This window comes from Shouchella oshimensis (genome assembly GCF_004375095.1).
GTDB lineage: Bacteria > Bacillota > Bacilli > Bacillales > Bacillaceae_D > Shouchella > Shouchella oshimensis.
In genome coordinates this window covers 60648-118318 of sequence record NZ_SNUX01000003.1, presented here as the reverse complement: position 1 = coordinate 118318, position 57671 = coordinate 60648, and the positions used below count along the sequence as shown (strand labels likewise).

The following is a 57671-nucleotide window of genomic DNA, read 5'->3' as shown; positions in this document are numbered from 1 at the left end:
CAGAAGACGCCTGAGCTCCCATCATTGTTTCCGTATCAAGTGGATTGCCAATTTTTATTTCGTTCACTCGTTTGAGCGCCCGTTCCATAAATGCATCATAGATGGATTCATGAATTAACGCTCTAGATGGACATGTGCATACCTCACCTTGATTTAGGGCGAACATAACAAAACCCTCTACTGCTTTATCTAAAAACTCATCGTCTTCATCCATAATGTCTTTAAAGAATATATTTGGCGACTTACCACCTAATTCAAGGGTTACTGGAATGATATTTTGTGACGCATACTGCATAATTAAACGCCCAGTTGTTGTCTCCCCAGTAAAAGCAATTTTTGCGATACGAGGATTCGACGCAAGCGGTTTTCCTGCTTCTACTCCAAAACCGTTCACGACATTTACAACACCCTTTGGCAAGAGGTCTTCAATTAATTCAAGTAACACCATGATCGAAGCAGGGGTCTGTTCTGCCGGTTTTAAAACGACACAATTTCCGGCAGCCAAGGCTGGTGCAAGCTTCCACGTTGCCATTAATAATGGAAAATTCCAAGGGATAATTTGACCAACTACACCTAATGGCTCATGGAAGTGATAAGCGACCGTATCATCATCAAGTTGACTTAAACTACCTTCCTGTGCTCGAATGGTGGCGGCAAAATAACGAAAATGATCGACCATTAAAGGTATATCAGCCGCTAATGTTTCACGAACGGCTTTTCCATTATCCCACGTTTCTGCTACTGCAAGCATCTCGCTATTTTCTTCAATCCGGTCAGCAATTTTATTTAAGAGATTAGCCCGCTCAGCAGGTGGTGTTTTGCCCCAACGATCTTTCGCCTCATGGGCAGCATCAAGTGCTAGCTCGATATCTTCCGATGTGGAACGAGCTAATGTACAGAACACGTCACCTGTTACCGGCGTAACGTTGTCAAAATATTGACCCTTTACAGGGGCTGTCCATTCACCATTAATAAAATTATCGTACGTTTGCTTAAATGAAACGAGTGAACCTTCTTGATTTGGGTTGGCATAAATCATTCTCATTCCTCCTCTTTCAGATAAAGTAAGCGCTTTCAATATAATTATAGTTTACCTTCTATACGTTATAGAGTCAAAACATTTGGTAAACTATTGTTAAATGAAGGAGTGATTTGATTTATGAAACTCTTATGGTTCTGTATGATGCTAATTCCTGGTCCTTTTTTGTTTCATTTCTATGAAACCACTATGCGAAATGATGAAACCGATATTTCTTACATCTTTATTAACGGATTTCTCCTTATCTGGTTGATTTTGTCGGGGATTTTATCCATACGAGTCTCGTTGCGTGTTTTCTTTCTCATGCATAGCTTTATGATCGTTTGCTCCATTATCCTTGCACAGCTTTTTATTAATCCTCCTAATGAAAGTTGGTTCAACCCATTTACTATGAATGTCGTTATTCTATTATCTTCCCTACCCATCCTATTTGGACAACTAATGACTCGATTGATGACACAGTCACTTTATCGCTTTATAAAGAATAAAAATCTCTCATAAATTTCGCATCCTTTACATGATTTTTGCATATACGTAATTGCGCTAAAGCGTGTATAATAGATGTATCCTAATCGTTTGAGGAGGAATAATAATGTATCACCTTAAAAGACTTGTAGACGGACAGACCTTTATTTTAAAAAACATCCATTCTGTGACTGATCGGGTATTTGTAGAATTTGAAAATGCCCTTGAATATGCAAAAAAGCTGAATACATTAAACCCTCGTCACCCTTGGTCTGTAGCCAAAATAAATGAACAATAAGTGATAAATCAGTGGTTACTTCATACATAGGTCTGCACAAAACTAGAATACGTTCCGTTCTAGTTTTTTTCTAATAACGCCGTTGCAAACGCACTCACCTTTTTGTTGTTAATAGGAGGTTCGACGTAATGTTTTCACTCCCCCCACATTTAAATAATTTTTTTACATATAAAGAAATCAATTTTATAGGTAACGAATTAAAAAACAATAATCGTATAACGTTTTATAACGATCAGTTTTTTATAAAAGCTTCTCGACATGAAGATTTAGAGTCTTTTAAATTAATGAAACATGAAATTTTTGTCTATAACTATTTAAAAAATCACTTAAACATCATTCCTCCTATTCTATGGTTCTATGAAGACTCTTCATTAAGTATGTTTATAATGGCTAATCTTAAAGATTCTCCACTAGCTACTAAAAGGGACGCATATTGCTTAAACCAATCAGTAAACGTAAATCTAATTATAGAGAAAATAAAAACCATCTCACATATCCCGATCCCCACAACATGGAATGTCACCGATAACAGACAAGAAAAAATTGAACGCTATATATTTAATGTTCAGAGCTTCTTACAAATACCTATCAAACAAAAGCTTACAGCGCTTTTAAAAACAACACCAGCCAACTCTACATTTGTATTTTCTCATGGAGATCTATTACCGATGAACATTTTTTACTCCAAGAACGACATTACCTTTATTGATTGGGAATGGGCAGGAATACGCTCAAAGTATTATGATAAGACACTCTTCTTATTATTTTCACATGACCCCTCTCAAGTAATTACAAGATACAGTCTTATGAAAGAAACAATGATATGGGACACTTTATTTTTATCTCTCAGAGAACTTAATAATCTAAACCGCGTAAAACATCTACCTTTATTTAATAAAAACATTCCTAAATGGATAAAAGCACTAAGTGTAACGTTAGAATTATAGAAAAAAACCCTAAAGGAGCTTAATCGTTATGACGCAAAACCCTTTCCATATATATCTTCGTCCTATCAACGCGCAGAGTATCTCAAAATGATGTGATTACTCTGACCAACTCATACACTATCGCTATCTAAATAGGAATGAATTCGCTCTGCTAGTAATGTAGGGGAGTTGTGAAAAGCATCAATCGTGCTCCCTGCTAAATGGGCGGTTAATGTAACATTCTTTAACGAAAGTAAAGGACTGTCTTTTGTTATAGGCTCATGGTCAAACGTATCTAATGCCGCCCCAGCTATGATGTTTTCCCGCAAAGCTCTTATCAGCTCTCCTTCTTTTACAAGGCCAGAACGAGCGGTATTAATTAAGATTGACGTCTGTTTCATTTTCTCAAACTGTGCATAGCCTAACATCCCCTTTGTTTCTGCTGTTAGCCGACTATGTAAACTGACGACATCCGAAGCTCTTAATAATTCTTCTAGCTCTACTTGGGTACACGTCGTTTGCCCTTTAAAAAATGGATCATAAAATAAAATCCTTGTATTAAACCCACTTAGAAATTTCGCTACAAGTTGACCGATGTGACCGAAACCGATAATTCCGATTGTTCTCCGGCCTAACTCTGGGAGGTAGTCTTGATTGGCAAAGTCTTTTTGCCAATTTCCCTTCATAATGGAAGCATGAGACCGACCGATGTTTCGCATTTCTGCAATGATCATTCCTACTGTAAATTCTGCTACGCTTCGTGCATTTCGACCAGGTGTATTCAGTATTTTAATGCCTCTTGCTTCTGCTTCTTTTACATCAATGTTTTCAATACCTCCTCGGAGTACACCAATGAGAGTTACTTTTCGTGCTGCCGCAAGAACAAAGCGATTCAACGGTGCAAATTGAGTCAAAATGATGTCGTACTGATCGATGTCATGAGTGATGGCATGAGGCAATAAAACAGCGTTCGAGCCTGTTTGTTCGATTAATAAATTATCCTTTTGTAAGTCCTCTACTTGATTATGGTGCCACTTACGTATGGTTAACTCAATGCCTTTTTTTTCAAGACTAGCTAGCCCTTCTTTCATTACATGCTCGGAGATTAATAAATCAGCAATAGCCAAACATTTCATATCTCCACTCCTTAGACAATGTTAACGCATTAACATTCCTCCTGTAGCATCAAACGTTGAACCGGTTACATAATTGGCTTTTTCTGACACTAAAAAGGTTGCAATCTCTGCCATTTCTCGTGGTTGAGCTACGCGACCAATGGGAATTCTATTCAAATAATACTCTTCTTTTTCTTGTAAAGATTTTCGAATCATGTCAGTTTCCACAATGCCTAGAGCGAGATTGTTGACAGTAATCTTGTCTTTTTCATGTTCTCTCGCTAACGATTTAGCAAATCCTACTATACCAGATTTGCTTGCGGCATAATGAGCATGACCTGTGGTTGAACCATGAAAGGCCGCTTGAGAGATGATATTTAACAGTGTTCCTGCACGCTTTTGTTGCACACAGTGTTGAACAAAAAGCTGGCTTATTAAAAAGACACTTGTTAAATTGGTTTGCAAGGTTTCATTCCATTCAAGTAAAGACATATCTTTGATGTAACGTGTTGGCCACACGGCGGCATTGTTTACTAAAATATCAACAACGCCAAATTGAAGTGCCTGTTTAATCATCTCTTTAATGCTTGTTGGGTCAGCGAGATTCATTTGCACGGCGTTGGCCACTTTCCCCTTCCCTTTAATCGCTTTTACAACTTCATCTGCTTTTTCCTTATGTCCATGATAGGTTAATGTTACTTGTGCTCCTTCATCCGCTAAGCATAAAGCCATTTCTCTTCCTACGCCTCTTGATCCACCGGTAACAATGGCATGCTTTCCTTGTAAGCCTAAATTCATTGTTTTACTCCTAACGCCCAAACATCCGCCATCTTGTGAACAGTCTCTTGGTAACGCTTGAATTTCTGCTCATAAATAGCTGCTTTTAATGGATTGGGCTGAATCGTTGTTTTTACTTGAACCATAGCTTCAGAAGCTTGTTGAATAGACTCATATTCACCGGTCATAACAGCCGCACACATAGCTGTTCCAAGTGTTCCATGCTCCTGCACGTTAATAACCTCTACCGGTAACTGCAAGGCATCTGCAAACAGTTGAACCCAAACATCTGATTTTGTAACACCGCCTGCAAGCCGAACGACCGTTGGCTTTACCCTAAATTGAAGCAAGCGCTCAACATGCGCCATATGACTAAAAACTACACCTTCATATATAGCACGTAAGAGGTGAGCTCGCTGGTGCCAGCTCAGCAGTCCAATAAAGCAGGAACTGGCATGAGATACTGCATTTGAGCCAAATAAAAATGGCAAAAACAGTAGTTCACTTTCTTCTGGTTCTGTTTGAGAAACAAGCTCATTGCAAAGATGGTAAATTGATTGGTTCTTTGCCTTCGCTTCATTTTTTTCCAATGGCATACATTGATTGATATACCACTCTAAATTACTTGCTGAGGTCGGGCTCGCTTCAGTTGTTAACCAGAATCCATCTATACAATAAATGGACGTCATAAATAAATGTTTATCGACTACTGGATTTTTTGTGATGTACTCATTAATACTCCAAGTACCAGCAACAATACATAAATGATCTTCTGAGACCAAGCCAGATGCAATAGCAGAAGCGGATATGTCGAACATCCCGCCAGCAACCGGCGTGCCAGCTCGTAATCCAGTGAGTGTAGCTACTTCTTCTGTAACGCTACCGCAACAAGCTGTAGCGTTTCGTAAAGGCGGTAATTTATCAAATACCTCTTCTATCCCAAAAAACGCTAATAGCTCCTTGTCATAACATCGGTTGCGGACATTCAGTAAACTTGTTCCTGAGGCATCGGTTTGTTCAAAGAAAACATCTCCCGTTAGTTTATACCGAATGTAGTCTTTCACCATGAGAATAAAATCTGTTTTCGTATATACCTCTTTTTCGTTCTCTTTCAACCAAGCTAACAATGCGACTGGCTGACCTGCCCAAACCGATTGCATCGTCTTCGGTAGGATTTCCTCGTCATAGCGAGGATCCGCTCTCCATTGATGAACGTACTTTTGAGCTCTTTGGTCCGTAGATATGATCCCGTTATACGTCGTCTCTCCCGCTTTATTCATAACGTATAAGCCATTTCCATGCCCTGTAATAGAGATACCTACTAGTTCAACAGCTGCTATCGCCGAACGGGTCAAAATCTCACGAATAACAGCAAGATTGGCTTGCCAAAGTTCTTCACAATCTCTCTCCGTATAATACGGTCTTGGCGTTAACATCTCTGTCTTGCTTACCGCTGTTACAATTTCTTCACCTTTCAATGAAAACAGCGTAGCCTTCGTCATCGTACCGCCATTATCAATGCCTAATACATATTTCATCATTATCCTCCCTAAAACGTTATGATAACGACTACATGGTTTCTAAGCACATGGTTTGATATAGCTGGTACGCACTCTCTACTGAATCTCCTTTATGAATAAGCGCATTTAGCGCTGCCACCATTGCAACTGGAGACTTATTCTGAACAATGTTTCGTCCGACCGCTACACCCTTCGCACCGTTTGCCAAACAGTGGTTTACGAATGATAGATATGCCTTTACATCATCTGTTTTTGGTCCACCTAAGGCAAGCACCGGAACTTTGGCATATTGAGCAATTAACAGATCGTCCGGTTCACCTGAATAGCGGGTTTTAATCACATCCGCCCCTAACTCAACCGCCATATTTGCCGCAGCTGCAAGAATAGGTGCATGGTTCGAAGATTCTGTTGTTACTGCATACCCATATGGCAGTGATTCCACTATCAAAGGAACGTTCCATTCATCTGCTTGACTCGCTAATTCTCGCACAGCTTGATGCGTATGCTTTTCATTATGTGCACCTGGAAACGTCATGACGATTACCCCATCTGCACTAAGACGCAGTGCCTCTTTAACACTTAATACAGTAGTTGTATCAGGAACAGAAGTATCAAATACATTTGTTGACATATCTGCTCGCAACATCATCCCAACATCTTGAAATGCGTCTGGATAACGTTTGACCATTCCGTACGTACCAAGGACTGCATCAAGTCCGTGTTTAACGAACGTAGGAATAAGTGGAATCACCTTGTCAATCCCTTCTATTTTTGACGAAAAATAAGAACCATCTAAAGCCAATGTTAAAGACTTTCCATCTTGGGCAAATACTCTAGCTAGCCTACGCTTTTTTGTCATTTCCCCCTCCAGTTTTTGAAATAGTGCGACTCCAAATCAATGTGTTGATCTTAATAAAATGGACAAATTGATGTCAAGGGCACAACGAAAGGGATGGATACTATTCCCTTTGACTTATGTCTTTCTTTGTCGGAAGTGTTTTCTAATGCTCAAAAGTTAAGTATACTTTTATTATCTTAAAATAGTTAAGAGGCAATCTATTGGAGAATGAACTGTTAAGGCAAGATTTATCAAGCGAAGAACAAGCCCTCGTTAATCGCATTATGCAAAAGTACCAAAAGAATAAGGTCATTACATACATATTATGGCTTTTTACTGGTTTTGTTGAAGGACATCGCTATTACATGGGGGATACTCGTTATGCTGTTGGAAAGACTGTAACCCTCGGGGGCTTTGGAGCATGGTGGATAATCGACCTTTTGATTATTGAGAAAAGGCTCAATTTTCTTAAGGATGTATTAGAATATCAAGTAATTGATCAAGTTTTAATGTATAGAAGAGATTATTATAATCAATCTTATAGCAACTTTCATTTTAACTATGACCCTCGTTATCATCATCAATATCCACCGACTCATGGACACCACAGACAACGTAATCATCCAGACGATCGCTACGATCGCTGAGCCTCTAAATAGGCTCTTTTTTAATAGGTGTTGATCTTTGTCTGTTATTGGCGAATTATCTTTTTTCTTTTTTCTAATTTTACGAATATAAAAAAGAAGTTCTGTAAATGCATAGTTATCTCAATATCGAAGCCATTATGCTAGAAGAATTTGAAATACAGAAAACTCAATTATTCCAAACAAACCGATACTAATTTCTGAACCTGCTTGAAAGATTGTGTTTTACCGCATTATACAAATGCGGTAACTGCATAAAGTCGCTTTTATATGATAGAATTTACATAAATGATTTACATGATATATTCTAAAATTAGGTGATGACATCAAATGATTGCAAAAACAGAAGAAGATTTTAACGGATTAAAAGAGATTGGCCGTATTGTCGCGTCTATAAGAGACGAGCTTGTTCGTCAATCAATTCCTGGAATTTCAACGAAAGAGCTCGATGGACTTGCCGGGACTTACTTTGAGAAGGAAGGTGCTGTTTCGGCACCGAAAAGTGAATATCAATTTCCTGGTTATACGTGTATCAGTGTCAACGATGAAGCGGCTCATGGCATTCCAAGTAAGCGCGTTATTCGTAAAGGAGATTTGGTTAACATTGATGTGTCTGGTTCAAAAAACGGCTATTTTGCAGACACAGGAATATCGTTTGTGGTTGGTAAAGGAAACAGTTAGAGAAGCTATGTAGCGTAGCTAAGCAGGCTTTTGAAGAAGGGTTAAAAAAAGCGGTCCCTGGTTCTAAGAAAAGCAGATTAGGAAAAATCGTCAATCAAACTGCGCAAGCAAACGGTTTTACCGTCATCAAGAATTTGACCGGACACGGTATTGGTCGTGCGATTCACGAATCACCTGATCATATTTACAATTACAACGACACGTTGGATGACGAACTTCTTAAGGAAGGGATGGTAATTGCCTTTGAGCCATTTATATCCACTTCTGAAGAGGAAGTCTTTCAGAAGAACGACGGCTGGACATTCGCAACTAAAAATAGTTATGTGGCTCAATATGAACACACCATTATTCTAACAAAAACAGGTCCTATCATAACCACCTTGTAAGCCATTGTCGATCTTAACAGAGAGCACTAACACTCTCTGTTCTTCTTCGTTCTGTTATTCAACTAGTAGACTATTAATCTTTTCTGCCCACATATATTGTTTACCAGTTGTCATTCTCCTTAACTTGAAAGGCATATTGCCTCAATTCCTCTGTAACTAAATTAGTCGAATCGCATAGATCACAATAAATATGAGGCGCTTTTGTTACGTATTGGCTTAACACATATTCGGACAATTTCTTTGGTCCTCCACATTTGCTGCAAAACATGAGTACAGGCATATGCTCCCTCCTATCTTTAGCTCCCCCAACATAACTCCTGCTAAATTCTTTCTTTCACAATTAATAAAGCCTTCTGTTCATTATCCGTCATCTCATCATGACCATCTGTTAGAACCTTTATAGCAACTTGCCCATTATCTTGACGAATGAATCGAGCTACAATCGTTAATCCTTTATATACATCTGTCGTGTTGTTTCCATTCCGTTGAATACTTAACATCGCAAAAACCTCCTTTCTTAAATAGAGACCTCTCTACTTCTTAAAGAGAAGAGCTTTATAAAAAATCAATCAGTATGAACAAATTTCTTAAAGACTCATCACCTATAAACTTACAGAAAACTTAAACATTTATTCGGCGATTGTCTAATGATGTCGAAGCTATATATCTATAGAAATAAGACCTTTATAATAATGATTCATTACATAAAAAGGGGTTTTATCTATGAAAAAGCTTTTATTATCTAGCGCTTTAGTGAGTTTAGTTGTATTAAGTGCATGTGGGGATGAAAACGAAGAAACAACAACGGATCCAGTAGAGGAAACGGCTGCGGATAGTACAGATAGTACAGAGACCTCAGATGAGAGCACTGAGGATACTGACGAAACTGAAGAAGATACACAAGAAGAAAATGATAGCGCAACCAATGATACTACACTTGATACTGGCGAATTTGTTTATGAAATTAAAGAAATTGAGCAATTAGATAGCCAATACGATGCAAGCACACAAATCTTGGCAGTTGAATTAACCTTTACGAATAATAGTGAAGATGCAATTAGCCCTTGGATATCCCAAGGCATTACCGCTGAACAAGAAACGGATACGACTGTTGAAACGTTAATGGGTTCAAATGGCCTATATCCTGAAGACTACAAAACGGAATTAGTCGAAATGGGCGATACAAATGTTAAACCGGGCGCTACTGTTGATGCAGTAATTGGATTTGAAATCTTATACCCAGGTGAGCCAGTAACGTTAAAAGAATTTACTTTTAATGGCGATAGTTCTTTCGAACATGTAGTTGAGACAACAGAATAACGAAATCATTCACACCCGCTCATTTGAGTGGGTGTTTTTTTGTAGTATCGTTTGCGATTTTGAGTGAATGACGCCCACCGTTTTAAATTAAATAAGTTATCGCATACCCTTTTCGATGTAAAAAAAGAGAACTCCCTCATAAGACAGTCTTCTTAATAATTAAAATGCAACTTCATACTTCCTTAACACGGAGAACAAAAATACGTTTTTAATTTCGTAACTGTAAAAAAAGCTACTTTTGTTTAATTTTGTTTAAAAAGTTTTTAGTCTCAATGATGTCGCTCAGAAAATCGAACAAGCATTCAATTCCTGAGCAATGTGGTCAAAATGTGGTCATTCACATCATATCGGCACGTAAAACCCTGTTAAATCAATGTTAAAATTGCCACACACTCCACGTGATTTGTTTGTGGGAACATGTCAACTGGTGTAACTTCTTTTGTCCGGTAGCCGCCGTCTTCTAACATGCGTAAGTCTCTAGCAAGAGTGGCTGGGTTACACGAGACATAGACAATTCGTTCTGGTTTCATCTTAAGCATTGTGCTAAGCAATGCTTCATCGCAACCTTTTCTTGGTGGATCTACGACAATGACATCGGCAGTAACGCCTTGAGCATGCCACCATGGAATCACTTTTTCTGCTTCTCCAACTGCAAAGGTTGCATTGTCAATATGGTTGAGTTTTGCATTTCGCTTTGCATCGGTAATCGCTTCAGGAACAATTTCAACCCCATACACGTGCTTTGCTTTTTGAGCGAGAAAAAGAGAAATGGTTCCGATTCCACAGTAAGCGTCTATAACGGTTTCGCTACCAGTGAGTTCTGCGTAATCAAGTGCTTTCTGATACAGTCGGTTTGTTTGATCTGGGTTCACTTGATAAAACGAGCGTGCCGATATGGCAAAGCGGATGCCGTTAATCTCATCGTATAAATACGTTTCTCCCCATAACACATCCGTTTGCTTTCCGAAGATCACATTGGTACGTTCATTGTTTATGTTTTGGACAACCGATACAACAGTTGGAATTGCCTCTCGTATCCCCGCTATCAGCTCGTCCTTTTGTGGGAGCTTTTTACCTCTTGTTACTAAAACAACCATTACTTGATCCGTTGTCTTGCCGTACCTTGCCACAATATGCCGCAAAATGCCATTATGTTTCTCTTCATTATAAGCAGGAATCCTTAATTCTTTTGCTAATCGTTTAACCGTTTGAACAACAAGGTCATTCTCTTTATGCTGAATGATGCATTCATCCATATCAACAATATGGTGGCTTCGCTTTGCATAAAAGCCTGCGACAAGTTCTCCCTGTTGGAATGCTACAGGCACTTGCGACTTGTTTCGATAGCGCCATGGCTCATCCATTCCTACAACCGGATGAACTGGAACATCTGGCAATTTACCAATTCGGGTCATAACCTCTCTAACTTGCTTCTGTTTCATATGCAGTTGGGCGTCATAGTCCATATGTTGAATTTGACAACCACCACATTGATGAAAAATTGGGCAAGGTGGTTCTACCCGGTTCGGACTTTCATCAACAAGGTTCATTAATCGCGCAAACCCGTAGCCTTTTTTCGTTTTCACAACTTTCACTTCCGCTTTTTCACCTGGAAGTGCTTGTGGAATAAACAAAGCATAGCCCTTTACTTTTGCGACACCCGAGCCATCATGAGTCAAGTCTTCTATTGTTACCGTGAGGGTTTCATTTTTTTGTACAGGTACTGTCTGTTTCATATACGGTTTCGTCCTTTGTTCACTAATGTCATCCGTTCATTGTATCACGTAGTAGTTGGTAAAAAAAGAGGCCTGTACAGCTGTACAGCACCTCCATTCATTATACCTTTCCTTTTTTATAAAAGTTTGTAAAGTAATCGTTTGTTTCCGATACAACGATTTTCCAAAGTAATAATAAGGCAATTAAGTTCGGAATCATCATAAGCGCGTTCGCCATATCCGCAAATGCCCATACAGCTTCAAGACTTACTAATGCACCAATTCCACAGGCTGTTACATAGATAAGACGATACACGGTAATACCTTTTGTGCCAACAAGGTATTCAAAACATTTTTCACCGTATATATACCAACCAACAATTGTTGTAAAGCCAAAGAAAATGACCGAAAGTGCTACGATATACTCACCAAATGTTCCAAGTACGGATCCAAACGCCGCACCTGTTAATGCGCCACCTTCCAGAGATGGATCATGAAGAACGCCAGATAGAAGTCCACCTGAAGAATCCCAAAAGCCTGTCATAAGTAGTACAAGTCCTGTAACTGTGCAGACAATGATTGTTACAATAAACGTGCCTGTCATGGCAACAAGCGCTTGTTTTACAGGATGATCCGCACGGGCATTCCCGGCAATTAGCGCTGCTGTTCCAAGTCCGGCTTCGTTAGAAAAGATTCCTCTTGCAAATCCATTTCGAATGGCTTCAGCAACGATAATACCTGCAAAACCACCTGTTGCAGCTACTGGATGAAAGGCGTGGTAGAAAATCAGCTCAAAAGCTGGGATAATCATGTCATAGTTTAGAAAAATAATAAGTAAAGCGCCACCCATATAAAGAACGGCCATGGTAGGAACAAAAATTGTAGATAATAAACTAATCCGCTGAATGCCGCCGAAAATGATTAGGCCAACGAGTATAACTAAACTAACAGCCGTTAATAGATTCGGAACGGAGAAGCTATTGTTCGCTACATCAGCAACGGTATTTGATTGAACACTGTTACCGATCCCTAACGCAGCGATAGCACCGAACAGCGCAAAACCAATCGCTAAAAATTTAAATTTACTCCCTAATCCTTTTTCAATATAATACATAGGACCACTTGAATATTCACCGCGATCATTTTTCACGCGGTATTTTACAGCAAGCAATGCTTCAGCATATTTAGTTGCCATTCCAAGTAAACCAACAACCCACATCCAAAAAATAGCTCCCGGACCACCAAAGCTAATTGCTGTTGCTACACCAGCTATGTTACCGATTCCAATAGTTGCTGAAAGAGATGTCATTAACGTTCGAAAGTGGCTAATATCCCCTTCTGCTGAGGAATCTTTCTCGTCTTCCTTTCCGAATGCTAGTTTAAATGCATGAAGTAAACGGCGAAATTGGAGCCCTTTTAATGCAACAGTTAAAAAAAGACCTGTACCGAATAACAAAATTAATCCTGGTGGGCCCCATAAAAAGTTGTTAATGTTTTCTATGATGTCTAAAATACTCATCTTGTCACTCCTGAACCAAAAGCTATTGTATGATAGTATTACTAATTGTTAGTTATTCTACCATGCTAGATTATACTTGTATTTGTGAAACTTCACAATCTGAAAACGTTTCCTTCGTTTTTTCACACAATCTACCATTTCCTAATGAAGGAGGACCAGCTATGTTCGATGATTTACAGCAACAATTTAATCGTTCATTCGATTCTTTAGAGGACTTCGCTGACTTAATTAGTGACTACTTGCAATGTCCCGTTACGATAGAAGATGCCAACCATTACTTACTAGCTTATAGTTCACATGATGATGAAACCGATCAAGCGAGGGTATCTACCATTATTGGACGTAGAGTACCCGAACGAGTCATTAATCGCTTTTGGAAAGATGGTGTTATTCCTAAGCTTAATTACAGCGACGAACCACTTATTATTCCTACAATTGATGAAATTGGACTTGGTAACCGCGTCGCCATCTCCATTCGAAAAAATGAAGAAGTACTTGGTTATATTTGGGTTGTAGACGTAAGAGGCATTCTTAACAAGGAAAACTTAGCTCTATTAAAAATGGCTGCGCGAAAAGCCCGAAACCAGCTCTTACAATTCAATTTACAAAGGAAGAAGAAAGAGCGCAATGAACAAGAGTTACTCTGGCAAATGATTACTGGAGAAATTGCCAACTACACAAGAATGAAAGAGCAATTACTTCGAATAGGGCACCAACAAGATCAGTCTATTGCCATTCTGATCTTTTCAATAAAAGATCTGTCAAAGGACCTTATGAAGCAACTGACGTATCTGACAAACACCACCCAGAAAATGAAAATCTTAATTCATACATTTGATGAAGATCAGTTAATACTGTTAGTAGCACCTAAGGATAAACGGACTTTTGTAGAAGAAACGGAACAATTCCTTCATTCTTTTCTTAAACAAGTAAACGATCGATTTGATCAAGACTTTCAGGCAATCGGCTGTGGTTACCCTAAAGAAGATCTGCGTACCATTAATGAAAGTTACAATGAAGCCACCGCTGTTCTGCGATTAAAACAGTTATTTCCTAGGGAATTAAAAAGCGCCTATTTCTATCATGAGTTAGGTGCATTCCGCTATATTGATTTGTTAAAACGCACGCCGGAACTTCAGAAGTTAGCGACAAACCCAGCATTAGAGAAACTAGCCACGTATGATCGTGAAAACCAAACCAATTTAATGGAGACACTAGAGACCGTTCTTGATTATGAAGATCAATTAACTAAAGCTGCTAAAAAACTTCACTGTCACGTAAACACGTTAAATTATCGTTTAAAGCGAATTAAAGACATTACGATGATTGATATTAAAAATCCAGTCCAAAAAATTGGTCTTTATTTTGATATAAAGTTAGTTAGAAAAAAACACTAGAGCCTTTTTGTTGATTTAAACAAATAACCGCTTCCAATTTGTTTTTTTGTAACAATGCGTTCCTTCATTTGTGGATTTATACTAAACGTACACATTCACACTACCTTGTTTGGAGGAATTATAGATGATTATTGGTATCCCTAGAGAAATTAAAAATAATGAAAACCGTGTGGCGATGACTCCTGCCGGTGTTGTTGCCTTAACTAAAGCCGGTCACCAACTAATCGTTGAACATAACGCAGGTGTCGGATCTAGCTTTGAAGATACCGATTATATTGCTGCTGGCGCGACAATACTTACAGAAGCAAAAGAGGTATGGGCTCAGTCGGACATGATTATGAAAGTAAAAGAACCTCTTTCAAGTGAATACGGCTACTTTCGTGAAGGATTAATTCTATTCACGTATCTACACCTTGCAGCTGAAGCTGAGCTTGCTCAAGCACTAGTTGACAGTGGCGTGATTGCCATTGCGTATGAGACTGTTGAAGTAAACCGCACGCTTCCACTTCTTACACCTATGAGTGAAGTAGCTGGGCGTATGGCTTCTCAAATCGGTGCCCAATTCTTAGAGAAATTAAAAGGTGGAAAAGGAATTCTCCTTTCCGGTGTACCAGGTGTAAAACGTGGAAAAGTTACCGTTATTGGCGGTGGTGTTGTTGGAACAAATGCTGCGAAAATTGCAGTTGGTTTAGGTGCTGACGTTACACTCATTGACTTAAGTGCAGACCGTCTTCGTCAAATTGATGACCAATTTGGAAACGACATTCAAACGTTAATGTCTAACCCACTGAACATTGCTGAAGCAGTCAAAGATTCTGACCTTGTAATTGGTGCCGTTCTTATTCCGGGCGCAAAAGCACCTAAGCTTGTGACAGAGGAAATGATCAAATCAATGAGTCCTGGATCCGTTGTAGTTGACGTTGCTATTGACCAAGGTGGTATTATTGAAACTGTAGATAAAATTACAACTCATGATAACCCAACATACACGAAGCATGGTGTAGTTCATTACGCTGTAGCGAACATGCCAGGTGCTGTGCCTCGTACATCAACACTTGGACTTACCAACGTAACCATTCCTTACGCGATGCAAATTGCGAATAAAGGGGTTCAACAAGCATTAGCAGATAACCCTGCTTTAGCTCTTGGACTAAACGTTGCAAATGGTAACGTTACGTATAGTGCTGTTGCACGTGACCTTGGATATGAGCTTGTTTCCGTTGCAGATGCATTAGCAAAAACTCCGGCAAAAGCATAATATCCTTCCACCGCACACATAAGCCCTTCATCGTATGATGAGGGGCTTTCTTGTATAGGAAAAAGGAGTAAAGAAATGACACAAACTAGTTATCGTCAAACGTATGCTACGATCGAGCTCAGTGCCATTGCTCATAATACCCGTACGTTTAAAAAGCTACTAGCAGAGAATTGTCAACTAATGGCGGTTGTAAAAGGAAATGGCTACGGCCATGGTGCTATTCCTGTTGCCAAAGAAGCACTTGAACATGGTGCAACTTATTTAGGTGTTGCCATAATAGATGAAGCCGTTGAACTTCGAGAAGCAGGAATTAGAGAACCGATTCTCGTGCTTGGCTATACACCACCCGAAGCCTTCTCCACCGCTATTAATAAAGATATTACGATTACGTTGTTTGATAAACAACATGTCCAGTCATTAGGACATGCCGCTACTACATTACAAAAACAAGCAAACGTTCACTTAAAAGTTGACACGGGTATGGGGCGAATTGGTATGCAATCCCCAGATCAATTAGTAGAAACGGCCAAAGAAGTTCACGCACATCCTTCTCTTCACCTTGAAGGCATCTTTACTCATTTTGCGGAAGCCGATTGTCTTGAATCTGATTACACAGATGAACAGTATTCTAGGTTTTGTAAATACCTTGAAGCTGTAGAAGCTGAAGGCATGACGATTCCGATTAAGCATTGCTGCAATAGCGCTGGAACCCTCTATCATCGAGAGAAGCATATGAACATGGTGCGTGTTGGTATTAGTTTGTATGGATTACGACCTGATACTGCGCTAACGTTTCCTGTACCACTGCAACAAGCTATGCATGTATACGCCATGGTAGCCGCTGTTCGATTAGTCCGTAAAGGCGAAACAATTAGCTATGGTCGAACACATGTATTAGCGTCTAATCGAAAAATTGCAACGCTTGCTATTGGCTATGCAGACGGACTTTCTCGTGCTCTATCCAACAAAGGACATGCCTTGTTTTCTGGGCAACAGGCACCTATTCTTGGCCGTGTCTGTATGGATCAAACGATGATTGATGTAACAGACATAAATGGAGTCCAACCTGGGGACGTGGTTGAATTTCCCATTGATCATATGGCCGACAGTACCGATACAATAAACTACGAGATTGTTTGCGCCCTGACAAAGCGTGTCCCACGTTATTACAAGAAAACCGCCCATTAAACGAGGCGGTTTTTTGTAGATTTAGATTTTTGACATAGAATCACCCTTCATAAACGATATGACCACAACATCCAACCAACTACTGCTACTAGTGACCAAGCACATACAATTCCAACTATCAGCACAAAAAACTTACCTTTTACACCAAACCCTTTTTCTTTTTCAACGTGCCATGAATCAATGGCACGTCCTTTTAAGATCTTACTAATGTTTATGATAGGCACAATAATACAAATAAAAATGAAAAACACCACTACCGTACTCGCCTCATCCAATCGCAATGATTGTAGATTTGTCAGGTAGAGAATGCAGATAGCTGAGAGCATATAGAACACGCCATCTACTCGCTGCTTCCTTAGCCATTCGTCTGTTCCGTACTGTTCAATCTCATGCTCGACCAATAACTGTTGCCACCGTAATGGGAGCAAACTCTTTTGAACGGCAACCATTTTCCATACCGCTAACACAAGCTGAATGACGATCGTCACACGAACGAGTGTAACAATAGTTACTAGTCCTTGAACATGAGAAACAAATAGGAGGACGAACAGGAAAAGATAGACGTTTAGCCATAATACTTCTTGTCTTCTTGCTTTTTGAATTTGGTCATTCATTGTTAATCATTTCCTTTGTTATAACATTAAGAAAAGAACAAATAGATGATTACGCCAAATAATCCCCAAACCAACAACATTGATATACTCAACCACAACGTTTTTCCTTTAAGTCTAAAGCCTTTAACCTTATAACCAAAGAAAGCATCTATATAGCTTTTGCGAACGATATGTCCAATGTTTATGGATAAAACAAAAAGGATTAGATAGGGGACAAGTACTTCAACTCGTATAGGATATCTATAGAAAGACTGATTGCTAGGATTAAGCATATAAAGACCAATGAAATAGCTACTAATCACTACTAGAACGAGGAGTAAAGCATGTTTCCACCTTTTTCGATTCTTCCAATCTGAATGACCGTAATAATTAATTTCATGAGCACGAAGCTTTTTCTGCCAGTTAAAAAGAGGTTTTGGCCATTCTGGTCTAAACGTTTTCATAACCAAAACTACTATTAGGCTGACGAAAAATAGAAGAATCACCATCTCAAAGATTCTAAAATAAAAACTGACGAAAAGAAAGATCATTGTTAGTAAGATAATGGCATTTTCAAAGATCCACTCTAACCGTCGTTCTTTACGTATATCCAACAATCCGTTTCCCTCCCTTATCAACCCTTAAAGAAACTATAACAAATTTTCCCTTCTTTAGAAAACCATAGGCTAAAAAAGAGGCTGGGACATAACGAAAAGTAGTATTTGAAAAGACGAATAGTCAAAAATATGCTGAGTAGCACCGCTACAGGAGAATCCTTCCGCTAATTTTCATATAAAACAAACGACGAACGTTCCTATTTTCAGGAATGTTCGTCGTTTTGGTCTGTCTATCTACTTTTGTTCCAGCCTCGCAGTTGTAATCTTTAAACGATATAATCTGCTATCGTTAAAATAGCTGTGTAGCAAATTAAATAAATAGCAACGACAAAAACTGGAACGAACAAAGCAAAAAGAAGTGGCTTTGTTTTACTTCCATGTCCCCGATGATGATTAATAAATGTCGTTTCTAAAAACAAGGAAACATTGCTCAAAACCGCAAAAATAATAAGGAAAAAGGGAAAAGAAAAGACATAGCCCTTTGTTAGCTGAAAATCATTTATAAGGAATGGTCTACTGTAATAAAGCAAAGCACTTATACCGATTATAGACAGCAACAAGCCTTCAACCATGAGCCAATGATTCCAACGTGCCCCCAATAGGCGAATATGAAAATGATGAAGTTTTTGAAGAGATGGCAGAAAATGAAGTAGACGCTTCCGCTTAAACAATGTCAATAAACCAATTGCCAGCACTATCAGGCTAGCAAAACAATAAACACCTATAAAGATAGATCCCTCTACTGGCACCAAACTGAGAACACCAAGAATGTACATCAAAAAGATTAATCCGTTTTGCCACAGCCCATTCTTTAATCGAAGATGACGTATCTCTGCTTCTGACATTCCCATCTCCCCTTTCTTTTTCCTTCCTTTATTATATACGGGAAGAATGAAAACATATCAAGAATATACAAGACAAGTCTTATTGAGCATGTTAATCAAGTTACGTTAAATAGGAGAGTATTTCGTCTGAGACCCTACTAACTCCGGCACCAGATAGAAAAGGCAATCCATGAAGGGTCGGCACTCCATATGAACGATAAACATTCGTTGTGGTAATAATCAGATCGACTTGATCCCGCATTTCTTCAATTTCAGTGAGACGACATTCTACAATCGTAGCTGTAATTTTGTGGTCTTTAAGCAATCTATCCACTTTGCTAGCGACAACCATGGAAGTAGCTAAAGCACCGGAACATGCAACAATAATCGTTTTCACATCTATTCCTCCTTATAGGTTTTGTACATGCTTATTTAAATAACGACTTGCTTCATAGGGTGATGAAAATGAACGAATGGTAGATAAAAAATGATGATCTTGTATTTTTTCCAAAAGCGTAAGAACCGTTTTACGAGCTGCGTGATCATTTTTAATGCCTAATAAAAAAATAATCGACACAGGAATAAAGACATTTGTCGTTCCCATTTGTTCATAATAAATCGGTCTTCTCAAAGTAACCAAACTTATCTTGCTTTTCACTATAAATGCCTCATTACTGTGTGGAATGGCAACTCCTGTTGGTTGAAACGGAATACCTGTCGGATGGTCTTTTTCTCGTTCAAGCAAAGCTTGCGTATAGCCGGAAGTAGCACATCTTGAAGCTTCCATCTGTGTACCGAGAGCTGTAAGTAATTCTTTTTTTGTGTGTATGGATTGGTTCAAATAGACGAAAGACGCATCAAATAAGAGATGGTCCATTTATTACTCTGAACTCTTGGCGATTACAACGTCTTTTGTCTTTTTTTCAATCTCTTTAAGCATGCTGTTATTTGCTTTTTCATCTGTTATGAGACGCTCGATTTCTTCTATTTTCGCAACACGATTCATATGGACCGTGCCAAACTTTGAGTAATCAATCATCATCACATGCTTGTGTGTATGTTGTAGCATCAATTTAGACACTTCTGCTTCACCTAAATGCACACTTGTATACCCATGTGTTGGATGCAATGCACCGGCACTAAAGAAGCCAATATCAACAAATAAATCATGCATCGTTCGCGTTGCGATTGGTCCAACAGTTGACCGTTCATTTCGACGTACATTTCCACCAATTAAGATCAGTTCAAAATTCGAGCCGTCGACGACTTCATTTGCGATCGCTAACGAATTCGTGACAATGGTTAGATTCTTCGCATGAAGCATTAATTCTTGAGTGAGATAAAGGGCCGTTGTACCGTAGTCAATATAAACGGTGTCTCCTTCTCCAACAAATGCGGCTGCTTCTTTAGCAATCCCGCGTTTTTCCTTTTCATTCACAGATTTTCGATTTGTGTAAGCTGTTTGGATATTCGATTTATTCAACACAGCACCGCCGTGAACTTTTCGAATGAATCCTTTTTCTTCTAATTCGTATAAATCTTTGCGGACTGTTTCACGGGTCACTTGCAGACGTTCAATCAGATCGGAAATTTTAACAGATTGAAATTCATATAAGTCTTGCATAATTTGTTTTTGTCTTTCCTCTGCAAGCATGAAATCACACTCCTTTTTCTATACTATACTTAATAATGACAATAAAAGCAAACTATATTTTTTTATTATTATTGCAAAATGAAATAAATACGGAAAAAAGCAATAAATTGCAAATAAAAAAAGAGATGTCTTTTATTTGACATCTCTACTTTTATACTCTATTGCTAACGCTTTTTTCGGTTTTTTGGCATTAATAATTGAAAATGATGATACATATTTACAAATTCTGCAGGTAGGACGCCCCCACGTTCACCATCTAAGTTTAATTGCATTTCATGATTTTCAAGCAGCTCAACCTTAATTCGATTGGCTTTCACATAGAGAAGTTTAGCATGATTGATATGCTCACCCCTTAACGCAAGGGATGCTAAATGAACAAACTCTGGGAATGAGGTTTTTTTCACTACAAGGAAATCAAACATACCATCTTGTAACGATGCACTTGGCGCTAGCTTCTCAAAGCCTCCAACGGAATTTGTGTTTGCAACAAGAAACATCATAATCTCACCTTCAAATAACTTGCCATCATACTCAATTCGTACCGCAGTTGGTTTTACTTGAGGTAGTTTCTCTATCCCTTTTATGTAGTAAGCCATTTGACCAACCATTGTTTTTAACTTAGCTGGTACTTCATAGGTTAATTCAGTAAGTGTCCCGGCTGCAGCAATGTTTGTAAAGTATTTATTATTCATTCGACCAATATCAATTGGCTCAGAATGACCATCACATATGACATTCATCGCTTGTTCTATATCACGTGAAATCTCAAGTGCACGAGCAAAGTCGTTTGTTGTTCCTGCTGGAATAATGCCAAGCATCGGACGCGTTTCCAAATCAGCTAAGCCGTTCACAACTTCAAAGATCGTTCCATCGCCTCCGGCTGCAATAACTAAATCGAACCCTCTCTCTCCTGCTTGTCGTGCTGCGCGAATCGCACAACCTTCTTCAGGTGTTGTTGCATGAGCAGAGGCTTCATAACCAGCTTGTTCTAATCGATTTAAAATATAAGCTAAATTTTTCTTTAATTGCTCTCTACCAGAGCTCGGATTATAAATTAATCGTGCTCGTTTCATTGCAATCCCTACTTTTCCATTTCACTTTATCCATTCTTATTGTACGTTATTTTCCAAAAGAAACGTATGCAAGAATGACTGAAAAGATGTAAAAACAAGTAAACATCTTCCTTATTTTTCCCTAATACTTAGCATACTAAACGCTTACGTCATAAAAAACAAGAGAACACGTTGGTCCTCTTGCTTTTGATTATTTCTTACCGTTTGTCCATCTCTTCCACTAATAGCTTATTTACCATCGGTGGATTTGCTTTCCCTTTTGAGGCCTTCATAATTTGTCCAACAAGGAATCCGAGTGCGCGATCTTTTCCGTTTTTGTAATCGATAATGGACTGTTCATTAGCATCTAATACGTCAGTAACCATTTTGCGCAGTTCACCTTCATCAGAGATTTGCACAAGTCCTTTGTCTTTAACGATTTGTTCTGCATCGCCACCGTTTTCAATTAACTCTTTAAATACTTTTTTAGCAATTTTGGAGGAAATTGTACCTTCTGAAATAAGTTTAATCATCCCTGCTAATCCAGCTGGTGTTAACGCAACATCCTCTAATTCCTTCTGTTCTGCATTCAAATAAGCCAGTACGTCACCCATTAAGTAGTTTGAAGTAAGTTTAGAGTCTGCCCCTTGCTCCAACGTCTCTTCGAAGAAATCGGACATCTCTTTTGTTAATGTCAATACATGCGCATCATACGCAGGTAAACCTAGGTCACGTACATAACGTTCTTTTCGCGCATCAGGAAGTTCAGGGATCTCTTGACGAACACGCTCTTTCCAGCTGTCATCAATGTACAGATTAAGCAAGTCAGGCTCAGGGAAGTAACGGTAATCATCTGACCCTTCTTTAACACGCATGAGAATGGTTTTGTTTCCGGCTTCATCATAACGACGTGTTTCTTGCTCAATTACACCGCCAGCTAATAACACTTGTTCTTGACGCTTTTCTTCGTACTCTAGCCCCTTACGAACGAAGTTAAATGAATTTAAGTTCTTCAACTCCGTTTTCGTACCGAATTTCTCTTGACCTATTGGACGAAGAGAAATGTTCGCGTCACAACGCAAAGAGCCCTCCTCCATTTTACAGTCAGATACACCTGTATATTGGATAATCGCTTTTAACTTTTCTAAGTAAGCATACGCTTCTTCTGGCGTGCGAATGTCTGGCTCAGAAACGATCTCGACAAGTGGCGTTCCTTGACGGTTGTAATCGACAAGTGAATAGCCATCATCAGCGTGAGTAAGCTTTCCTGCATCCTCTTCCATATGCAGACGCGTAATACCAATCTTCTTCTTTTTTCCATTTACTTCAATTTCAATCCATCCGTTTTCACCAATAGGCTTGTCAAATTGTGATATTTGATAAGCTTTAGGGTTGTCCGGATAAAAGTAATTTTTCCGATCAAACTTTGTATCGGTCGCAATTTGGCAATTTAAGGCTAAAGCAGCTTTCATCGCAAAATCAACAGCCCGTTCATTTAATACTGGCAAGACACCTGGGTAGCCAAGGTCAATCACACTTGTATTTGTATTAGGATCAGCACCGAAATGGTTAGGGCTCGGTGAGAAAATTTTTGATTCTGTTTTTAATTCTACGTGTACTTCTAATCCAATAATTGTTTCAAAATTCATCACGAATTCCCTCCCTTACAATGCTGGCTTTTCTTTAGAAAATGGTGTTGCTTTTTCGTACACATCGGCAACACGGTAAATCGTTGCTTCATCGAAGTGCTTACCAATAATTTGTAAGCCTAGCGGTAAACCATCTTTAAATCCACATGGAACCGATAATGCTGGTACACCAGAAAGGTTAACAGGAATGGTTAAAATATCGTTCGCATACATCGTCATTGGATCATTTAATTGATCACCAATTCGGAATGCAGGTGTAGGTGTAGTCGGACCAATAACAACATCGTAAGAAGCAAACACTTCATCAAAATCTTTCTTGATAAGTGTACGAACTTGCTGTGCTTTTTTATAATAAGCGTCGTAGTAACCTGAGCTTAATGCGAATGTACCAAGCATGATTCTACGCTTCACTTCATCTCCAAACCCTTCAGAGCGCGTCTTCTTATAAAGGTCGAGTAAGTCTTTAGCTCCTTCAGCACGATAACCATACCGAACACCATCAAAACGAGCAAGGTTGGCAGAAGCTTCGGAAGATGCAATCACATAATACGCAGCAAGAGCATACTTCGAGTGCGGTAAGGAAACTTCTTCCCATACGGCACCTTCTTTTTCTAAGACAGCTAGCGCATCAAGTACCGATTGACGTACATCTGGATCGACACCTTCTCCAAGATATTCAGACGGCACTGCGATTCGCAAACCTTTAATATCACCAGTTAGAGACTCATGGTACGGAGGAACCGGTAACTGTGCAGACGTAGAATCAGAAGGGCAGTGACCAGCAATTGCTTCAAACAAATATGCATTGTCCTCTACAGAACGCGTAATTGGACCAATTTGATCAAGGGAAGATGCAAACGCAACTAAACCATACCTTGATACACGACCATATGTAGGTTTTAAACCAACAACTCCACAATATGCTGCAGGCTGACGAATCGAACCACCTGTATCAGAACCAAGAGAAAATGGTACTTCACCAGCAGCTACAGCAGCTGCTGAGCCCCCACTTGATCCACCAGGAACATAGTCTGTATTCCAAGGATTTGCTGTTGTTTGGAACGCTGAGTTTTCATTTGAAGAACCCATCGCAAACTCATCCATATTAATTTTTCCGATTGTAATGGTCTCAGCCGCTCTTAGCTTGTTCATGACAGTTGCATCGTAAATCGGGTTAAAGTTTTCTAGCATTTTACTTGAACATGTTGTACGTAAGTCTTTTGTAACGATATTATCCTTAATTCCAATTGGCATTCCGAACAATACATCTTTTGCAGACGCATCCACTTCATCTAATTGCTTCGCTAAAGTGCGAGCTCGTTCTTCATCTAACGTTAGAAACGCTTTAACCTTATCGTCTACTTCTCCAATACGCTTGTACGACGTATCAACAAGGTCACTCACATTAATTTCTTTTGCTGCTAACTTATGATGCAGCTCTTTTATTGAATGATCAAATAATGACATGCTTGTCCTCCTCTTAAACAACCACTAAAACACTGAAGGAACACGGACTTGTCCGCCTTCGTGATCTGGCGCATTTTTTAACACTTCTTCTACTTTTAACCCTTCAACTGGCTTATCCTCACGCATAACGTTATGCATCGTTAGCACATGGGTTGTAGGGATAACACCTTCTGTATCAACTTCATTTAATTGCTCTGCGGCAGTAATAATAGCTTCTAACTGCCCCTGAAAACGCTCTGCTTCTTCTTCTGTTATGGATAAACGCGCAAGATGAGCGACGTGTTTAACTTGTTCTTGTGAAATTCTAGACATAATGGCACCTCCAAAACGATCTTTTGACAATATGATTAATAATACCAAATTCAACACACTCAAGCAACAAAGCATCATTTTAAAAATTTCACAATATTTCTGAAAACGCTATCTTTCTGCCAGTTTTTCTGCGATACTTTATGAAAGTAACGTTAAGTAGAAAAGCAAAAAAAGGAGGTATGTATGTACCGACTGGAACGAACGTCAAACAACTCGGTCACAGTTCTATTAAGATCTAGTAATCAACAACCACTCATTTTCGATTCCTATGAAACAGCACAAGCCTTTGCCTATAAATTAAATGTGCATCTTAGCAAACCGCCACCTTGGGAAGTAAAGCCCTATCATTAATCTACAATGACGATATTACCCTTCCCAAATTACAACATCGCCCAACCAATTTGTGCGACAGAAAGAGCTTGACAAGTAAAATCATTGTCATGCTTGAATGGATCAACTAAGTTTTCTTCCAATGACATTTGCCGAAATTGGCTTTAAGTCAAGTTCTCTTGCCCATATCGACAGTTGGCCAATATGATGAATTTCATGGGCAATAATATGCCGCATAATGACTCCCCACGTATCGAGTGGGGGATGCCCATCATCAAATAACCGATTTTCATATGAAGGCGACCAACGTTTAACAAATGCTTGCACATCATACTGGTACATTTGCTGAAGTTGTCGTATGTCTTGAAGTGTTGTTTCCTGTGATAAAGTTGTTTCTGGATCTGGCTTACATTCCAATCGTCTAATCCAGCTCCACTCTACATCAATTATATGGTGTAACGTTTTGGCAAAACTCCCAACACCACCAATTCGCTCTTTTAGAAATGTTTCTTGGCTTAATTGTTCACACCAATTCATCCATTCTTTACGAACTTGCCAATTGTAGTGAAAAAACACTTCCATCGATGAAAGCCCCCCTATTCTACTGTTTTTGCATAAATAGCCGTATCTGTTAGCATGGTTTTGTCAACAGACCACTCATCATTTTTTAAGATACCTTCCAGTTGAAAGCCTGCTCGTACAGCAACTGCACGACTGTTTTGATTCGCTGAGTCACAGCGAATACACACGCGTTTTGCTTGAATATGAGTAAAAGCATACGCTGTAATTGCCTCGACTGCTTCTGTTACGAATCCATATCCACTTTTATGAGAATCAATCCAATAGCCAATTTCACATTTTGGAACATCCCAGTCTAATTGATGCAGTCCAGAGGAACCTACGAATTCCCCACTGCTTTTTTCAAAAAGGAGTAATCGAATGTCTTGCCTTAGAAGAAATTTTGCATATGCTTCACGTAAATTTTGTTCCACCTCTGCAGCTGTCTGTTCCTTCATAGCAAACGGAAGCCATTTTTTTAACTCTTCTTTTGAACGCTGTATACTTGCATAAACCGTATCACCATCTCCCTTTTGGGGAACACGAATTCGTAATCGATCTGTATAGATTTCTTCTGGTAAATGCTGTAGTAGCGGATTCATTTTAATACCCCCAACATAAGAAATGAAAATTCCGAAAATAAATACAGATAAGTAGCCAGCTCATTTAAGAACTGGTCCACTTTTAGTTTGTCACGTAAATAAACGGATCTCGATCAGGGTAATAAGATACAATGCCTTCAATCACACCCGACATCGACGATATTTCAATGTCTATCGGTACTTCTTCAAAGTATTCTTCTGCTTTAGAAGCTGCAAACTGGGTCAGCGCTACAACCTCTGCTTTTCCTTTGTATTGAATATTAATGTTAACGACTAGTTTGGCTAAACGGTTCTCTTCATACCGAGCCTTTCCGACAACTCCAACATGATTTTCAAAGAATCCTTGAATGTCTGATTGGAATTTAGAAAACCGATCCGCGTCGTATTGGTAATCATTGTTTGCGTCAGTAGATGGAAAGTGGATATGGGTTTCATTAATGTCAGTCCACTCCCCCTCTTGTCCTGGTTCAAATACGCCTTTCATAAAGAAATTGCCAGCATTAAGGTTGTTGCTCGGCTTATCGTCAAATAAAGCAACAACAATCGGGACATCTTGAATATCTTCTTCTAGCGCACTCGCACCATTACGCAAGCGTTCCACAATTTGTTCAGCTGCTTCTTTTCCAGCTTGTTCCTGTTGGCTTGCAGAGATCTCTTGAGAATCAGGTGTCCCTTCATACGTAAAGGAATAGACACTATAGAGCGCTAAACCAATGACGATGCCCTCTGTCTCATACGTACCATTCTCGCTTGGCTGCATATAATTGTGCTCTAGAATATTTCTTAAAATAAGAGGGTTTTGCTTACGAGCATCGATAGATTCTTGTAAATCTACCTCTTCGTCATCCACTCCTAGCTCTGGATTTAAACCATCTGGATTGGTATCGCTATAGCGGTTAATCCAGTTTACAACAGTTCCCCTTGTTAGATGTTGTCCCTCCTGAAAATAGTAGGAACCTGGATCAAACGTATCCTTTGCAATTTCTTCTAACCCTAATTCAAACCAATCTAAATTACTACGATTCATTGTGTTTACTCCGTACCCTCGTGTTTCTCCATGTAGATAGGCACCATCCTTTAACACACTTGAATAATGATTTTCTTCTGAAGCAACAGGCGGTATAACGCTCAGTGAATCATCCGTTATCTCCACTTCTGGTACATCTTGCTCCGCCCCATCATTTCCTCCGAAAATCGTACAGCCTGCTAAAAGCATGGTGCTTAGCCCAATGATCCCCCAACGTTTCATTGAACGTACCCCTTTCTCAATCTAAATCTTCCATAGTTTGCACAAATTCAGCTTCTGTCCAAATGGTAATGCCAAGACTTTCTGCCTTTTTCTGCTTTGAACCAGCATCTTCTCCAGCAATAACAATATCTGTTTTTTTACTAACACTGCCTGTTACAGTACCACCTAGTGCTTCGATTTTTTCTTGGGCTTCTTTACGATTCCAATGACTTAATTTACCTGTTAAAACAATCGTCTTCCCACTAAATGGCGATTCATGGTCGCTTTGCTCTAACACTGGTCTTGCACCTGTATACTGCATATTCACTTCCGCTTGCTTCAATTTTTCAAGCAACTCATCTACTTCCGGTTTATCAAAATAAGACACAATTGAATCCGCCATTTTTTCGCCAATTTCATTAATGCTTAAAAGCTCATCCACAGAAGCTTGACGAAGGCGATCCATTGAATCAAACGCCAATGCAAGTGTTTTGGCTGCTTTCGCGCCAACAAAGCGTATCCCTAAGCCAAATAATAAACGCTCAAGTGAGTTGTCTTTTGACCGGTGGATAGCGTCGAGTAAATTGTCCACAGATTTTTCACCCATTCGTTCTAGTGCAAGTAGTTCGTCACGATCTAACGTATAAAGATCGGCTACATCTGCAATTAATTGATGAGAGAACAGCTGGCTAATCACTTTTTCGCCTAAACCATCAATATTCATGGCATTTCTTGAAACGAAATGAATAAGCCCTTCTCGAATTTGAGCTGGACATTTCGGATTCAAACAGCGCAAGGCTACTTCTCCTTCAATCCGATCTAGTTCGCTATCGCATTCAGGACATTCTGTAGGCATATGAAAATCAATTTCTTTTCCAGTACGCTTTTCTGTTATAACCGCAACGACTTCAGGAATAATGTCGCCTGCTTTTTTTACGATCACCGTATCGCCGAGCTTAACATCTTTTTCCCGAATTAAATCTTCGTTGTGGAGGGATGCCCGCTTTACGGTTGTCCCAGCAACGACAACGGGCTCGAGAACAGCTGTTGGCGTTACAACCCCTGTTCGTCCTACGTTCAATTCAATCTTGTGTAATGTGGTCATTACTTCCTCTGCCGGAAATTTGTATGCTGTTGCCCAGCGTGGGCTTTTAGCTGTAAAGCCCAACGTTTCGTGTTGAGCAAGATCATTCACTTTAATGACGATCCCATCAATTTCGTAAGGGAGTTCATGACGATTTTCAACCCATTTTTCCGTAAATGCTATCACTTCATCAATGGTTTCACATACTGTCGCTTCTTTATTCACTTTAAAACCTAAATCATCTAACAACGCCAACCCTTGATGATGACTCGTAATCGTTTGACCACGTAATTCACCAATGGAATAAGCAAACATAGCTAAATTCCGTTTAGCCGCAATCTTAGGATCAAGCTGTCGTAATGATCCAGCTGCCGCATTTCTGGGATTCGCAAATTTTTCTTCTCCAGCTTGTTCCTTCGCTTCATTTAAGCGCTCAAACGATTGTTTTGGCATATAGGCTTCGCCGCGAACCTCAATCGAAACAGGCTTTTTTAACCGTAATGGGATAGAAGGGATGGTGCGCAAATTGCTTGTAATCTCTTCTCCTGTAGTTCCATCTCCTCTTGTTGCACCTCGTACAAGCGAACCGTTTTCATACGTTAGAGAGATCGCCAAACCATCAAACTTCAACTCGCACACATACGAAACGTCCTCACCAACTGCTTGACGCACACGTCGGTCAAAGCTACGTAAATCATCGGCTGAAAACGCGTTAGACAAGCTCATCATCGGGACACGATGGGTTACTTTTTTAAATGCAGATGCGGGTTCTCCCCCAATACGCATCGTAGGTGAATCGTCAGTTGCTAACTCAGGGTACGCTTCCTCTAGATGAACTAACTCCTGAAGTAAACGATCGTATTCTGCATCTGGAACTTTCGGTTGATCGAGGACATAGTAATGGTAGCCATACTCCTCTAATTGTTCTTTCAACTCTTTCATCTTGCCCTCAGCTTGTTGCTTGTCCATTCATGTATCTCCTTTACCTTATACTTTCGTAATCGGGGCAAACTTAGCGAACAATCGTTTAATGCCTGTAGGAGGTGTAAACGCAATATCAAGTTCGACTGAGTCTCCCTCTCCTTTTATACTAACAACTGTACCGACGCCCCATTTTTTGTGAGACGCTTTATCACCAACAGCCCATTGAAAGCTGTCTCCGCCTGTATTTGTCATTCTTGAAGACATAGCACTTGTTCGCTTTGCAGCCATAGAAGCTGCGCTACTCCCTTGTTGATTCCCTCTATTCCAGACAGGCACACCGTAGGGTTCCTTACAATCTTCTGGAATTTCTGCTATAAAACGTGACGATGGATTCGTATTGGTTCGTCCGTATAATGTTCTCATTTTTGCACTCGTTACATACAATTCTTTTTCAGCTCTCGTTATTCCTACATATGCTAAACGTCGTTCTTCTTCCATTTCTTCATCATCAAATAATGAACGATTGTGAGGGAAAATGCCTTCTTCCATTCCAATTAGAAACACATAAGGGAATTCTAGCCCTTTAGCTGAATGAAGAGTCATAAGCGTGATAGCCTCTTTCGGAGCTTCCACCTTGTCATCATCAAGTTGGTCAATATCGGCTACTAGTGCTAAGTCTGTTAGAAAAGAAACTAAGTCTTTTTCCTCGCTACGCTTTTCAAATTCCTGCGTAACGGAAATAAACTCATCAATATTCTCTAAACGTGATTGGGCTTCAATCGTTTGTTCTGCTTTTAACATATCTCGGTAACCTACTTTGTCTAGTAATTCTTCAACTAGTTCTGTTACCGACAGATAATCTTGTTGTTGCACCCAACCACTCACTTGATCACGAAATTCAACCAGTTTTGTTTTAGCCCGAGCGGTTACACCAATATGATCAATTTCAGCCAAAGCTCGATACATCGATAAGCCATTTTGAGTTGCGTATGCAACAATTTTATCTACCGTTGTTGCCCCAATTCCTCTTTTTGGCACATTAACGATTCGCGCTAAACTAATATCGTCTTCTGGATTAGACACTAATCGTAGATAAGCAAGAACATCTTTAATTTCTTTACGATCATAGAACTTTGTCCCGCCGACAATCGTGTACTCTAGATTCGATTTAATGAAGAATTCCTCAATAATTCGAGATTGGGCGTTCGTTCGGTAAAGAATGGCCACATCAGCATAAGAAAAACTTGACTCTTTTGCCGCTGTTTCTTTTATTTTCTCCACAACAAATTGTGCCTCGGCTTGCTCAGATGCCGCTTCATAAACGGTTATTTTTTCCCCTTGGTCATTTTCAGTCCAAAGGTTTTTCGGCTTCCGGTTCCCGTTATTTCCAATTACTTTATTAGCAGCTTGCAAGATCGTTTTTGTGGAACGATAGTTTTGCTCCAGCATAATGACCGTTGCATCTGGGTAGTCTTTTTCAAATGAGAGGATATTCTGAATATCCGCTCCTCGCCATTTATAAATTGACTGATCGGAATCACCGACAACACAAATATTCTGTAGACGGTCGCCCATTAGCTTTATAAGCTTATATTGCGCTTTATTTGTATCTTGATACTCATCAACATGAATGTATTGGAATTTTCGTTGATAAAATTCGAGGACTTCAGGCACATCGCTGAACAATTCAATTGTCTTCATAATTAAATCATCAAAGTCTAACGCATTGTTTACTTTTAAGCGCTTTTCAAATTCTAGATAGACGTCTGCGGCTACTTGATCAAACATGCCCTCAGCTGTTTTCGCGAAAGCTTTCGCAGATTTTAGCTCGTTTTTCGCACTAGAAATGATGCTAAGTATTGCTTTAGGATCAAACTTTTTGGTGTCAATGTTCTGTGCTTTTAAAATTTGCTTAATAACAGAAAGTTGATCTGACGAATCTAGAATTGAAAAGTTACGGTTGTAACCAATCCGGTCAATGTCTCTTCTTAAAATACGAACACACATGGAGTGAAAAGTGGAAATCCAAATATCTTCAGCAATTGGACCAACTAATTGTGCAACTCGATCTTTCATTTCTCGTGCTGCTTTATTCGTAAACGTTAAGGCAAGCACTGCCCATGGAGGCGTTTGATTGTGACGTAACAAATAGCTAATTCGGTGTGTTAAGACACGCGTCTTTCCACTACCAGCTCCAGCCATAAGTAAGACTGGGCCATCTGTGTGCACAACCGCTTTTCGTTGTTCTGGGTTTAGACCTTCTAACATTCGTTCAATGATCGTCTCTTGCATTTATGAAGCACCACCTTTTACTGCTTTTACTGTCTTTATTGCTTCTTTAAAATTTGTATAAATAGCGTTACCGACAACTGTTACATCAGCATACTGCGCATATTGCTTTGCCTCTTCAGCGTTTTCAATTCCACCGCCATAAATTAGTTTTGTTGAAGAGAGGGCTGCTTTCGCTTCCTTCACCACATCAACAGAACCTTTCTGTCCACTATATTCTATATAGAAGAACGGCAAGTGTAACATGTTTTCTGCCAGTCTTGCATAAGCCGTTACATCCTCCACAGACAAGTCAGTAGTAGCATCAGTCAACTCTGCTACCTTAGCATTTGGATTCAGTACACAATACCCCTCAGGAATGAACGTATCCCAATCAATTAATTCACCATACTCCTTCATCGCCTGGTGATGTTGACCAATAATCCAGTTGGGATTGCGGCTATTTAAAACCGTTGGAATCAAATAATAATCAAACCCAGGCGTAATGGAATCCATATTCGAGACTTCCAGTGCAACGGTTATCGGATATCGTCGCACTTGTACAAGTAATTCTAATGTATTATCTAACGTCACACCGTCAGTGCCACCGACAATCACTGCGTCGGTTCCTGATTCACATAAACGCTCTAAATGATCTATTGTTAATTCTTTATTAGGGTCAAGCTTAAATACATGCGACCACTCATTTATGTTATTCATCATCGTTATTCACGCGTGCCTCCCTTTAACGAGCACAAATACGCACGTTCGTTCTGCACATTATTATAACAAAGTTAGACACGCATGTCGTGTATCCATTGCGTGAAAATAACGGAATTTATTTCATTTAAAAAAGCTCTTTCGTATTTGCATTTAAGCAGAAGAAGAGCTTTTCCGTTTTCTAAGGCACTTCGCTAATTGAAGGTTGCCTCTAGTTATTCTTTTTCATCTCCATAGATTACACTCTCTAACAACTCGATTTGTTCATCTATATACATTTTATAGCGTTCATTGAGCTGGTTGCTTTGCTTTTCCAATTCAAGCTGCGCTAATTCTCTCTCAAAAATAAATCGTTCATCATCGGTAATCATCAGTTTAGGCCCCTTTTTTAGCATCATGGGATTAGGATTACCCACTGTTTCATTATTCATGTGCTTACTAAAAAATAGCCGTTTCAAACAGCAAAAAACCCCTGCATTAGGCTTTGCAAGGGTCCAAAAGGGGTCTATTAACTAGACGTGTATGTGTCACGTTCTACCTAAATGATAACGAATATCATTATCATTGTCAATGCATTTCTATTTCTTTTTTTGTCTCTACTGTTGTAAAAATTTCATCAACGTTTTAATTGAAGAAAAATAGAGGCTGGGACATAACCAAAAGTAGTATTTGAAAAGACGAATAGTCTAAAATATGCTGAATAGCACCGCTACAGGAGAATCCTTCGCTAATGTTCATATAAAATAAACGACGAACGTTCCTATTTTCAGGAATGTTCGTCATTTTGGTCTGTCTATCTACTTTTGTCCCAGCCTCTATTTACTCATATCTCGTTTACAGTTATACGCTCCAACTCTTTAAGCATTTCATACGCACCTTCTGATTGATTCGAACAAACAATAATGATCAGATCGTGCTCTGGATAATAGACTGACCGATAATTAACACCTGGATCATAGCCCATTTGTATAAACTTAACGACTCCCTGTTCATTTGATTCCATATATCCGATATAGCCATAGAATATGTCCTCATCAACAGGCTCTTGAGGAGCCATAAAATTCCGCATCATTTCAGCTGATAACAGTTCACCATTCATGAGCGCTTCCCAAAAAATGCCCATATCATGTGCAGTCACATAGGCCCCACCGTCTGGTCCGCCTTTAGCAGGTAGAGAAAACACATTTGTTTTCACTGCTCCATCAGGTTTCTCAATATAGCCACATGCCACATTCTCAGGAAGTTCATCCACTGAAAAATAGCCTGAATTAGTCATACCGATTTTCGTGAAAATCGTTTTAGCAATATAGGCATCGAAATCCATTCCACTTATTGCCTCAACAACGAGACCTAAGAGAATATAGCCTGTGTTATTGTACTTAAAAGTACGACCAACTTTATCTTGCATTTTCTCTAACTGAAACATGGGTAGGAAGTCTTTTGGAGAACGAACTTGATACATAGGGAATGTCTCCCAAAGCTCCTCATAGTCATCCATTTTATCTTCATCAAAGTAGTCTGGAATTCCTGATGTATGGGTTAAAAGATGATGGATGGTGATCGCGTCGTCGAAATATGGTAGTGCCACACGTAAGCAGTTTTTGATAGTTGTGTCGAATGTGAGTTTTCCTTCTTCCACTAGCTTACAAATAGCAATAGACGTAAAGATTTTGCTACCAGACGCAATGGAAAAACGAGTCTGTGGTTGATTTTTTATTTGTTCTGAACGGATTGCATGACCGAATCCATCTGAAATTAGATTTGTACCATTCTTACGTACATGGATACTCCCAGAGAATTGCAGTTCCTTTTGTTTTTCAGTAAGACTAGTCCAGTTCATATATTTATTCATTTTTTATTCCTCCTGAATGTGTTTTTCGAGCAAGTTGGCCTATATAAAAACACATTCAATCAGCCTTTTCACATTTGGAAACGAATCATTCTGCTCTCCTCCTTTACTTACTAGAGCTTAGCATTCAAATTGATTTTTTTCAATTATCAATCTTCATTCTGTAGTCTTGTACACCATCGGTCTAAGAAAAGTAAAGAAGAAACAATAGGATAGAGGAAACCTCAAGCATAACGTAGGAAACGGTTGCTATACTTCGGCTCACTTTTCTTGTCTGTCCAAAGTGAAGTGCTTCGAGTAAGGACGCAACAAGGTAGACTGCTATAATGATCGTTGCATTCGCTGGAGATAATACACCCGTTAAAAAAGTGATGGTTAGAGTTAATCCCAATGTCACGATTAAAAACGATCTTGCTAGACTCATACGCACCTCCTTAAATCAATCTCTAGCTAATCACAAACTTATTATGAGCGATTAAAATGGTTTTTTCAAAAAAACAACAGAAGCGTAGCTATTTTACTCTTTCTTTCTCTAATTGAAATCAAAAACAGCTTACCAACGGTTGATAAGCTGTAAATAAAAGGATTAAGCGAACGCAGGAATCTTGTCTGCTTGCTTTAACGTGGCTTCTTTCTGAAGAAGATCATACGTTAAACAAACTGGTTTTCCTGTGCGGGGGTCTGCGACAATACTGGCATCAATCTGAAAAACATCTTTTAACACTTTCGTATTCATTACCTCTTCAGGTGTTCCTTCTTTTACTATTTCACCTGAACGAATACTAACCATATAGTCTGCAAATCGAGCCGCATGATTTAAATCATGAATAACCATAACGATTGTCCGATTCTGTTCTTGATTTAAACGCTCCAAAACTTGTAATACTTCAAGCTGGTGTGCTAAATCCAAATACGTCGTTGGTTCGTCCAAAAGAAGAATATCTGTTTCTTGTGCGAGGGCCATCGCAATCCACACACGCTGACGTTGTCCTCCAGACAGTGCTTCAATGGAACGGTCTGCGAATTCTTCCATATTCGTTTGCTCTAGCGCCCAACGAATTAACTCTTTATCGTAATCTGTTAATTGACCGAAACCTTTTTGGTGGGGATAACGACCATAGGCGACTAACTCTTCTACGGTTAACCCGCTTGGCGCTTCAGGCGACTGAGGTAACACGGCCATCTTCTTCGCAATCTCTTTTGTGGACTGCTTATGAATGGACTTTCCATCTAAATAAACAGCCCCTTTTGAAGCTTGTAAGATGCGAGCAATTGTTTTTAAGATGGTAGACTTCCCACAACCATTTGGCCCAATAATCGTTGTTATTTTCCCATCTGGTATATTCAAATGGAGATCACGTACAATTTCTCGTTTCTCATATCCAATGGAAAGTTGTTCAGTAGTTAATCGTGACAATCGTTTTCCCCTCCTAAGGTGTTCTCATTAAAAGATATAAAAAGTACGGTGCACCAATAATCGCAATGACAATGCCAACTGGAATCTCAGAAGGTGCTAACACATTTCGCCCAATCATATCAGCTGCCAATAAAATGAACGCTCCAACAAGAGTCGCTGTAGGGATCATTATTTGATGCTGGGGCCCAACTAACTTACGCGCAATGTGTGGGGCAACTAACCCTAGAAAGGCGATTCCTCCTGCTACTGCAACAGATATGGCTGCTAGTGCTACTGCAAGGATTAGTAACAAACGTCTTTCTTTTTCCATTGACACCCCTAATGATATGGCAGATTCGGTTCCCACCTGCATGACATTTAATGTTCTCGCTTTATAAACAGCTAGAGGGACTAAAATGAGTAACCAAGGTAAAATCGTTAGCACATATGACCACGTTGATCCCCAAATACTACCTGTAAGCCAAATCGTTGCTTGCATAAAATCATTCGGTGCCATCCTCAATTGTATGACGATAAGAAGGGCACTGAATGCAGCGTTAACAGCAATACCAACTAAAATAAGCCGAACTGGTGTAATACCTTTTTTCCAAGCAAATACATAAATTAAAAAGGCAGCAAACGCCGCTCCAATAAAAGCGAAAAGCGGCATAATAAAAATGGTAAGCTGACTCACCCCTGACAAAGAGCCTTGAAAAAAGTAAATGAAAATGACGACAGCGAGTCCTGCACCTGTATTAATTCCAAGAATCCCAGGATCAGCTAATTCATTCTGAGAAATACTTTGTAAAATAGCTCCTGATACAGCTAATGCCGCTCCAACGAGAAGCGCAATAACCATTCGAGGTAGTCGGAATTCGAATAAAATAAGGGCATCTCGTTCTGAACCAAGGCCGACTAATGTACGTAGAACATCTACAGGCTGAATTTGAATGGCTCCTGTTTGTAAAGAAGCGATAAACGTTAAAAAAATAAGTAAGATAAGGGTAACAACCTTAAAGGCTGGCTTTTTTACTAATGCATTCATTTATAATTTCCTCCCGTCACGTCTAGCGAGATACAGGAAGAATGGAACGCCAATCAAAGCTGTCATTGCCCCGACTGGTGTTTCAAACGGTGCATTAATCATTCGTGCAGCTAAATCGGCTAACACCAGTAACAATGCACCAAGAACGGCGGAGCAAGGGATAATGTAGCGATAATCAACGCCAACTAAACCTCTTGTGATATGTGGTATCACTAATCCTATAAACCCAATCGCACCTGCCACTGCTACACCAGCACCTGTGAGCAATAACACAACAATGACACCTAGGGTTTTAATGAGGCGAATGCGTTGCCCTAACCCTTTTGCTACATCTTCTCCTAGACTTAATACGGTGACAGAGCGAGAAAGGATTAAAGCAAGGGTTAACCCTCCAATGGCGACTGGGACAATCATTTGTAAATTTGACCATGACATGCCAGCTAAACCACCGGCAAACCAAAAACTAATATCTTGAGCGACATTAAAGTGAATCGCAATACCAGAAGAGATTGCACTTAAAAAGGCTCCAACTGTAACACCAGCAAGGGCAAGCTTAGCCGGCGTCAGTCCGCCTCGGGCAAAGGAACCAATGAAAAAGACAAATGCTGCCCCTGCTCCAGCCCCAATAAACGCTGCCACCATTAAGCTTGTGCCGGAAATACTTGCACTAAATGCAAACATAATGGCAATAGCAAGGGCTGCGCCATCCATTACACCCATGATGGAAGGCTCCCCTAGAGGATTTCGCGTCATGCCTTGCATAATCGCTCCTGATACAGCTAAGAAGCTCCCAACTAACGCTGCTCCTAACGCTCTCGGTATACGAATATCGTAAATAATTTGATGTTCCGTTCGTGTTGGATTAAATGCTGTAATTGCATCCCAAATTGTCCCAACACTTATATTAGCAGCACCGAACGAAATGGAAAAAACCAGTGCAACAGTTAAAAGAACAAGACCAAGACCGATCACAAGGAATGCGTGACTAGGTTTTGAGCGCGCTTTTGCTTTTTCTAAAGTTGTTACGGCTGATTGTCTCCCCATACGATCATTTTCCTCTTCCACTTGCTACATTCTATTGATAATCATTATCATACATCATTATGAGAAAAGGGTAAACAAAAAACAAGAAATCTCGTCTTTGTTTACCCTTTTAAGGTGATTGATTCATTTTATTTACCATTTTTTTCTGAACATTCATTAGGAAAACGAAAGAAAAAGCTTGTAACTGACGTACGCAATACCAATCCATAAAGGTATACTCATTAGCAGAGCCCATAGAGCACCCACAACTAAATTTTCGCCTGTTTCATTATGCATTTTTTCTTCCATCGTTTAACCCTCCTTTATCTTTCTTACTTTTAGTATATGAGCCAACCATGTTGTTCAGTTTAATAAAAGGTTAAGATATTGTAAGGATTATCACTTTAAAATATAGGCATAAAAGTAGTAGCATATGCTACACTTGCAAAAGAGGGAGCGCCTGCTCTTAAGGAGAAATCATTTGTTGATAAGAAACATTTATTCTTTCTTATTCTTTTCTCGTTTGAACATGCAATTTCCTTTTTCCCTCTTTATTATTTCTCTATATACTCATTATGTCGTATGTTCATACGACAGACATGTATTGAAAGGAAGGCTTCCTAATGACGACTAATCAAAAGAAAGAAAGACCTTCCCTCGTAATGATGATTTACATGTGGATTTTCATTCTTGTTGCACTAGTAAATCTAGTAGGGATCGCGTCACAAAATCTTTACCAAAGTATTTTCCCTTTTTTCATTGTATCGCTCTTAAATATCGTTTTAGCAGCTCTTTTAATTTTACATGCGCTTAAAACGTCAGATTCACGTGAGCGCAGGCTGGCGATTATTTATTTAATCGGAATTGGATTTATTGCAGCGGTCACTTTTTTTCGCTACCTGTTTATGCAAGCTTAAATTGGAGGGCATTGCCTATAGCCCTCTTTTTAGTCTAGTCTATTCATGAAGGAGCTGCTTATATGATTGAAATCTTTGAAGTTGGTGTTCGTGACGGATTACAGAATGAAAAGACTCTATTAACAACGGAACAAAAGATCGGGATGCTTGAACACTTAGTCGATTCGGGTCTTGATAAATTGGAAGCGGTTTCTTTTGTGCATCCAAAGCTCGTTCCTGCGATGGCTGATGCGGAAGCTATTCTGGACCAATGGAATCGACCTTCTCGTATTCAAGTAGCTGGACTTGCTCTTAATAGTCGCGGTATTGATCGTGCCATGATGACCTCTATTACCCATTTACACACATCCATTGCTGTCAGTGATGCATTTAATTTAAAAAACGCAAAACGATCGGTTCAAGAAGGATTAGAAGATCTACTGCCCCGTATTAAAGAAGCACAACAGTTGAAGCCAGTGACGGCCATTCTTGCCACGTCCTTTGGCTGCCCGTTTACTGGAATGATTCCTTTATCGCCTCTCTTAAAGATGGTTGAGCATTTTTTAACAGCAGGTGCAAGTAAAATTGTCCTCGGAGATACAACTGGTATGGCAAACCCTTCTATGGTGAAAAAACGAGTCGCTTCATTGTATGATGAGTTTGGAAGCGAATTAAACCTCGGTCTCCATTTTCATAATACGCGTGGTTTAGCTCTAGCCAACACCCTTGCTGGATACGAGGCTGGCGTTCGTCACTTTGATGCTTCAGTTGGTGGTCTAGGAGGTTGTCCATACGCTCCACTGGCAGTAGGAAATGTTTGTACCGAAGATATGGTTCATATGTTTCACGAGATGGGTGTAGAAACAGGTGTAGACCTTGATCGTCTTATTCAAACAGCTCAGATGATCCAAAACTGGTTCCCTAAGCCCCTGCCTGGTATGGTTATGAAAGCAGGCAAAACAAGTACTTTAGCAGAACAACGGTAATGGAGGAAGCTTCTCATAAAGCGAGAAGCTTTGTTTATTCTTCAAAAATGGATCGTATAACCTTCCTTAAACGATTCATTGGCATTAATTCGCTGAATCCCTTCTTTATCTTCTAAATTTCCACTAGCATCCCATTTATCAGCAATCCCGTACCAAGGCTCAATACAAATAAATGCAAGCTCTTGATCTTGTTCTTTATAAGGGGACCAGATACCAACATAAGGGGCACCGTGAAGATCAACACGTAGTTTTGTCTCTTCCTTCACAAGAATTTCCACAGTTTGAATTCCCTTGTAAACAAGTGCATCGTCTTTAAACCAACGTGGCACAAGTGAAAGCGACTGAGGTAATGCTTCAACCTCTTTTAATAAGCCGTCTGTTAATTGATACGACGTGACCTCTTTTTCTGATCGCAATGTCAGAACATGGTCTTCTAGATTCGTATTTTCTTCCATTGGGAGTGAAAATGCTGGATGTCCCCCAATTGAAAACAACATTTCTTCTTCGGAATTATTGACTACGCGCCATTGAATATGCAAGGTATTTTCATGCAACTCATAGTCGATATAAACAGTAAATTCAAATGGATACACGTGTGCAAACTGCCCGGAGGATTCAAAGTGAAAGCGAGCTTTTGTTTTTGATAGCGAATGAGTCACAAATACTTGATCTCTTAAAAATCCGTGTCGAGGAAGGGTATACGACTTTCCTTTATACGAATACGTTTCATTCTTTAATCCACCTACAATAGGAAATAAAATAGGCGACACTCTTCCCCAATAAGCTGGATCGCCTGACCACATTCTATTTTGAGTTGTGGTCTTTTGAGTAACTTTCTGGACCTCTGCTCCTTTATGTGCAATTTCAACTTGCAACCTGTCATTCTCAATAATAATGATACGTATTCCCCCTTTATCAAGCATAGTGTATCTTTAGTATGAAGAAGTCTGGAAAAAACGCAACGAATATGCAGGAGTTTACTGAATTGATTCGAAATGAATAATCGAAAGCGTTTTCTTTAGAAAAGGGAGGGTTACATGGAAACAATAAAAACAAAACAACCAAAACGGTTTCCTTGGAAAAAAACAATCTTTATTACGTTAGGTGGGTTGATCATTGTCGCACTAGCGGTGGTGATTTGGGCCTATCTGCAAATTCAAAAGCCTATTCCACAAAAGTCAGGTTCATTAGAGCTAAATGGATTATCCGCAGAAGTATCGGTCTATCGAGATGATCAAGGCGTTCCGCATGTTGAAGCAAAAAATGACCATGACCTCTATTTCGCGCAAGGTTTTGTTACGGCTCAAGATCGCTTGTTTCAAATGGATCTTAGTCGCAGACAAGCATCTGGTCAATTGGCAGAAGTGATCGGCGAAAGCATGCTTGATCAAGATCGTTACTTCCGTACATTTGGATTACGGCGAGCAGCAGAAGCATCAGAGGCAGCCTATGATGAGGAAACATACAGTTATTTAGAAGCCTACGCAGCTGGGGTAAATGCATTTATGAAGAGCGCTATTGATAATGGAGAACTTCCTATTGAGTTTCGGCTAGCTGGATACGAGCCGTCCCCGTGGGAACCATTAGATTCTTTAACAATCGGCAAATATATGGCCTATGACTTAAGCGGAAATTGGCAAGGTCAAGCATTTAGATATTGGTTGGCGCAGCATGTAACTGAAGAAGAGGCCCTTGATTTAATGCCTGTTTACCCAACTGATGGACCCGTCATATTAGACTTGGCTAGGTCGGTACCTATCGATATTGAAACGGCCTTTGCAACAACGACAAACTACTTGCCCCATCCTTTTTCTGGTAGTAACAACTGGGTTTTGGCTGGTGAACGAACCGCTTCGGGTAAGCCACTCCTTGCGGATGACCCGCATCTTGGGTTAGCGACACCAAGTATTTGGTATGAAACTCACTTAACATCTCCATCTGTTAATGTAACAGGGGTAATTTTTGCAGGTGTTCCTGGGATTATTCTCGGCTCAAATGAAGATATCGCTTGGGGTGTAACGAATGTGGGCCCTGATGTCCAGCAACTTTATTTCGAGCAACGTCATCCTGATCATCCGTCCATGTTTCTATATGACGATGAGTGGTACGAAGCAGAAGTAATTACCGAAACCATTCTTGTTGCAGATCAAGAGCCATACGAACACGAAATCACGATTACCAAGAATGGTCCTCTCCTATCAGAATATGCATCCTTTGAAGAGGGAGCAGAATACGCGCTCTCTATGCGGTGGACAGCCCACGAGGCAACCACCGAATTACAAGCGGTCCTCGATTTCAATCGAGCTAATAATTGGGATACATTTGCTGATGCGCTAACGTCTTTTCAAGCCCCTGCGCAAAATTTTGTGTTTGCTAGTAAGGATGGAACAATTGCCTATCGAGCCAATGGCCTCATTCCGATTCGCCCCGATGAGGACGATGCATTACTACCCGTTCCAGGTTGGGACCCTACATACCAGTGGAAAGGCTACATTCCTTGGGATGAACTTCCAACAATTATAAATCCTGAATCAGGCATTATCTCAACGGCAAATAACCAAATTGTTGGAGAAGACTATCCTTACCACATTACACATACATGGGCACAACCCTATCGTCATCAACGAATTATCGACGTCCTATACGCTTCAAATGAACACACAGCAGAAGATATGATGAACTTGCAAATGGATGTAGTAAACTTGCAGGCAGAAGAATTTGTCCCTATTCTTATTGAAGCACTTGAGATGAGCGACTTAACGGACATTGAACAACAAGCTCTAACAATGCTTCAATCGTGGAATCGTGAAGACCGTAAAGAAGAACCAGGACCACTTTTGTTCCATTTTTGGATGGATGGCCTGACAAAGCAACTATTTAATGACGATATTCCAACTGACCTTTACGGGCTGTTCGAAGGAAGAGCAAACATTGTTGATGAAATGATTCGGGCAGCGAATGAAGGTCAGCCTGGACCTTGGATAGAAAAGGCAGGTGGATTAGAAACTCTTGCCTACGAAAGTTTTCAACAAGCCGTTGAGCGGGCAACAGAACTTCAAGGGACAACGCCTGATGACTGGGAGTGGGGTGCGTTTCACCAAGTTGTTTTTAATCACCCACTTGCTGCCATATCTCCTTTAAATTATTTGTTTAACGGTTCTCCATTACCCGTTGATGGAAGCCGTATCACCGTAAAAGCAGCAAGCTACCATACGGATACTGGCGTAGTCACCAATGGAGCTGGCTGGCGTGGTGTAATGGATTTAGAGGATCTAGAGAATACACATCACCTGGTCGGTCCCGGTCAATCTGGTCACGTCTTTAGCGATTCGTATCATAACCAGCGAGAAGCTTGGGTAAATGGTGAGTATCATGTAACATCAACCAATCCTACGTCTTATCAATCATCTCATCAACACCTTACATTACTACCGCAATAACCTAAAAATAGTTCTCGCTTTTGAGAACTATTTTTTTATTCTCTTATTGATCAATAAAGGTGAACGCTTCAACATCGAACAATCCTTTAGAGGTTAACTTAATAGAAGGAATAACAGGTAACGCTAGAAAAGCTAACGTTAGAAAAGGGTCTACCTTCTCTTGATAGCCTATTTCGGTTAACGCTCCTTGTAGTTGATTTAACGCCCATTTCACTTGGCTAGCAGGCTGTGTTGACATCAACCCTCCAATTGCAAGTGGAAGGGTTGCTAGTACACGGTCACCGTCTACGACTGCCATGCCGCCACCAATGTCCACGATATGGTTTAGTGCATGGTAAAGACTGTCATCATCAACACCACAGGCAATAATGTTATGTGAATCATGTGCAACCGTTGAAACAATTGCGCCTCTTTGAATTGGTATACCTTTACAAATTCCAACCCCGATGGTTCCTTTTTGATGATGACGTTCCATCACAACTAACTTTAACTGGTTTTTGTTTGGTTTGAAGCAGTTGTTTTCTATTTCTACTTTTTCAACAACTTTTTTCGTCACAATAGATGTTAAAGAAGCTTCAATAATGGTAGCCTCATTGCTGTTTTTTAGTGGCAACTGAAGATCCTGTTTTGTAAAGGGCTTCACACGAACACTATTTAACAGCTGTGATGGAACTTCTATGTTGGGACGCAAAGAGGTCAGCAAGTTTCCATTTTCCGCTACTTTCTCACCTTCAACGTACACACTATTGACCTCAAACGTATTCAAATCATTTAGAACAAGAAAGGTCGCCTTTTTCCCAGGAGCAATGGCACCACGGTCTTGTAATTGAAAGCATTCTGCAGTATTTAAACTGCCTAGCTGTATCGCTTGTAACGGATTAAGACCAAGCTCAATGGCTTTACGTACACTAAAATCAATGCTGCCCTCTTCTATTAAATCATCTAAATGCTTATCGTCTGTAGCAAAAGCAAAGCGCCTACTATTAAATGGCGTTACAGCTGGCAAAATCGCTTCCATATCACGTGTTGCTGTTCCTTCTCGCATGAGGACATAAAAGCCTTTCCTCACTCGCTCAAGCGCCTCTTCCCCAGTGATGGCTTCGTGATCATTTTCAATCCCAACAACGCGATAGGCATTAAGCGCTTTTTCACCTAATCCTGACCCGTGCCCATCAATTGGACAGCCTGCTGTTTTTGCAAGGGAGATCTTTCTCAACATTTCATCGTCTCCTGAACAAACTGCTGGATAATCCATCACTTCTCCTAGTCCATAAACGTTGCCTTCTTGTAAAAGGACATCCACATCATGACTAGAAAGAGTTGCGCCGTTTTCTTCAAACCATGCAGCAGGAACACTTGATGGTATCATCATCTTTATGTCTAGAGGAATATTTTTTGAAGCCTCAATCATATAGCGTACTGCATCTGTTCCACCAACATTAGCAATTTCATGAGGATCGGCAATAATCGTTGTTATTCCTCTAGGAATGAGCACCTTAGCTAACTCTTCTGGACGAACCATCCCTGATTCAATATGTACATGCCCATCTAGAAGACCTGGGCAGATCCACTTTCCTTTAACATCTACTACTTGCTTCCCATTTGTGTACGCACCAATTCCAACAATCATACCATCTGTGATCGCAATATTGCCTTGAAACGTTGTGCACGTATATACATCAACAATGGTTGCATTTTCTAAAAGCAGGTCACATGCCTGCTCTCCGCTTGCTGCACGTAATTGGTTTTTTAAAGACGTAGATTCACTCATAAAGGGCTCCTTTTGTTTTTAACGACTATTGTAGCGAATCTCAACACGTTGTACCATCTTTTTTTTGAAATCTAATTAGCAAGATTATTGCTACAGCAAAAAACCGCAGGCTTTTGCCTGCGGTTTAATCCTTATACATCCTTTGTTTCTTCAAGCTCCTGAGCGTCAATCCGATCTAACGTCATTCGATAGCCATCGTTACCATAATTTAAACAACGCTTGACTCTCGAAATCGTCGCAGTACTTGCTCCTGTCTCAGTTTCAATCTTATGATACGTATAACCGTCTCTTAGCATACGTGCTACTTCAAGACGTTGAGCGAGCGACTGTATTTCATTAATCGTACAAAGATCGTCAAAAAACTCGTACGCTTCTTCAACATCTTTTAAAGAAAGAATCGCTTGAAACAATTGATCCAATTCTTTTCCTCTAAGTTTATTAATCTGCAACAACCGTCACACCTTTCGAGTTAAGTGCTTCTCTACGATGCGCTTATTTTTTAAAGTGGTAAAGCACCAAAGTAGTTTCATTTTACCTCATTATTGCCGGAAATAAAATTCTTTTCTTTCGAACATCGTAAATCCCTTTCTGTGTAACCCGAATATAAGGTAAGTGCGTGGATGAAAAGAATTGTAAACTGTACATTGGATCTTCATGTTTATAGCCACGTTCTCTTAGCTTCTTCGTAAAGCTTTGTTCTTGTTTCATAATAACGTCCATCGGTTTATCTGACATCATTCCGAGTAAAGGAAGTTCAATTCGGTCAATGACTTGGTCTTCTTCTACAAGAATTAGTCCTCCACCTTGCTTTTTAAGTTCATTAAAGGCTTGCACCATCGCCTTAAGAGATTTGCCTATTAAGATAACGTCCCCAGTATAAGAATAGGAACTTGCTAATCCCATTACAGATGTGGAAAACCCTTTAAGCGTTGTCGTCACAAGCCATTTCCCCTTTTTATCAATCATGGCAAAAAAGGATTCATCATGATCCGTAGATAACTCAGTGGAAGCTGTTTCTAGCATCGTTTGGTACGGCTTTAGGATAACAGCATTCGTCATTTCAATGCCCATTGGCATGGAGAAATGAAGTTCATTTTCAGAAAGCGTCCAATTAAATTCGATGGGAGCAATTCCATAATCAGACCATGGGAAACGAGCTTCTTTCGTAACAGCTTCTCCATCGCGTAAAATCCACTGACCTTTTGCAAGCACACTTACAGGGGTAGGCGCATCTTTTGCAGCCAAAAAGTTCAAATGAGCAATGCGACCAGGGCCAATCATTCCTAATTTATGGTCGATATTATAATAGCGCGCTACATAATACGTTGCCATTCCGTAAGCATCAATTGGATTGATCCCTGCATCGATAGCAATCTGAATGCATTTATTCATGATACCCTCTTCATAAAATGATGGTGGCGAGCCATCGGTTGTCATCAAGCATCGTCCAAAATAATCAACATCAAGCTCTTTTAATTCTTCAAACAGTCTTGGTAAATCTGGTCGTATAGAAGAATGACGAAGCGACACTGTATACCCAACATCTAGTCTTCGAACAACTTCTTCACCTGTAATCGCCTCATGGTCACAAGTAACGCCTAATAAAGCCATTTGAGAAAGGGTTTTCTCTGATGCTCCCGGTAGATGCCCTTCTATTGGCTTTCTTAAACGGGACGTCTCTTGCATCCAATGTAAAATCGTATCGTCACCTTGTAATACCTGAGGCCAGGATGTAAGCTCTCCACCTTGCACAACAAGATGATGCTCAAGCCATGCTTTAATTTTCGAATTTGAAAACATGTCATCTTTAAGTAATTCTGACTGAGAATCGTATCTCGTCCACCAATACATTGTTGTCGGCAGCTCATCTAGTTTCTCAATTAAAGAAAGCGCTTTCTTTTTTTCTAAGTTTAAAAAATAAACCAGATTGTCATTAATCAATGTGGTGGTCCCACGCTCGGATGCATATTGAGCTAAACTAAGGGGATTATATAATTGAAATGGATGAGCGTGATGTTCAATATAGCCCGGAACAATAAATTGACCTGTACAGTCTACTACTTCGGCATCGCCTAGAGTCTCAGGCATTTCCTGTCCAACGTATACAATCTGATCATCAGCAATCCATATATTAGCTTCAAGCCATTTTCTCCTTGCAAAATTTAAATAAGTGGCATGTTTGAGTACTAAGGTAGGTGGTCGTTCACCTCGAATGACACTTAGATGCTCTCTTAGCCTAGTCTTCGTCCATCGTTGTATTCGCTCAGTCGTCATTATATCACTCATTTCGTCTGTCAATCTTTCACTTATCTTACCATATATATGGGTAAAATTTATGTTGAATTGTGACATTTTATCACAACTTTTTTTGGAGGTTTTCACTATGATTAACAGATTGAATCAACCGTTTGCACTTATTTCATTTTTCCTAACAATGGTGTTCCTTTTACTATCAGCAAAACCCATTAAACAACTAACCGTTATCCGGTTTATTCTTATTTTCTTTGGTATTATTAAATGGATGGAATTATGCTTAGAAAAAAAGAAAAATCATACACAGCCAAATGTTATTAATCCGTCATAGCTTTACTGTACCAAAGAACGTTCTTTAATACAAATAAAAATACTCGGAAAAGGAGGCTAGGACAAAAGTTGATAGACAGACCAAAATGACGAACATTCCTGAAAATAGGAACGTTCGTCGTTTGTTTTCTATGAACATTAGCGGAAGGAGAATCCGAAGACTCCTGGGGGATCAGCACGTGTCTGGTGCTACTCAGCATATTTTAGACTATTCGTCTTTTCAAATACTACTTTTCGTTATGTCCCAGCCTCTTCTTTTCAAAGATCATTCTGTTACCATTCCAGCAGATGATTCATTAAACGATACACAAAGAAAAACAACAGGTAGCCACCAGAGGTTAGAAAAAGTGGGTCTAAGAACACACCATGAATAGACGTCATAAAGACAGTTTGATCAAGAAGAATTTGTTGAATCGCCAGCATCGTAATAGCCGCAAAAACAATTATGCTAATCACTGCTAAAAAGGCCATTACTTTCTCTGCCACAATTGATTGCCTCACTACAATAACGATGGTAGCAGGTATGACCGTTAACAATACAATAAATAAAAACATGAACTCTTCCTTCCTTAAATTTCGTATACAGAGACGCTTTTTGATAGTTTCTTCATTTAACACTTTATCTATACCGGTCATGTAAAGATTAAGGAAGAACGAGAAAAGGTAGCCACTCACGCATAGCAGAAAACAACTCATAAAAAAACAGACAGAAAAAAGGCTATGCCTCTAGTTTCAAGCATAGCCTTTTTAGATGTTTACTTATTCATTTGTTGGTAGATCTGTAATAGAGTCAATATCCATATATTCAGGCACTACAAGACCGATTTTAGTCCCTTCAAGGTTTTCACCTAGATCTTCTAAGTCGCCTTCATAATCTTCAATGAAATGACCATGTGTTAAAGGTAACCAAGCCGCTACACTGGCATCTGAATCACCAGTTGCAAGAGATTGCCACATGTATGGTGCTTCCATATCCATTAAATTCGCTTCAAATCCCATATCAGTCAGAACGGTAGCGATCACATTCGTAGAAGCAATTTCTGAATCCCAGTTTACAAGAGATAAAGTAATGGATTGACCATCTACTTCCTCTACGCCATTAGTCCACTCGCTAACTGTCTCTTGATTCTCATCTACCCAATTACGTGCAGCTTCTTCTGGGCTTGCTCCTTCTTCAATTTCTAGCATGACCGCTTCCATATCTTCTGGTGTCCAGAAGAAATTTGTAAGAATTTGATGCGCTTCTGGCATGTCCTCTTCCAAACCTAGACGTGCAATGGTATGAATATTCTCTGCATCCCCATAAATATTATCCGGATCGTCTAAGTATTTTAAGTCAAATGATTCGAACTTCCAGTGTGGCGACCAGCCTGTCACAACAATCGGATCATGATTTTCAATATGATTTGCAAGTTGTTGTGTCATAACCGCGCTACTTGAAACATCTAATTCCAAATCTAAATTATAATGCTCAATCGCATCATCTGTTGCAGTCATGATGCCTGCTCCAGGTTCAATCCCTGTAATAGCTGTTAAGTTCTCAGCAATCTCTTCTTGCGATAGCATATCTGCTTCATCTTCAACTGAACCTGTATTACCATCACCATTGTCGTCATTACCACATGCAGCTAATGTTACAACTAGTGCAAGGCTTGTTGTCGTTCCTATATGCTTCCAATTCATACGTCAATCGACCTCCAAATTTGTTTTCTCTATTTATGTGAAGGGGGAAACCTCCCCCTACGCATCAACCTCGTACTTCTTGCTTTTTATTAAAGCTTTGTGTTAATCGGTCAAGAATAATGGCTACGATTACGATAGCAATCCCTGATTCAAATCCAGCTCCAATATCATTTTGACCAACAGCGCGATATACATCTCGGCCAATACCCGACGCACCAATCATCGCAGCAATAACAACCATAGAAAGAGCAAGCATTACAGTCTGGTTTATTCCAGCCATAATTGTTCCCTTTGCAAGTGGCAATTGGACTTTAAATAATTTCTGTGTACTTGTTGAACCGAACGCTTCTGACGCTTCAATAAGCTCGGTAGATACTTGACGAATCCCTAAATTAGTCATTCGGACAGTTGGAGGCATCGCGAATATAACAGACGCCACAACCCCTGGTACCATTCCGACACCAAAAAATGTTACAGCTGGTATTAAGTATACGAATGCGGGCATCGTTTGCATGAAATCAAGTATAGGCTTGAAAAACGCTTCGACACTATCTTTTTTGGCCATCCAAATCCCTAACGGTACTCCTAAAATGACTGAAATGACACCTGCTGAGAGAACGATGGACAATGTATCAAGCATTCCATTCCAAAAATTCAGGCTATCAATAAAGACTAATCCGATGGTTACAAAGGCTACGAGTCCCCACTTACCTCGATTTAACAGATACGTTGCAATAGCAATAAGGATAATAAAAAGCCAACTAGGCGGTAATGATATAACCCAATAAATTCCATCAATTAATTGACCAATTAAAAAGACAATCGCACTAAAAAACCAATCTGCATTTCGATTTAACCAGTCGGCAATGACCTCAACCCATTCACCTACTTCCAGACGGGGTAGAAAATCCATTAAAATCGACCTCACTTCCTGATAACGCACCTAGAACTGCGCTTCGTACAATAATACCTTTTAATCTATTTTCTTCTTTAACAACAAGCGGTACAGCGCTCACTGCTAAACGGTCCATTAATTCATTTAAAGGCGTATCCTTTTCTACACTTGGAATATCTTCAATAATAATCGATTCTACACTGTTTACGTTTTGCTTAATAAGTTCAGAAACATCAGTGGCATGAATAATACCAACAAGATCTCGATTACGCTTAGTTACGTAAATACTTGAGATACCTGCATCCTTCATTCGTTGCAGCGCCACTCGAGGACCGTCTTTTTCAAGGTTAACCATTTCGGGACGGATCATGACATTTTCAGCAGTAAAGACTTTCGAACGATCCACATCTTCAACAAAGCGTTCAACGTATTCGTTTTCTGGCTTTGTTAAAATCTCCTCGGGAGTTCCAATCTGAACAACAGAACCGTCTTTCATAATCATAATGCGGTCACCAATTCTAAGCGCCTCATCCAAATCATGTGTAATAAAGATAATAGTACGATTCATTTTTTCTTGAAGATCAAGTAATTCATCTTGCATATCTTTACGAATAAGTGGATCAAGTGCCGAAAACGCTTCATCCATTAAGAGAATATCTGGATCATTTGCGAGCGCTCGTGCTAAACCTACACGTTGCTGCATACCACCAGAGAGTTGATCAGGATAACTTGTTTCATATCCTTTTAATCCAACTAGTTCTAAGGATGTTTGAGCTGTCTCTTTTCTTTTTTCTTTTGGAATACCTTGTATTTCAAGTCCATATTCGACATTGCTTAGAATGGTACGGTTCGGAAACAGACCAAACTTTTGAAAGACCATGCTCATTTTTTTACGTCGAACTTCACGAAGGTTCTTCTGATCCATTTTCGCTAAGTCTTCCCCATCAACCATAACGCTTCCGACTGTCGGATTAATTAATCGATTTAGAAGTCGTACTAACGTTGATTTACCACTACCAGAAAGTCCCATTATTACGAAAATTTCGCCATCTTCAACTTCAAAACTTGCGCGATCGACCCCCACGGTCAATCCGGTTTTTTCTAATATCTCAGGTTTTTTCTTGCCTTCTTTTAACATATCTAAGGCTCGTTTAGGTTTTTTGCCAAACACTTTAGTCAAACCCTCAACCTTTATTTTCGACAAATTTTCCACCTCTTTATACAATTCCTGCGTCTTTATGACTATGTAACTATACCCTATAATTGAAATGTTAATCAAACTGAATAAAGCATTCTATCCGTTAGTATTGTTTGTACAGTTTTTATTAAACGAATTTAACCGTAGCTTTCCTTTGAAATGCTCCATTATCCTAATAAATCCTCTCATTTCTCTTAGTGTTCTCTTTTTTTGTATTTTGTTACACTTTATTTATCAATCTTTTGGAGGAATATTATGGAGACAACAAACTATGAGCCATCTTTAGATAAACGACTCCAACATATACGTGAAACATTCATCCATGAGCTATCCACAAACCTTCATCTATATGGTATGAATGAATCCACAGGTCGTCTTTACGGTGCACTCCTATTTGAAGAGAATGCCCTAACCCTCGACGAAATGAGTGATCACTTAGGTATGAGCAAGACCAGTATGAGCACAAGTATTCGCCAGCTTACGGAAGCGAATATGGCCAGAAAGGTGTGGCAAAAGGGTGTACGAAAAGATCTTTATACATCAGAAGACGATTGGTATAGCTCTTTTATTGCTATTTTCACAAAACAGTGGCGAACGGCTATAGAACGCAACCGAAAAGCCAGTGTAGAAATGGAACAGGAATTACGTTCGCTTTTAGAGAAAGCTCCGCACTTAACAGATCAGATTAAAATAGATTTAATAAAACTCCAGCATGCAAACGGCTATTATGATTGGATCGATGACTTTGTTACCATACTTGAAAGTGGAGAAATTTTCAAAACATTACCAAAGAAGTAACGCACGAGCGAGGCGAGGGCGTGAGACTCTGACCGTGTCTTCGCCTCGCACCGTGTTTACATTAATAGCGTTCAGGTATTCATCATACAAATAGAAACAAACCTGAACTTTTAAAAGTTCAGGTTCTCTCTTATATAGACTTCCTCTCCATCAAACGAATACCAATTCCAGTAAATGCGAGACCCATAAAAATAAGCACCGCACTAGGGAATAAAAATTCTTCTATTGACCAATTATCATAGGTTGCACCAGCCATCATTTCTAATCCATATCGAAGTGGACTACCATAGGACAATGCGAGCATCCACTTTGAATCCACAATGTCTAATGGCCAAAAGACGCCACCTAACATAGCAAAGCTCGTGCTAAACAAAGGAATGACTGCCGTTAACTGTTGCGAAGACGTGACAATTCCACTCATAAAGATTCCAAATGCCATTGTTGCAAATAAATAAGGCATAATGACAAGAAAGAGTGACCAAAAACCTCCATAGAAATCTACATTAAATACCGTCGCAAATAGAACGAGTACAATGGTAATTTGCGCAAAGGTTAGTATACATGCAACAAGTAAATTGGCGAGATAAAGTTCTGTTTTCGTGGTAGATGTTAAGATTAATCGATTCCATACACCATCCTCTTTTGATTCAAGAATTGTTAAGATTGTGAAGCCCATGGTGAAGAAGGAAAAGAAAAGGGTAAAGCCAAATAAACTTCGTAACTGCTCATCTACGTCTGTATATTCCTCCATTGCCTGTGATTCAAATTCAAATACTTCTTTATTCGTTTTGGCTGTCCCTTCCTGTTCTACATATTGTTGTAAATAGTGGGACTCAAGTACTGGTTGAACCATGTACATAAGCGGAGCATTCTCAAAAGCACTATGAATGACATAAGATGATGCTTCTAGCTCCACAACCGCCTCCACATCTTGCGCACGTAAAAGTCGATTTGCTTCTTGGCTACTTGTTCCTTCAAATACATACTGTTCATAATTGCGATTTAATAGAGACACATGCTCGTTCACGCCGTTTTCATCTAGCGAGTCGGAGTAAACCATTACATGTATTTGAGAGGAACCTGCACCGCTTATAATAAGTGTAAAAAATACAGTCATACCAATCATAAGAAGCACGGTGAACGGAGAGCGTTTCATTTCTCTCACGTATTGATAAAAAATTGCTGTCATGATTCTATGCCTCCTTTATTAGGAAACACAACCCACGCAAAGACAAACAACACAAATGATAAGGTGGTCAAATAGATAAGTGAGTGCGACAGATGTGCAATGGACTCGCCTTGACCCGCTTGAATGAACGCCTGAAGCGCCAGACCATTTGGTGTAAACTGACCAATTTCATTAAGTAATGGTGATAAGTTAGAAGACGGGAAGAAACTTCCACCTAAAAACCCTAGAATAGATACAACGAGTAGCATAAAAACGTTCGCTACTTTTTCTGTATTTGCTCGAAATTGGATAGCAACAAGCAGTGAGGCGACACTACCTACTGTTAAACAAAGCACAACGGCAATTGCTATAAAGCTTAGCCAGTTGGTGATTGTAATTTGAAAAATCAGCATAGACAGCCCAAACAAAACGACTAACTGAAGAAAAACAATCACGCAAGAAGTAGAAAATTTCGCCAGTAAATAGTTGACAGGTTGAATATTCGCCAATACAAGCCGTCCATAAATTTTTCCTTTTTTCTCTGTAAAAGCAAAATTTGCCATAAGTCCGGCAGTAAAGAAAACGTATAGAACACCCATACCATATGTGTAATACTCAAATGATGTAAGGGGTGAATTCCCTTGAACAACTACATTTCCAAAATCCGCGGCTATCTCTTCATTTTCAGCGAGTTCTGTATGTGCATATACTTGCTCCATGTACGAATTCATCATCATTTGAACCATCATTGCATGCTGTCTTTGTTCCTGATTTAAGAATAATTGAAAGGACTCCATATCTTCTGACCACTCTTCCCCAAGCTGCTCGTGCCAAAGCATCAGTCGATACCCTTTCGGTATTTCAATAACGGCGGTGTAATCTTTATATACCACGTCATCATCAGGCGAATAATAGTCGACACCTATTTCACTATCCATATAAGCAAAAAGAGTGTCTGGAACGGCTAATGGTAGTAATTCATCTTCACTAATAGAAAACCTTTCAGATGCTACCTGAAGATCGTCTTCAAGTGTAGACGCCTCAACTACTGCAATGGATACTTCCTCAAAACTCACTTCTGAGGAAAATGAATTGGTTAATGCAAATCCTAAAATCATAGTAGATACAAATGGTAGTAATAAAGTCGACAAAAGCGCACCCTTATCATTGACAAGTTGCTTTAATTCTTTTTGAAAGATACTCATGAGAATGCTCCTCTAATCGCGTAAGGTACGACCTGTTAAATGAAGAAATACATCTTCTAAAGTCGCCTCTTCTACTTTTATCGCACGCACTTCAACATTCTCTCCTTGTGCCGCTTGTAATAATTCTTTAAATAATTCTTTTTCATAAGAAACGACTCGATAACCACTCTCGATCTCAACGACAGATTTCACAGCATCTAATGCTTCTAACTGTTCTTTCAACGAATTTTTCTGTATGTGGACGGTTATTTCATACGTTCGTTCTATACTTAAAATTTGTTTAATTTCATTCTTTGTACCTGATGCGATAATGGATCCACGATCCATAATATAAATACGGTCGCACAAGAATTCAACTTCTTCCATGTAATGACTTGTATACAAAATGGTTTTACCTTCTTCTTGCTGTAATTTACGGATTAAATCTAGCAAATGCCTTCTTGAATGTGGATCAATTCCAACAGTTGGCTCGTCCAGTATTAGAAATTCTGGCTGGTGAATAAGCGCAACCGCTAGATTTAATCGCCGTTTCATTCCACCTGAAAACGTTTTAACTTGATGATTTTTTCGTTCATCTAACTCCATTAACGTTAATAATTCATTGACACGTTCTGTTAAAGCATCCCCTTTTAATTTATAAGCTTTTCCGAAAAACTGCAGATTTTCCCTAGCAGTTAATTCATTATAAAGTGCAATATCTTGTGGAACGACACCAATTTTTTCTCGAAATGAGGTTAACTGTGAATGAATGGACTTGCCATTAAGAAAGATTTTTCCTTTTGATGGTTTGCTTAAGCTTGACAACATCTCGATTAACGTTGACTTTCCCGCTCCATTTGGCCCAAGTAAACCAACCGATTCACCTTTCTTTAAATAAAGACCGATACCATTTACCGCATGTACCGGTCCATATGATTTTGTAAGTTGCTCTGCTTCTATCAAAATCGGTCACCTCCTCATCATTACAATAAGTGTAAACAAAAAAAAGAGCGCTAGCTATTTACTAGAGTCACTCTTTTGTTTTAGTTAATATGACTAGAGTCATATGTCGTGTTTAATGGCATAGATCGCAAGCTGTGTACGATCACGAACATCTAACTTCGTGAAAAGTTGACTTAAATAGTTTTTGACTGTTCCAATCGTTAAAAATAGCGCTTCAGAAATCTCGGCGTTGCTTAGCCCTTCACCTACCATTCTGGCAATTTCTTTTTCGCGTTCGTTTAAGAAAGGAACCACTGTTCGACTTGATTGCTTCCGTTCAAGTAAAGTAGGAATGACTTTTGCTGCTACTTGACCGTCAAGTATAAATTCTCCCTTTAACGCTTTTTCGATTGAGAGGAGAAGACCTTCACGATCGGCATCTTTTAACACGTATCCATTCGCTCCTAACTTTAATGATTCGAGTGCATATTCTTCATCAGCAAAGGTTGTGAGCATAACAATTTTCACTTTCTTATTTGAATGCCGAATTTCTTTAACTGCTTCAATTCCGTTCATCATCGGCATACGAACGTCCATTAGAATCAAATCAACAGAATGAGTCAAAGACAGTTGAACTGCCTCTAACCCGTTACTGGCTTCTAACGTTTTATACAATCCATCATATTCAATCATCATTTTTAAACCTTGTCTTACAATGAGCTGATCTTCAACGAGCAGAATTCGTTTTTGAGTCAATTGGAAAGACCCCTTTCATGTAAAAAGTGGCTTCATTAAAATGGGCATAAAACTGCCCATCTAATTCTTCAAATCGATTTCGAAGTTGAGTGAGTCCGAATCCTTCATGGAACTTTTTCTGTTCAGCTTCATTTTCTAAAATAGCTACGTACATATAGTCTGCATAGACTGATAACGTGACATTTACTTGTTTTGCATAAGAATGGCGCATCGCATTGGTTAATCCCTCTTGTACAAACCGATAAAGAGCCATACTTTGCTCATTTGTTAACCCTTGTGATAAAGCACCTGCTTCTGTTGTTAATCGAACGTGTACATGGCTTTCTGCTTCAAGCTTACGAATCAATCGAAGAATCATAGCCACACCGCGAATTTCCTCTATTTCGAGAGCCCGCACCGCTTTGCGCATTTCATCTAGCGCTTGTCGAGCCGTTTGTTTTGCCTCACTTAAATAAGGATTTTCAGTTTCATTTTGCAGTTCAGCCATTTGCAGTTGCATGCCAAGCGCCGTCAGCTGATGACCTACAGAATCATGCACATCTCGAGCAATTCTTGTCCGCTCTGCTTGTTTGACTGTATCTTCCTCTTCAACAAGCTGCCTTTTGAGTAAACGTTTTTCATACAAAAGTGTATTCATTTGTTCCTGATTTTCATTGTTCCGTTGCCTTTGTTTAGTAAGATAAACCGTGCAGTAAAGGATTAAAAAAGATAAAAAGAGCGCCATCATTCCCATAGACAACGTACCAGCACTAAACAAAATCGAACAAAGGAGGATTGCCCCAAATGCGAAACTGTACCGCTTAGCGACAACCTCTGAAAAGTAAGGCAGACATACAAGTAGTAATACAATTAACCACGTTTGTTCTCCTGGGAAAAGAATCATTGTCACGAATGCTAGTAATAAATAAAGGTAAACGCCATTGGACCATAGTGGCTCAGAACAAACTCCACCTACCATTAAACCGAATAGAATCCAAAATAACGGACTCGTCAATAATAAAGGATCAAGAAAAACAACAACGGCATTCGCACAAATGATCAAGCAAATCGGAAGCCAACCATTCATATAGAACCAATCTGTTTATAATAA

General features: G+C 39.5%; 60 protein-coding genes and 1 pseudogene (2 of these 61 cut by a window edge). 15 read left to right on the top strand and 46 right to left on the bottom strand.

Annotated features, from left to right (window positions below; genetic code table 11):
- A protein-coding gene (gene exaC / locus E2L03_RS11335; RefSeq protein ID WP_055737013.1) for an acetaldehyde dehydrogenase ExaC crosses the window boundary here: on the bottom strand, window positions 1–1039 show its 5' portion. The gene continues 479 nt to the left of window position 1, outside the view; only the first 1039 of its 1518 coding nucleotides appear in the window; it begins with the start codon at window positions 1037–1039; its stop codon lies off the left edge, out of view.
- A 141-nt stretch (window positions 1040–1180) separates the two neighbouring features.
- Between exaC and E2L03_RS11330 the strand changes: the two genes are divergently transcribed.
- From E2L03_RS11330 to E2L03_RS11325, 3 genes are all read left to right on the top strand, one after another.
- The gene (locus E2L03_RS11330) at window positions 1181–1540 is read left to right on the top strand and encodes a hypothetical protein (RefSeq protein ID WP_148305156.1); all 360 of its coding nucleotides are present in this window, start codon (window positions 1181–1183) and stop codon (window positions 1538–1540) included.
- Window positions 1541–1631: 91 nt separating this feature from the next.
- On the top strand, window positions 1632–1802 hold the full coding sequence (locus E2L03_RS20425; RefSeq protein ID WP_158318498.1) for a hypothetical protein: 171 nt from the start codon (window positions 1632–1634) through the stop codon (window positions 1800–1802).
- A 128-nt stretch (window positions 1803–1930) separates the two neighbouring features.
- Window positions 1931–2749 carry a phosphotransferase family protein gene (locus E2L03_RS11325; RefSeq protein ID WP_134259219.1) on the top strand — a complete coding sequence of 273 codons (819 nt, stop codon included), beginning with the start codon at window positions 1931–1933 and terminating at the stop codon, window positions 2747–2749.
- 110 nt (window positions 2750–2859) lie between these two features.
- On the opposite strand, the gene E2L03_RS11320 is transcribed toward E2L03_RS11325, so the two are convergent.
- The 4 genes from E2L03_RS11320 to E2L03_RS11305 are packed head-to-tail and all read right to left on the bottom strand — an operon-like array spanning window position 2860 to window position 6999.
- Window positions 2860–3864, bottom strand: coding sequence for a 2-hydroxyacid dehydrogenase (locus E2L03_RS11320; RefSeq protein ID WP_134259218.1), 1005 nt, complete (start codon window positions 3862–3864; stop codon window positions 2860–2862).
- 21 nt (window positions 3865–3885) lie between these two features.
- Window positions 3886–4641, bottom strand: coding sequence for an SDR family NAD(P)-dependent oxidoreductase (locus E2L03_RS11315; RefSeq protein ID WP_134259217.1), 756 nt, complete (start codon window positions 4639–4641; stop codon window positions 3886–3888).
- A complete protein-coding gene (locus E2L03_RS11310; protein WP_241741794.1) occupies window positions 4638–6158 on the bottom strand; it encodes an FGGY-family carbohydrate kinase in 1521 nt (506 codons plus the stop codon). Before E2L03_RS11310 ends, E2L03_RS11315 begins: the two co-directional genes overlap by 4 nt.
- A 31-nt stretch (window positions 6159–6189) precedes the next feature.
- Window positions 6190–6999: a class I fructose-bisphosphate aldolase gene (locus E2L03_RS11305; protein ID WP_134259215.1), complete on the bottom strand. Its 810-nt coding sequence runs from the start codon at window positions 6997–6999 to the stop codon at window positions 6190–6192.
- 200 nt (window positions 7000–7199) lie between these two features.
- Between E2L03_RS11305 and E2L03_RS11300 the strand changes: the two genes are divergently transcribed.
- On the top strand, window positions 7200–7625 hold the full coding sequence (locus E2L03_RS11300) for a TM2 domain-containing protein (protein ID WP_134259214.1): 426 nt from the start codon (window positions 7200–7202) through the stop codon (window positions 7623–7625).
- A 327-nt stretch (window positions 7626–7952) separates the two neighbouring features.
- Window positions 7953–8689, top strand: a pseudogene (gene map / locus E2L03_RS11295) (type I methionyl aminopeptidase).
- Between the two features lie 100 nt (window positions 8690–8789).
- Here the strand turns inward: map and E2L03_RS11290 are convergent.
- The gene (locus E2L03_RS11290) at window positions 8790–8969 is read right to left on the bottom strand and encodes a hypothetical protein (RefSeq protein ID WP_055737005.1); all 180 of its coding nucleotides are present in this window, start codon (window positions 8967–8969) and stop codon (window positions 8790–8792) included.
- A 40-nt stretch (window positions 8970–9009) separates the two neighbouring features.
- Window positions 9010–9189: a hypothetical protein gene (locus E2L03_RS11285; protein ID WP_134259213.1), complete on the bottom strand. Its 180-nt coding sequence runs from the start codon at window positions 9187–9189 to the stop codon at window positions 9010–9012.
- Window positions 9190–9412: 223 nt separating this feature from the next.
- On the opposite strand from E2L03_RS11285, the gene E2L03_RS11280 reads away from it, so the two are divergent.
- A complete protein-coding gene (locus E2L03_RS11280) occupies window positions 9413–10009 on the top strand; it encodes a DUF5067 domain-containing protein (protein ID WP_134259212.1) in 597 nt (198 codons plus the stop codon).
- A gap of 365 nt (window positions 10010–10374) precedes the next feature.
- Here E2L03_RS11280 and rlmD read toward each other — a convergent pair whose 3' ends face one another.
- Both rlmD and E2L03_RS11270 read right to left on the bottom strand, forming a co-directional pair.
- The gene (gene rlmD / locus E2L03_RS11275; RefSeq protein WP_134259211.1) at window positions 10375–11745 is read right to left on the bottom strand and encodes a 23S rRNA (uracil(1939)-C(5))-methyltransferase RlmD; all 1371 of its coding nucleotides are present in this window, start codon (window positions 11743–11745) and stop codon (window positions 10375–10377) included.
- A gap of 100 nt (window positions 11746–11845) precedes the next feature.
- Window positions 11846–13243 carry an alanine/glycine:cation symporter family protein gene (locus tag E2L03_RS11270; protein WP_134259210.1) on the bottom strand — a complete coding sequence of 466 codons (1398 nt, stop codon included), beginning with the start codon at window positions 13241–13243 and terminating at the stop codon, window positions 11846–11848.
- Between the two features lie 161 nt (window positions 13244–13404).
- Between E2L03_RS11270 and E2L03_RS11265 the strand changes: the two genes are divergently transcribed.
- The 3 genes from E2L03_RS11265 (at window position 13405) to alr (ending at window position 17086) form a co-directional block, all read left to right on the top strand.
- Window positions 13405–14640 carry a PucR family transcriptional regulator gene (locus E2L03_RS11265; RefSeq protein WP_095149839.1) on the top strand — a complete coding sequence of 412 codons (1236 nt, stop codon included), beginning with the start codon at window positions 13405–13407 and terminating at the stop codon, window positions 14638–14640.
- Between the two features lie 124 nt (window positions 14641–14764).
- Window positions 14765–15898 (top strand): alanine dehydrogenase, encoded by a 1134-nt coding sequence (gene ald / locus E2L03_RS11260; RefSeq protein ID WP_134259209.1) that lies wholly within the window; start codon window positions 14765–14767, stop codon window positions 15896–15898.
- A 75-nt stretch (window positions 15899–15973) separates the two neighbouring features.
- A complete protein-coding gene (gene alr / locus E2L03_RS11255) occupies window positions 15974–17086 on the top strand; it encodes an alanine racemase (RefSeq protein ID WP_038478009.1) in 1113 nt (370 codons plus the stop codon).
- 47 nt (window positions 17087–17133) lie between these two features.
- Here the strand turns inward: alr and E2L03_RS11250 are convergent, their stop codons facing one another.
- The 10 genes from E2L03_RS11250 to gatC form a co-directional block, all read right to left on the bottom strand.
- The gene (locus tag E2L03_RS11250) at window positions 17134–17700 is read right to left on the bottom strand and encodes a hypothetical protein (protein WP_134259208.1); all 567 of its coding nucleotides are present in this window, start codon (window positions 17698–17700) and stop codon (window positions 17134–17136) included.
- A gap of 26 nt (window positions 17701–17726) precedes the next feature.
- Window positions 17727–18296 carry a hypothetical protein gene (locus E2L03_RS11245; protein ID WP_038478003.1) on the bottom strand — a complete coding sequence of 190 codons (570 nt, stop codon included), beginning with the start codon at window positions 18294–18296 and terminating at the stop codon, window positions 17727–17729.
- A 266-nt stretch (window positions 18297–18562) separates the two neighbouring features.
- Window positions 18563–19141, bottom strand: a complete 579-nt coding sequence (locus E2L03_RS11240; protein ID WP_095149835.1) for a hypothetical protein — start codon at window positions 19139–19141, stop codon at window positions 18563–18565.
- Window positions 19142–19241: 100 nt separating this feature from the next.
- Complete coding sequence (locus tag E2L03_RS11235; RefSeq protein WP_197196473.1) at window positions 19242–19517, bottom strand: PTS sugar transporter subunit IIB; 276 nt, start codon at window positions 19515–19517, stop codon at window positions 19242–19244.
- Between the two features lie 12 nt (window positions 19518–19529).
- Entirely contained in the window at window positions 19530–19997 is a 468-nt protein-coding gene (locus E2L03_RS11230) for a PTS sugar transporter subunit IIA (protein ID WP_134259206.1), read from the bottom strand.
- 3 nt (window positions 19998–20000) lie between these two features.
- On the bottom strand, window positions 20001–20774 hold the full coding sequence (locus tag E2L03_RS11225) for a DeoR/GlpR family DNA-binding transcription regulator (RefSeq protein WP_038477992.1): 774 nt from the start codon (window positions 20772–20774) through the stop codon (window positions 20001–20003).
- 164 nt (window positions 20775–20938) lie between these two features.
- Window positions 20939–21847: a diacylglycerol kinase gene (locus E2L03_RS11220; protein WP_038477989.1), complete on the bottom strand. Its 909-nt coding sequence runs from the start codon at window positions 21845–21847 to the stop codon at window positions 20939–20941.
- 197 nt (window positions 21848–22044) lie between these two features.
- On the bottom strand, window positions 22045–23475 hold the full coding sequence (gene gatB / locus E2L03_RS11215; protein WP_124741638.1) for an Asp-tRNA(Asn)/Glu-tRNA(Gln) amidotransferase subunit GatB: 1431 nt from the start codon (window positions 23473–23475) through the stop codon (window positions 22045–22047).
- A 15-nt stretch (window positions 23476–23490) separates the two neighbouring features.
- Window positions 23491–24942 carry an Asp-tRNA(Asn)/Glu-tRNA(Gln) amidotransferase subunit GatA gene (gene gatA / locus E2L03_RS11210; protein ID WP_124741637.1) on the bottom strand — a complete coding sequence of 484 codons (1452 nt, stop codon included), beginning with the start codon at window positions 24940–24942 and terminating at the stop codon, window positions 23491–23493.
- Between the two features lie 24 nt (window positions 24943–24966).
- Window positions 24967–25254 (bottom strand): Asp-tRNA(Asn)/Glu-tRNA(Gln) amidotransferase subunit GatC, encoded by a 288-nt coding sequence (gene gatC, locus E2L03_RS11205; RefSeq protein ID WP_038477980.1) that lies wholly within the window; start codon window positions 25252–25254, stop codon window positions 24967–24969.
- A gap of 183 nt (window positions 25255–25437) precedes the next feature.
- On the opposite strand from gatC, the gene E2L03_RS20420 reads away from it, so the two are divergent.
- The gene (locus E2L03_RS20420; RefSeq protein ID WP_158318497.1) at window positions 25438–25605 is read left to right on the top strand and encodes a hypothetical protein; all 168 of its coding nucleotides are present in this window, start codon (window positions 25438–25440) and stop codon (window positions 25603–25605) included.
- A 102-nt stretch (window positions 25606–25707) separates the two neighbouring features.
- On the opposite strand, the gene E2L03_RS11200 is transcribed toward E2L03_RS20420, so the two are convergent.
- The 13 genes from E2L03_RS11200 to E2L03_RS20855 all read right to left on the bottom strand — a co-directional run bounded on the left by E2L03_RS11200 (window position 25708) and on the right by E2L03_RS20855 (window position 38590).
- The gene (locus E2L03_RS11200) at window positions 25708–26166 is read right to left on the bottom strand and encodes a DinB family protein (RefSeq protein WP_038477977.1); all 459 of its coding nucleotides are present in this window, start codon (window positions 26164–26166) and stop codon (window positions 25708–25710) included.
- 14 nt (window positions 26167–26180) lie between these two features.
- Window positions 26181–26744 carry a GNAT family N-acetyltransferase gene (locus E2L03_RS11195; RefSeq protein ID WP_134259205.1) on the bottom strand — a complete coding sequence of 188 codons (564 nt, stop codon included), beginning with the start codon at window positions 26742–26744 and terminating at the stop codon, window positions 26181–26183.
- Between the two features lie 82 nt (window positions 26745–26826).
- Window positions 26827–27993: a CamS family sex pheromone protein gene (locus E2L03_RS11190; protein WP_134259204.1), complete on the bottom strand. Its 1167-nt coding sequence runs from the start codon at window positions 27991–27993 to the stop codon at window positions 26827–26829.
- Between the two features lie 16 nt (window positions 27994–28009).
- On the bottom strand, window positions 28010–30025 hold the full coding sequence (gene ligA, locus E2L03_RS11185; protein WP_134259203.1) for an NAD-dependent DNA ligase LigA: 2016 nt from the start codon (window positions 30023–30025) through the stop codon (window positions 28010–28012).
- 18 nt (window positions 30026–30043) lie between these two features.
- Window positions 30044–32272 carry a DNA helicase PcrA gene (pcrA, locus tag E2L03_RS11180; protein ID WP_134259202.1) on the bottom strand — a complete coding sequence of 743 codons (2229 nt, stop codon included), beginning with the start codon at window positions 32270–32272 and terminating at the stop codon, window positions 30044–30046.
- On the bottom strand, window positions 32273–32968 hold the full coding sequence (gene pcrB / locus E2L03_RS11175) for a heptaprenylglyceryl phosphate synthase (protein ID WP_055737020.1): 696 nt from the start codon (window positions 32966–32968) through the stop codon (window positions 32273–32275).
- 215 nt (window positions 32969–33183) lie between these two features.
- Window positions 33184–33339, bottom strand: coding sequence for a hypothetical protein (locus tag E2L03_RS20415; protein ID WP_158318496.1), 156 nt, complete (start codon window positions 33337–33339; stop codon window positions 33184–33186).
- Between the two features lie 452 nt (window positions 33340–33791).
- Window positions 33792–34820, bottom strand: coding sequence for a serine hydrolase domain-containing protein (locus E2L03_RS11170; RefSeq protein WP_055736989.1), 1029 nt, complete (start codon window positions 34818–34820; stop codon window positions 33792–33794).
- Between the two features lie 181 nt (window positions 34821–35001).
- On the bottom strand, window positions 35002–35241 hold the full coding sequence (locus E2L03_RS11165; protein ID WP_134259201.1) for a hypothetical protein: 240 nt from the start codon (window positions 35239–35241) through the stop codon (window positions 35002–35004).
- 162 nt (window positions 35242–35403) lie between these two features.
- Entirely contained in the window at window positions 35404–36234 is an 831-nt protein-coding gene (locus E2L03_RS11160) for an ABC transporter ATP-binding protein (protein WP_038477960.1), read from the bottom strand.
- A 13-nt stretch (window positions 36235–36247) separates the two neighbouring features.
- Complete coding sequence (locus tag E2L03_RS11155; protein WP_055736987.1) at window positions 36248–37258, bottom strand: FecCD family ABC transporter permease; 1011 nt, start codon at window positions 37256–37258, stop codon at window positions 36248–36250.
- Window positions 37259–38302: a FecCD family ABC transporter permease gene (locus E2L03_RS11150; protein WP_038477954.1), complete on the bottom strand. Its 1044-nt coding sequence runs from the start codon at window positions 38300–38302 to the stop codon at window positions 37259–37261.
- Between the two features lie 156 nt (window positions 38303–38458).
- Window positions 38459–38590, bottom strand: a complete 132-nt coding sequence (locus E2L03_RS20855; protein ID WP_269083176.1) for a hypothetical protein — start codon at window positions 38588–38590, stop codon at window positions 38459–38461.
- 314 nt (window positions 38591–38904) lie between these two features.
- Between E2L03_RS20855 and E2L03_RS11145 the strand changes: the two genes are divergently transcribed.
- The gene (locus E2L03_RS11145; protein WP_055736986.1) at window positions 38905–39198 is read left to right on the top strand and encodes a hypothetical protein; all 294 of its coding nucleotides are present in this window, start codon (window positions 38905–38907) and stop codon (window positions 39196–39198) included.
- Between the two features lie 62 nt (window positions 39199–39260).
- Entirely contained in the window at window positions 39261–40163 is a 903-nt protein-coding gene (locus E2L03_RS11140) for a hydroxymethylglutaryl-CoA lyase (RefSeq protein ID WP_038477951.1), read from the top strand.
- A gap of 41 nt (window positions 40164–40204) precedes the next feature.
- Here the strand turns inward: E2L03_RS11140 and E2L03_RS11135 are convergent, their stop codons facing one another.
- Window positions 40205–41086 (bottom strand): aldose 1-epimerase family protein, encoded by an 882-nt coding sequence (locus E2L03_RS11135; RefSeq protein ID WP_038477948.1) that lies wholly within the window; start codon window positions 41084–41086, stop codon window positions 40205–40207.
- 114 nt (window positions 41087–41200) lie between these two features.
- Here E2L03_RS11135 and E2L03_RS11130 point away from each other — a divergent pair, with 114 nt between their 5' ends.
- Window positions 41201–43603, top strand: coding sequence for a penicillin acylase family protein (locus E2L03_RS11130; RefSeq protein WP_055736985.1), 2403 nt, complete (start codon window positions 41201–41203; stop codon window positions 43601–43603).
- A gap of 43 nt (window positions 43604–43646) precedes the next feature.
- Here E2L03_RS11130 and ade read toward each other — a convergent pair whose 3' ends face one another.
- The 3 genes from ade to E2L03_RS11115 form a co-directional block, all read right to left on the bottom strand.
- A complete protein-coding gene (ade, locus tag E2L03_RS11125; protein WP_134259200.1) occupies window positions 43647–45374 on the bottom strand; it encodes an adenine deaminase in 1728 nt (575 codons plus the stop codon).
- Window positions 45375–45505: 131 nt separating this feature from the next.
- On the bottom strand, window positions 45506–45823 hold the full coding sequence (locus E2L03_RS11120) for a YerC/YecD family TrpR-related protein (RefSeq protein WP_038477939.1): 318 nt from the start codon (window positions 45821–45823) through the stop codon (window positions 45506–45508).
- 82 nt (window positions 45824–45905) lie between these two features.
- Window positions 45906–47660: an adenine deaminase C-terminal domain-containing protein gene (locus tag E2L03_RS11115; RefSeq protein WP_243839524.1), complete on the bottom strand. Its 1755-nt coding sequence runs from the start codon at window positions 47658–47660 to the stop codon at window positions 45906–45908.
- 97 nt (window positions 47661–47757) lie between these two features.
- Between E2L03_RS11115 and E2L03_RS11110 the strand changes: the two genes are divergently transcribed.
- Window positions 47758–47958 carry a hypothetical protein gene (locus E2L03_RS11110; RefSeq protein WP_038477933.1) on the top strand — a complete coding sequence of 67 codons (201 nt, stop codon included), beginning with the start codon at window positions 47758–47760 and terminating at the stop codon, window positions 47956–47958.
- A gap of 272 nt (window positions 47959–48230) precedes the next feature.
- Here E2L03_RS11110 and E2L03_RS11105 read toward each other — a convergent pair whose 3' ends face one another.
- The 4 genes from E2L03_RS11105 to E2L03_RS11090 all read right to left on the bottom strand — a co-directional run bounded on the left by E2L03_RS11105 (window position 48231) and on the right by E2L03_RS11090 (window position 51739).
- Window positions 48231–48512: a hypothetical protein gene (locus E2L03_RS11105; protein ID WP_038477930.1), complete on the bottom strand. Its 282-nt coding sequence runs from the start codon at window positions 48510–48512 to the stop codon at window positions 48231–48233.
- Between the two features lie 204 nt (window positions 48513–48716).
- A complete protein-coding gene (locus E2L03_RS11100; protein ID WP_134259199.1) occupies window positions 48717–49640 on the bottom strand; it encodes a glycine betaine ABC transporter substrate-binding protein in 924 nt (307 codons plus the stop codon).
- Window positions 49641–49704: 64 nt separating this feature from the next.
- Window positions 49705–50553, bottom strand: coding sequence for an ABC transporter permease (locus tag E2L03_RS11095; protein ID WP_038477927.1), 849 nt, complete (start codon window positions 50551–50553; stop codon window positions 49705–49707).
- Window positions 50522–51739 carry a quaternary amine ABC transporter ATP-binding protein gene (locus E2L03_RS11090; protein WP_241741796.1) on the bottom strand — a complete coding sequence of 406 codons (1218 nt, stop codon included), beginning with the start codon at window positions 51737–51739 and terminating at the stop codon, window positions 50522–50524. Before E2L03_RS11090 ends, E2L03_RS11095 begins: the two co-directional genes overlap by 32 nt.
- Window positions 51740–51988: 249 nt before the next feature.
- On the opposite strand from E2L03_RS11090, the gene E2L03_RS11085 reads away from it, so the two are divergent.
- Window positions 51989–52531 (top strand): GbsR/MarR family transcriptional regulator, encoded by a 543-nt coding sequence (locus E2L03_RS11085; protein WP_134259197.1) that lies wholly within the window; start codon window positions 51989–51991, stop codon window positions 52529–52531.
- A 130-nt stretch (window positions 52532–52661) separates the two neighbouring features.
- Here E2L03_RS11085 and E2L03_RS11080 read toward each other — a convergent pair whose 3' ends face one another.
- The 6 genes from E2L03_RS11080 to E2L03_RS11055 form a co-directional block, all read right to left on the bottom strand.
- The gene (locus E2L03_RS11080; protein WP_134259196.1) at window positions 52662–53720 is read right to left on the bottom strand and encodes an ABC transporter permease; all 1059 of its coding nucleotides are present in this window, start codon (window positions 53718–53720) and stop codon (window positions 52662–52664) included.
- Window positions 53717–54904: an ABC transporter permease gene (locus E2L03_RS11075; RefSeq protein WP_134259195.1), complete on the bottom strand. Its 1188-nt coding sequence runs from the start codon at window positions 54902–54904 to the stop codon at window positions 53717–53719. The genes E2L03_RS11080 and E2L03_RS11075 overlap by 4 nt, the downstream gene beginning before the upstream one ends.
- 12 nt (window positions 54905–54916) lie before the next feature.
- Entirely contained in the window at window positions 54917–55846 is a 930-nt protein-coding gene (locus E2L03_RS11070; protein WP_185690724.1) for an ABC transporter ATP-binding protein, read from the bottom strand.
- A 99-nt stretch (window positions 55847–55945) separates the two neighbouring features.
- Window positions 55946–56581, bottom strand: a complete 636-nt coding sequence (locus E2L03_RS11065; RefSeq protein ID WP_134259194.1) for a response regulator — start codon at window positions 56579–56581, stop codon at window positions 55946–55948.
- On the bottom strand, window positions 56553–57647 hold the full coding sequence (locus tag E2L03_RS11060; RefSeq protein ID WP_055736979.1) for a sensor histidine kinase: 1095 nt from the start codon (window positions 57645–57647) through the stop codon (window positions 56553–56555). Before E2L03_RS11060 ends, E2L03_RS11065 begins: the two co-directional genes overlap by 29 nt.
- Window positions 57644–57671 carry the end of a GNAT family N-acetyltransferase gene (locus E2L03_RS11055; RefSeq protein ID WP_038477906.1) on the bottom strand. 479 nt of this gene lie beyond the right edge of the window, so 28 of the gene's 507 nt are visible here — the last part of the coding sequence; its start codon lies beyond the right edge, outside the window; it ends in the stop codon at window positions 57644–57646. Before E2L03_RS11055 ends, E2L03_RS11060 begins: the two co-directional genes overlap by 4 nt.

Excerpts from the sequence above, each read along its gene's own strand:
- E2L03_RS11075 (WP_134259195.1), bottom strand. The coding sequence starts at position 54,904 with ATGAGTATCTTTCAAAAAGAATTAAAGCAACTTGTCAATGATAAGGGT.
- E2L03_RS11100 (WP_134259199.1), bottom strand. The coding sequence starts at position 49,640 with ATGAATTGGAAGCATATAGGAACGACAACAAGCCTTGCACTAGTTGTA.
- E2L03_RS20420 (WP_158318497.1), top strand. The coding sequence starts at position 25,438 with ATGTACCGACTGGAACGAACGTCAAACAACTCGGTCACAGTTCTATTA.
- E2L03_RS11280 (WP_134259212.1), top strand. The coding sequence starts at position 9,413 with ATGAAAAAGCTTTTATTATCTAGCGCTTTAGTGAGTTTAGTTGTATTA.
- E2L03_RS11270 (WP_134259210.1), bottom strand. The coding sequence starts at position 13,243 with ATGAGTATTTTAGACATCATAGAAAACATTAACAACTTTTTATGGGGC.
- pcrB (WP_055737020.1), bottom strand. The coding sequence starts at position 32,968 with ATGAATAACATAAATGAGTGGTCGCATGTATTTAAGCTTGACCCTAAT.
- E2L03_RS11170 (WP_055736989.1), bottom strand. The coding sequence starts at position 34,820 with ATGAATAAATATATGAACTGGACTAGTCTTACTGAAAAACAAAAGGAA.
- E2L03_RS11265 (WP_095149839.1), top strand. The coding sequence starts at position 13,405 with ATGTTCGATGATTTACAGCAACAATTTAATCGTTCATTCGATTCTTTA.
- E2L03_RS11165 (WP_134259201.1), bottom strand. The coding sequence starts at position 35,241 with ATGAGTCTAGCAAGATCGTTTTTAATCGTGACATTGGGATTAACTCTA.
- E2L03_RS11220 (WP_038477989.1), bottom strand. The coding sequence starts at position 21,847 with ATGAAACGAGCACGATTAATTTATAATCCGAGCTCTGGTAGAGAGCAA.
- E2L03_RS11200 (WP_038477977.1), bottom strand. The coding sequence starts at position 26,166 with ATGGAAGTGTTTTTTCACTACAATTGGCAAGTTCGTAAAGAATGGATG.
- E2L03_RS11060 (WP_055736979.1), bottom strand. The coding sequence starts at position 57,647 with ATGAATGGTTGGCTTCCGATTTGCTTGATCATTTGTGCGAATGCCGTT.
- pcrA (WP_134259202.1), bottom strand. The coding sequence starts at position 32,272 with ATGCAAGAGACGATCATTGAACGAATGTTAGAAGGTCTAAACCCAGAA.
- E2L03_RS11285 (WP_134259213.1), bottom strand. The coding sequence starts at position 9,189 with ATGTTAAGTATTCAACGGAATGGAAACAACACGACAGATGTATATAAA.
- E2L03_RS11330 (WP_148305156.1), top strand. The coding sequence starts at position 1,181 with ATGATGCTAATTCCTGGTCCTTTTTTGTTTCATTTCTATGAAACCACT.
- E2L03_RS11320 (WP_134259218.1), bottom strand. The coding sequence starts at position 3,864 with ATGAAATGTTTGGCTATTGCTGATTTATTAATCTCCGAGCATGTAATG.
- E2L03_RS11085 (WP_134259197.1), top strand. The coding sequence starts at position 51,989 with ATGGAGACAACAAACTATGAGCCATCTTTAGATAAACGACTCCAACAT.
- E2L03_RS11140 (WP_038477951.1), top strand. The coding sequence starts at position 39,261 with ATGATTGAAATCTTTGAAGTTGGTGTTCGTGACGGATTACAGAATGAA.
- E2L03_RS11325 (WP_134259219.1), top strand. The coding sequence starts at position 1,931 with ATGTTTTCACTCCCCCCACATTTAAATAATTTTTTTACATATAAAGAA.
- E2L03_RS11310 (WP_241741794.1), bottom strand. The coding sequence starts at position 6,158 with ATGAAATATGTATTAGGCATTGATAATGGCGGTACGATGACGAAGGCT.
- E2L03_RS11225 (WP_038477992.1), bottom strand. The coding sequence starts at position 20,774 with ATGCTTGCAGAGGAAAGACAAAAACAAATTATGCAAGACTTATATGAA.
- rlmD (WP_134259211.1), bottom strand. The coding sequence starts at position 11,745 with ATGAAACAGACAGTACCTGTACAAAAAAATGAAACCCTCACGGTAACA.
- E2L03_RS20855 (WP_269083176.1), bottom strand. The coding sequence starts at position 38,590 with ATGGAAGAAAAAATGCATAATGAAACAGGCGAAAATTTAGTTGTGGGT.
- E2L03_RS11135 (WP_038477948.1), bottom strand. The coding sequence starts at position 41,086 with ATGCTTGATAAAGGGGGAATACGTATCATTATTATTGAGAATGACAGG.
- E2L03_RS11195 (WP_134259205.1), bottom strand. The coding sequence starts at position 26,744 with ATGAATCCGCTACTACAGCATTTACCAGAAGAAATCTATACAGATCGA.
- gatB (WP_124741638.1), bottom strand. The coding sequence starts at position 23,475 with ATGAATTTTGAAACAATTATTGGATTAGAAGTACACGTAGAATTAAAA.
- ald (WP_134259209.1), top strand. The coding sequence starts at position 14,765 with ATGATTATTGGTATCCCTAGAGAAATTAAAAATAATGAAAACCGTGTG.
- gatA (WP_124741637.1), bottom strand. The coding sequence starts at position 24,942 with ATGTCATTATTTGATCATTCAATAAAAGAGCTGCATCATAAGTTAGCA.
- alr (WP_038478009.1), top strand. The coding sequence starts at position 15,974 with ATGACACAAACTAGTTATCGTCAAACGTATGCTACGATCGAGCTCAGT.
- E2L03_RS11095 (WP_038477927.1), bottom strand. The coding sequence starts at position 50,553 with ATGGATTTTCTACCCCGTCTGGAAGTAGGTGAATGGGTTGAGGTCATT.
- E2L03_RS11155 (WP_055736987.1), bottom strand. The coding sequence starts at position 37,258 with ATGAATGCATTAGTAAAAAAGCCAGCCTTTAAGGTTGTTACCCTTATC.
- E2L03_RS11240 (WP_095149835.1), bottom strand. The coding sequence starts at position 19,141 with ATGTCAGAAGCAGAGATACGTCATCTTCGATTAAAGAATGGGCTGTGG.
- E2L03_RS11305 (WP_134259215.1), bottom strand. The coding sequence starts at position 6,999 with ATGACAAAAAAGCGTAGGCTAGCTAGAGTATTTGCCCAAGATGGAAAG.
- E2L03_RS11230 (WP_134259206.1), bottom strand. The coding sequence starts at position 19,997 with ATGGACCATCTCTTATTTGATGCGTCTTTCGTCTATTTGAACCAATCC.
- E2L03_RS11315 (WP_134259217.1), bottom strand. The coding sequence starts at position 4,641 with ATGAATTTAGGCTTACAAGGAAAGCATGCCATTGTTACCGGTGGATCA.
- E2L03_RS11105 (WP_038477930.1), bottom strand. The coding sequence starts at position 48,512 with ATGTTTTTATTTATTGTATTGTTAACGGTCATACCTGCTACCATCGTT.
- E2L03_RS11080 (WP_134259196.1), bottom strand. The coding sequence starts at position 53,720 with ATGACAGCAATTTTTTATCAATACGTGAGAGAAATGAAACGCTCTCCG.
- ligA (WP_134259203.1), bottom strand. The coding sequence starts at position 30,025 with ATGGACAAGCAACAAGCTGAGGGCAAGATGAAAGAGTTGAAAGAACAA.
- E2L03_RS11115 (WP_243839524.1), bottom strand. The coding sequence starts at position 47,660 with ATGAGTGATATAATGACGACTGAGCGAATACAACGATGGACGAAGACT.
- E2L03_RS11150 (WP_038477954.1), bottom strand. The coding sequence starts at position 38,302 with ATGGGGAGACAATCAGCCGTAACAACTTTAGAAAAAGCAAAAGCGCGC.
- E2L03_RS11145 (WP_055736986.1), top strand. The coding sequence starts at position 38,905 with ATGACGACTAATCAAAAGAAAGAAAGACCTTCCCTCGTAATGATGATT.
- E2L03_RS11250 (WP_134259208.1), bottom strand. The coding sequence starts at position 17,700 with ATGAATGACCAAATTCAAAAAGCAAGAAGACAAGAAGTATTATGGCTA.
- E2L03_RS11110 (WP_038477933.1), top strand. The coding sequence starts at position 47,758 with ATGATTAACAGATTGAATCAACCGTTTGCACTTATTTCATTTTTCCTA.
- E2L03_RS11290 (WP_055737005.1), bottom strand. The coding sequence starts at position 8,969 with ATGCCTGTACTCATGTTTTGCAGCAAATGTGGAGGACCAAAGAAATTG.
- E2L03_RS20425 (WP_158318498.1), top strand. The coding sequence starts at position 1,632 with ATGTATCACCTTAAAAGACTTGTAGACGGACAGACCTTTATTTTAAAA.
- gatC (WP_038477980.1), bottom strand. The coding sequence starts at position 25,254 with ATGTCTAGAATTTCACAAGAACAAGTTAAACACGTCGCTCATCTTGCG.
- E2L03_RS11130 (WP_055736985.1), top strand. The coding sequence starts at position 41,201 with ATGGAAACAATAAAAACAAAACAACCAAAACGGTTTCCTTGGAAAAAA.
- E2L03_RS20415 (WP_158318496.1), bottom strand. The coding sequence starts at position 33,339 with ATGATTACCGATGATGAACGATTTATTTTTGAGAGAGAATTAGCGCAG.
- E2L03_RS11190 (WP_134259204.1), bottom strand. The coding sequence starts at position 27,993 with ATGAAACGTTGGGGGATCATTGGGCTAAGCACCATGCTTTTAGCAGGC.
- ade (WP_134259200.1), bottom strand. The coding sequence starts at position 45,374 with ATGAGTGAATCTACGTCTTTAAAAAACCAATTACGTGCAGCAAGCGGA.